General features: G+C 64.4%; 49 protein-coding genes, 1 tRNA gene and 2 pseudogenes (2 of these 52 running past the window's edge). 34 read left to right on the top strand and 18 right to left on the bottom strand.

The window, feature by feature from the left end; genetic code table 11:
- The 3 genes from aat to trxB all read right to left on the bottom strand — a co-directional run.
- On the bottom strand, positions 1–29 hold the beginning of the coding sequence (gene aat, locus MJ606_RS08065) for a leucyl/phenylalanyl-tRNA--protein transferase (protein WP_243048990.1). It extends 715 nt beyond the left edge of the window; the window shows 29 of its 744 coding nt (coding positions 1–29); the start codon lies at positions 27–29; the stop codon falls past the left edge of the window.
- A 215-nt stretch (positions 30–244) separates the two neighbouring features.
- Positions 245–1,378: a GNAT family N-acetyltransferase gene (locus MJ606_RS08060; RefSeq protein WP_243048986.1), complete on the bottom strand. Its 1,134-nt coding sequence runs from the start codon at positions 1,376–1,378 to the stop codon at positions 245–247.
- Between the two features lie 52 nt (positions 1,379–1,430).
- Entirely contained in the window at positions 1,431–2,396 is a 966-nt protein-coding gene (gene trxB, locus MJ606_RS08055; RefSeq protein ID WP_243048984.1) for a thioredoxin-disulfide reductase, read from the bottom strand.
- Positions 2,397–3,083: 687 nt separating this feature from the next.
- Here trxB and MJ606_RS08045 point away from each other — a divergent pair.
- The 3 genes from MJ606_RS08045 to MJ606_RS08035 all read left to right on the top strand — a co-directional run bounded on the left by MJ606_RS08045 (position 3,084) and on the right by MJ606_RS08035 (position 6,958).
- Complete coding sequence (locus MJ606_RS08045; protein ID WP_343214805.1) at positions 3,084–5,414, top strand: DNA translocase FtsK 4TM domain-containing protein; 2,331 nt, start codon at positions 3,084–3,086, stop codon at positions 5,412–5,414.
- Between the two features lie 207 nt (positions 5,415–5,621).
- Entirely contained in the window at positions 5,622–6,281 is a 660-nt protein-coding gene (lolA, locus tag MJ606_RS08040; protein WP_243048983.1) for an outer membrane lipoprotein chaperone LolA, read from the top strand.
- An 8-nt stretch (positions 6,282–6,289) separates the two neighbouring features.
- On the top strand, positions 6,290–6,958 hold the full coding sequence (locus MJ606_RS08035; protein WP_243048981.1) for a YoaK family protein: 669 nt from the start codon (positions 6,290–6,292) through the stop codon (positions 6,956–6,958).
- Here the strand turns inward: MJ606_RS08035 and MJ606_RS08030 are convergent.
- Complete coding sequence (locus tag MJ606_RS08030; RefSeq protein ID WP_243048980.1) at positions 6,897–10,010, bottom strand: ligand-binding sensor domain-containing diguanylate cyclase; 3,114 nt, start codon at positions 10,008–10,010, stop codon at positions 6,897–6,899. The two genes, MJ606_RS08035 and MJ606_RS08030, sit on opposite strands and share 62 nt — an antisense overlap.
- 205 nt (positions 10,011–10,215) lie before the next feature.
- Here MJ606_RS08030 and MJ606_RS08025 point away from each other — a divergent pair, with 205 nt between their 5' ends.
- The 10 genes from MJ606_RS08025 to MJ606_RS07980 all read left to right on the top strand — a co-directional run bounded on the left by MJ606_RS08025 (position 10,216) and on the right by MJ606_RS07980 (position 20,913).
- Positions 10,216–12,954 carry a DUF2339 domain-containing protein gene (locus tag MJ606_RS08025; protein ID WP_243048976.1) on the top strand — a complete coding sequence of 913 codons (2,739 nt, stop codon included), beginning with the start codon at positions 10,216–10,218 and terminating at the stop codon, positions 12,952–12,954.
- Positions 12,944–14,305 (top strand): DUF3999 family protein, encoded by a 1,362-nt coding sequence (locus MJ606_RS08020; RefSeq protein WP_243048975.1) that lies wholly within the window; start codon positions 12,944–12,946, stop codon positions 14,303–14,305. The genes MJ606_RS08025 and MJ606_RS08020 overlap by 11 nt, the downstream gene beginning before the upstream one ends.
- A gap of 136 nt (positions 14,306–14,441) precedes the next feature.
- On the top strand, positions 14,442–14,993 hold the full coding sequence (locus MJ606_RS08015) for a cytochrome b (RefSeq protein ID WP_243048973.1): 552 nt from the start codon (positions 14,442–14,444) through the stop codon (positions 14,991–14,993).
- 116 nt (positions 14,994–15,109) lie between these two features.
- Positions 15,110–16,441: a replication-associated recombination protein A gene (locus tag MJ606_RS08010; protein WP_243048970.1), complete on the top strand. Its 1,332-nt coding sequence runs from the start codon at positions 15,110–15,112 to the stop codon at positions 16,439–16,441.
- A 62-nt stretch (positions 16,442–16,503) separates the two neighbouring features.
- A complete protein-coding gene (locus MJ606_RS08005; RefSeq protein ID WP_243048969.1) occupies positions 16,504–17,133 on the top strand; it encodes a DsbA family protein in 630 nt (209 codons plus the stop codon).
- 97 nt (positions 17,134–17,230) lie between these two features.
- Positions 17,231–17,809, top strand: coding sequence for a hypothetical protein (locus MJ606_RS08000; protein ID WP_243048965.1), 579 nt, complete (start codon positions 17,231–17,233; stop codon positions 17,807–17,809).
- Between the two features lie 186 nt (positions 17,810–17,995).
- On the top strand, positions 17,996–19,276 hold the full coding sequence (gene serS, locus MJ606_RS07995) for a serine--tRNA ligase (protein ID WP_243048963.1): 1,281 nt from the start codon (positions 17,996–17,998) through the stop codon (positions 19,274–19,276).
- A 13-nt stretch (positions 19,277–19,289) separates the two neighbouring features.
- The gene (locus MJ606_RS07990; RefSeq protein WP_243048962.1) at positions 19,290–19,652 is read left to right on the top strand and encodes an LrgA; all 363 of its coding nucleotides are present in this window, start codon (positions 19,290–19,292) and stop codon (positions 19,650–19,652) included.
- A gap of 159 nt (positions 19,653–19,811) precedes the next feature.
- Positions 19,812–19,901: transfer RNA gene (locus tag MJ606_RS07985), tRNA-Ser, on the top strand.
- A gap of 346 nt (positions 19,902–20,247) precedes the next feature.
- The gene (locus MJ606_RS07980) at positions 20,248–20,913 is read left to right on the top strand and encodes a hypothetical protein (RefSeq protein WP_243048961.1); all 666 of its coding nucleotides are present in this window, start codon (positions 20,248–20,250) and stop codon (positions 20,911–20,913) included.
- Positions 20,914–21,318: 405 nt separating this feature from the next.
- Here the strand turns inward: MJ606_RS07980 and MJ606_RS07975 are convergent, their stop codons facing one another.
- Complete coding sequence (locus MJ606_RS07975; protein WP_243048959.1) at positions 21,319–21,747, bottom strand: hypothetical protein; 429 nt, start codon at positions 21,745–21,747, stop codon at positions 21,319–21,321.
- Positions 21,748–21,974: 227 nt separating this feature from the next.
- On the opposite strand from MJ606_RS07975, the pseudogene MJ606_RS07970 reads away from it, so the two are divergent.
- The 4 genes and pseudogenes from MJ606_RS07970 to MJ606_RS07955 form a co-directional block, all read left to right on the top strand.
- Positions 21,975–22,742, top strand: a pseudogene (locus MJ606_RS07970) (IS3 family transposase); the annotation flags it as partial.
- Positions 22,743–22,803: 61 nt separating this feature from the next.
- Positions 22,804–23,481 (top strand): DUF6883 domain-containing protein, encoded by a 678-nt coding sequence (locus MJ606_RS07965; protein WP_243048958.1) that lies wholly within the window; start codon positions 22,804–22,806, stop codon positions 23,479–23,481.
- Between the two features lie 14 nt (positions 23,482–23,495).
- Positions 23,496–24,143 carry a hypothetical protein gene (locus tag MJ606_RS07960; RefSeq protein ID WP_243048957.1) on the top strand — a complete coding sequence of 216 codons (648 nt, stop codon included), beginning with the start codon at positions 23,496–23,498 and terminating at the stop codon, positions 24,141–24,143.
- A gap of 248 nt (positions 24,144–24,391) precedes the next feature.
- Positions 24,392–24,580 (top strand): annotated as a pseudogene (locus MJ606_RS07955) (integrase core domain-containing protein); the annotation flags it as partial.
- A 192-nt stretch (positions 24,581–24,772) separates the two neighbouring features.
- Here the strand turns inward: MJ606_RS07955 and MJ606_RS07950 are convergent.
- Together MJ606_RS07950 and MJ606_RS07945 are read right to left on the bottom strand one after the other, a co-directional pair.
- Positions 24,773–26,446, bottom strand: coding sequence for a SulP family inorganic anion transporter (locus MJ606_RS07950; RefSeq protein ID WP_243048956.1), 1,674 nt, complete (start codon positions 26,444–26,446; stop codon positions 24,773–24,775).
- 150 nt (positions 26,447–26,596) lie between these two features.
- The gene (locus tag MJ606_RS07945) at positions 26,597–27,163 is read right to left on the bottom strand and encodes a cupin domain-containing protein (RefSeq protein ID WP_243048954.1); all 567 of its coding nucleotides are present in this window, start codon (positions 27,161–27,163) and stop codon (positions 26,597–26,599) included.
- A 524-nt stretch (positions 27,164–27,687) separates the two neighbouring features.
- On the opposite strand from MJ606_RS07945, the gene MJ606_RS07940 reads away from it, so the two are divergent.
- Together MJ606_RS07940 and MJ606_RS07935 are read left to right on the top strand one after the other, a co-directional pair.
- Complete coding sequence (locus MJ606_RS07940) at positions 27,688–28,815, top strand: L-dopachrome tautomerase-related protein (protein WP_243048953.1); 1,128 nt, start codon at positions 27,688–27,690, stop codon at positions 28,813–28,815.
- Positions 28,816–28,856: 41 nt separating this feature from the next.
- Entirely contained in the window at positions 28,857–29,849 is a 993-nt protein-coding gene (locus MJ606_RS07935; protein WP_243048952.1) for a zinc-dependent alcohol dehydrogenase family protein, read from the top strand.
- An 89-nt stretch (positions 29,850–29,938) separates the two neighbouring features.
- Here MJ606_RS07935 and MJ606_RS07930 read toward each other — a convergent pair whose 3' ends face one another.
- The 3 genes from MJ606_RS07930 to MJ606_RS07920 all read right to left on the bottom strand — a co-directional run bounded on the left by MJ606_RS07930 (position 29,939) and on the right by MJ606_RS07920 (position 33,886).
- Positions 29,939–30,793 (bottom strand): 3-hydroxyacyl-CoA dehydrogenase, encoded by an 855-nt coding sequence (locus tag MJ606_RS07930; protein WP_243048951.1) that lies wholly within the window; start codon positions 30,791–30,793, stop codon positions 29,939–29,941.
- Positions 30,794–30,905: 112 nt separating this feature from the next.
- Positions 30,906–32,882, bottom strand: coding sequence for an oleate hydratase (locus MJ606_RS07925; protein WP_243048950.1), 1,977 nt, complete (start codon positions 32,880–32,882; stop codon positions 30,906–30,908).
- Between the two features lie 161 nt (positions 32,883–33,043).
- Entirely contained in the window at positions 33,044–33,886 is an 843-nt protein-coding gene (locus tag MJ606_RS07920; protein ID WP_243048948.1) for an META and DUF4377 domain-containing protein, read from the bottom strand.
- Between the two features lie 136 nt (positions 33,887–34,022).
- On the opposite strand from MJ606_RS07920, the gene MJ606_RS07915 reads away from it, so the two are divergent.
- From MJ606_RS07915 to MJ606_RS07900, 4 genes are all read left to right on the top strand, one after another.
- Positions 34,023–34,460 carry a MarR family transcriptional regulator gene (locus MJ606_RS07915; RefSeq protein ID WP_243048946.1) on the top strand — a complete coding sequence of 146 codons (438 nt, stop codon included), beginning with the start codon at positions 34,023–34,025 and terminating at the stop codon, positions 34,458–34,460.
- A gap of 166 nt (positions 34,461–34,626) precedes the next feature.
- Complete coding sequence (locus tag MJ606_RS07910) at positions 34,627–34,950, top strand: hypothetical protein (RefSeq protein ID WP_243048945.1); 324 nt, start codon at positions 34,627–34,629, stop codon at positions 34,948–34,950.
- A 152-nt stretch (positions 34,951–35,102) separates the two neighbouring features.
- On the top strand, positions 35,103–36,308 hold the full coding sequence (gene fabV, locus MJ606_RS07905; RefSeq protein WP_243048944.1) for an enoyl-ACP reductase FabV: 1,206 nt from the start codon (positions 35,103–35,105) through the stop codon (positions 36,306–36,308).
- A 94-nt stretch (positions 36,309–36,402) separates the two neighbouring features.
- Positions 36,403–37,821 carry a deoxyribodipyrimidine photo-lyase gene (locus tag MJ606_RS07900; RefSeq protein ID WP_243048942.1) on the top strand — a complete coding sequence of 473 codons (1,419 nt, stop codon included), beginning with the start codon at positions 36,403–36,405 and terminating at the stop codon, positions 37,819–37,821.
- Between the two features lie 3 nt (positions 37,822–37,824).
- Here MJ606_RS07900 and MJ606_RS07895 read toward each other — a convergent pair whose 3' ends face one another.
- Positions 37,825–39,030 carry a cation:proton antiporter gene (locus MJ606_RS07895; protein ID WP_243048940.1) on the bottom strand — a complete coding sequence of 402 codons (1,206 nt, stop codon included), beginning with the start codon at positions 39,028–39,030 and terminating at the stop codon, positions 37,825–37,827.
- Between the two features lie 63 nt (positions 39,031–39,093).
- Positions 39,094–40,572, bottom strand: a complete 1,479-nt coding sequence (locus MJ606_RS07890) for an MFS transporter (protein ID WP_243048939.1) — start codon at positions 40,570–40,572, stop codon at positions 39,094–39,096.
- 233 nt (positions 40,573–40,805) lie between these two features.
- Here MJ606_RS07890 and rnk point away from each other — a divergent pair, with 233 nt between their 5' ends.
- The 4 genes from rnk (at position 40,806) to MJ606_RS07870 (ending at position 45,076) form a co-directional block, all read left to right on the top strand.
- Positions 40,806–41,216, top strand: a complete 411-nt coding sequence (gene rnk / locus MJ606_RS07885) for a nucleoside diphosphate kinase regulator (protein ID WP_243048938.1) — start codon at positions 40,806–40,808, stop codon at positions 41,214–41,216.
- 117 nt (positions 41,217–41,333) lie between these two features.
- Entirely contained in the window at positions 41,334–43,724 is a 2,391-nt protein-coding gene (gene ligA, locus MJ606_RS07880) for an NAD-dependent DNA ligase LigA (RefSeq protein WP_243048935.1), read from the top strand.
- The gene (epmA, locus tag MJ606_RS07875; RefSeq protein WP_243048933.1) at positions 43,721–44,677 is read left to right on the top strand and encodes an EF-P lysine aminoacylase EpmA; all 957 of its coding nucleotides are present in this window, start codon (positions 43,721–43,723) and stop codon (positions 44,675–44,677) included. Before ligA ends, epmA begins: the two co-directional genes overlap by 4 nt.
- A 3-nt stretch (positions 44,678–44,680) precedes the next feature.
- Positions 44,681–45,076, top strand: a complete 396-nt coding sequence (locus tag MJ606_RS07870) for a VOC family protein (RefSeq protein WP_243048932.1) — start codon at positions 44,681–44,683, stop codon at positions 45,074–45,076.
- A gap of 48 nt (positions 45,077–45,124) precedes the next feature.
- Here MJ606_RS07870 and aqpZ read toward each other — a convergent pair whose 3' ends face one another.
- Positions 45,125–45,823: an aquaporin Z gene (gene aqpZ / locus MJ606_RS07865; RefSeq protein ID WP_279236720.1), complete on the bottom strand. Its 699-nt coding sequence runs from the start codon at positions 45,821–45,823 to the stop codon at positions 45,125–45,127.
- Between the two features lie 219 nt (positions 45,824–46,042).
- Between aqpZ and MJ606_RS07860 the strand changes: the two genes are divergently transcribed.
- A complete protein-coding gene (locus MJ606_RS07860; RefSeq protein WP_243048931.1) occupies positions 46,043–47,365 on the top strand; it encodes an MFS transporter in 1,323 nt (440 codons plus the stop codon).
- 38 nt (positions 47,366–47,403) lie between these two features.
- On the opposite strand, the gene hflD is transcribed toward MJ606_RS07860, so the two are convergent.
- Genes hflD through MJ606_RS07845 form a run of 3 tightly spaced genes read right to left on the bottom strand, consistent with a single transcriptional unit; the run spans position 47,404 to position 49,674 of the window.
- On the bottom strand, positions 47,404–48,027 hold the full coding sequence (gene hflD, locus MJ606_RS07855) for a high frequency lysogenization protein HflD (protein ID WP_243048930.1): 624 nt from the start codon (positions 48,025–48,027) through the stop codon (positions 47,404–47,406).
- A 10-nt stretch (positions 48,028–48,037) separates the two neighbouring features.
- Entirely contained in the window at positions 48,038–49,183 is a 1,146-nt protein-coding gene (gene mnmA, locus MJ606_RS07850) for a tRNA 2-thiouridine(34) synthase MnmA (RefSeq protein WP_343214804.1), read from the bottom strand.
- Positions 49,180–49,674, bottom strand: coding sequence for an NUDIX hydrolase (locus MJ606_RS07845; protein ID WP_243048929.1), 495 nt, complete (start codon positions 49,672–49,674; stop codon positions 49,180–49,182). The genes mnmA and MJ606_RS07845 overlap by 4 nt, the downstream gene beginning before the upstream one ends.
- A 164-nt stretch (positions 49,675–49,838) precedes the next feature.
- Here MJ606_RS07845 and clpS point away from each other — a divergent pair, with 164 nt between their 5' ends.
- Positions 49,839–50,165 carry an ATP-dependent Clp protease adapter ClpS gene (gene clpS, locus MJ606_RS07840; RefSeq protein ID WP_019466735.1) on the top strand — a complete coding sequence of 109 codons (327 nt, stop codon included), beginning with the start codon at positions 49,839–49,841 and terminating at the stop codon, positions 50,163–50,165.
- An 81-nt stretch (positions 50,166–50,246) separates the two neighbouring features.
- Positions 50,247–52,514 (top strand): ATP-dependent Clp protease ATP-binding subunit ClpA, encoded by a 2,268-nt coding sequence (gene clpA / locus MJ606_RS07835; RefSeq protein ID WP_243048928.1) that lies wholly within the window; start codon positions 50,247–50,249, stop codon positions 52,512–52,514.
- Positions 52,515–52,679: 165 nt separating this feature from the next.
- Here clpA and infA read toward each other — a convergent pair whose 3' ends face one another.
- On the bottom strand, positions 52,680–52,898 hold the full coding sequence (gene infA / locus MJ606_RS07830; RefSeq protein WP_019466733.1) for a translation initiation factor IF-1: 219 nt from the start codon (positions 52,896–52,898) through the stop codon (positions 52,680–52,682).
- An 83-nt stretch (positions 52,899–52,981) separates the two neighbouring features.
- On the bottom strand, positions 52,982–53,257 hold the full coding sequence (locus tag MJ606_RS07825; protein ID WP_243048927.1) for a polyhydroxyalkanoic acid system family protein: 276 nt from the start codon (positions 53,255–53,257) through the stop codon (positions 52,982–52,984).
- A 102-nt stretch (positions 53,258–53,359) separates the two neighbouring features.
- On the opposite strand from MJ606_RS07825, the gene MJ606_RS07820 reads away from it, so the two are divergent.
- The 4 genes from MJ606_RS07820 to aroA all read left to right on the top strand — a co-directional run.
- Entirely contained in the window at positions 53,360–54,127 is a 768-nt protein-coding gene (locus MJ606_RS07820) for an FHA domain-containing protein (protein WP_243048926.1), read from the top strand.
- A 170-nt stretch (positions 54,128–54,297) separates the two neighbouring features.
- The gene (serC, locus tag MJ606_RS07815) at positions 54,298–55,383 is read left to right on the top strand and encodes a 3-phosphoserine/phosphohydroxythreonine transaminase (protein WP_243048925.1); all 1,086 of its coding nucleotides are present in this window, start codon (positions 54,298–54,300) and stop codon (positions 55,381–55,383) included.
- Positions 55,384–55,461: 78 nt separating this feature from the next.
- On the top strand, positions 55,462–56,550 hold the full coding sequence (pheA, locus tag MJ606_RS07810) for a prephenate dehydratase (RefSeq protein ID WP_243048924.1): 1,089 nt from the start codon (positions 55,462–55,464) through the stop codon (positions 56,548–56,550).
- Between the two features lie 43 nt (positions 56,551–56,593).
- Positions 56,594–56,926, top strand: the 5' portion of a protein-coding gene (gene aroA, locus MJ606_RS07805; RefSeq protein ID WP_243048923.1) for a 3-phosphoshikimate 1-carboxyvinyltransferase. It continues 972 nt past the right edge of the window; only the first 333 of its 1,305 coding nucleotides appear in the window; the start codon lies at positions 56,594–56,596; the stop codon falls past the right edge of the window.

Raw genomic sequence — 56,926 nt, 5'->3', positions numbered from 1 at the left:
GCCGAGTCGAGCAGTGGCAGTCGGATCATCGTGGGCGCCGTCGGATACGGGATGGGGCTTGAGTCTTCCGGCAGATGCTAACCGCTTGCCGCTGTGATTAGCATGCTCCGATTCCCGTCATAGGCTGGATGGCCATGCGCCCCACTGCTTTGGTGCTGTCTTTGTTGTCGATGACTTGAGTGGCATCGGCGGCTGACTCGATCGATCCATCTCGCCAAGGTGACCTGGCCAGGCGAGCACACGCTCAACTTCGCGCGTAGGGGCTGTGGGCCTGCAGTTCTTCCGCATAGTCATGGATGGCGTCCGCTTCGCGCGAAAGCGCCTCGCGCACGGCATGCCGGAAGCTTTCGTTGACCAGGTAGTGACGCGAATGAGTGCGCACCGGCAGGAAGCCACGTGCCAGCTTGTGTTCGCCCTGCGCGCCCGGTTCAAAGCGTTGCAGGCCGTGGCGGATGGCGTGCTCGATGCCCTGGTAGTAGCACAGCTCGAAATGCAGGCCGGGTATGTCCACCTCGGCGCCCCAGTAACGCCCGTACAAGGTGTCGTGGCTTTGCAGGAACAGCGCCATGGCGATGATCGCGCCATGCTGCCGCGCCAGGGCCAGTTGCACGGAGTCGCCAAGCGTCTCGCCTAGCGCCAGGAACATCGCCTCAGTCAACGCGGCATGGTTCCCTTTGGCGTCGAAGGTGGATTCGTAGAGTGCGTGGACGCGGCGCCATTCGTGTGGACTGAGCTCGTTGCCCCGACGCATCTCGATCAGCAGGCCCGCGCCGGCTACGTGCGCGCGTTCCTGCCGGATGTTTTTCCGCTTCTTGTGATTGAGCGCATCGAGAAAGCCGGCGAAATCCGCATAGCCCTGGTTGCGCCAGTGGAATTGCACGTCGGAGCGGGCCAGCCAGCTGTCGTCGAAGGCGGCCAGTTCCTCGTCGCGCAGGAAATTGGCGTGCACCGAGGATAGCTTCATGCGCCTGGCGAACGTCTGCATTGCCGAAACCAGCGCTTGTCGCAGGCTCGCCGCCTCAGGCCCGGTGCCGGCCAGCAGGCGCGGGCCGGGTACGGGCGAGTAGGGCACCGCATTGAGCAGCTTGGGATAGTAGTCGCCACCGGCGCGTTCCCACGCGCTGGCCCAGCTCCAGTCGAACACGAACTCGCCGTGCGAATTGCCCTTGAGGTACAGCGGCGCGGCGGCGACCAGGTGGTCAGCCTCGTACAGGCCCAGGTGATGGGCCTGCCAGCCCCAGTCGGGGCGGATGCAGCCGGTGCGTTCCAGCGCGGCCAGGAACGCGTGCGACACGAACGGGTTGTCGTCCGGGCGCAGCGCGTCCCACGCCGTGGCGGGCATGCTGGTGATGCTGTCGTGGAAACGCGCTTCGATCACGTCGGTGCCGGAGGATCAATCCGGCTTGCGCCGGAATGATGGGGCAGGGGTGTCAGCTGGCCGGCCCCTGCTGGTCGAGCCAGCGCTCGGCGTCCAGTGCGGCCATGCAGCCGAAGCCGGCCGAGGTCACTGCCTGGCGGTATACATGGTCGGCCACGTCCCCGGCGGCGAATACGCCAGGCACCGAGGTCATCGTTGCCATGCCATTGAGGCCGCTGCGGATCTTGATATAGCCGTCGTGCATGTCCAGCTGGCCGTCGAAGATGCCGGTATTGGGCGTGTGGCCGATGGCGACGAAGAAGCCGGTGGCCGCGATGTCGCGCGTCTCGCCGCTGTTGACGTCCTTCACGCGCACGCCGGTGACGCCGGACTGGTCGCCCAGCACTTCATCCACGGAGTGGTTCCACACCAGCTCGATCTTGCCGGCCGCGGCCTTGTCGAACAGCTTGTCCTGCATGATCTTCTCGGCGCGCAGCTTGTCGCGGCGGTGCACGAGATAGACCTTGCTGCAGATGTTGGACAGGTACAGCGCTTCCTCGACGGCGGTATTGCCGCCGCCGATCACCACCACTTCCTGCTCGCGGAAGAAGAAGCCATCGCAAGTGGCGCAGGCGGACACGCCGCGGCCCTTGAAATGTTCTTCGCTGGCGATGCCGAGGTACTTGGCGGTGGCGCCCGTGGCGATGATCAGCGCATCGCAGGTGTACTCGCCCGAATCACCCTTGAGGCGGAACGGGCGCTGCTTGAGGTCCACGCTGTGGATGTGGTCGAACACCATGTGGGTCTCGAAGCGCTCCGCATGCTGCGCCATGCGCTGCATCAGCTCCGGTCCCTGCACGCCCTTGTCGTCGCCCGGCCAGTTGTCCACCTCGGTGGTGGTCATCAGCTGGCCACCCTGCTGCAGACCGGTGACCAGCGTCGGCTTCAGGTTGGCGCGGGCCGCGTAGACGGCGGCGGTGTAGCCAGCGGGACCGCTGCCCAGGATCAGCAGGCGGCTGTGCTTGGTAGCTGTGTTCATGCGTTCCTTCTATCCGCGTCAGTGGCGGTGGTGTTCGTGGATGGGCTTGCCGACGTCCGGCCGCTCGGGCGGCCAGGCATGGGCGAATGGGGCGATCGTAGAGGCTTCATATGGGGGCTGCAGGGCGGCTTTTCAGTCAGCCCCGCGTATCCCACTGAGTTTACTGGCCATAGGCGACGCGGTTGGCGCGGGCCAGGGGGGCGGATGGTGAAAAGAGCCTCTGCGTCATGGGTATAATCCTTCGCTTTGCGGGCGACTTGAACCGTCATTCGTTCCAGCCCTGGCCGCGGTTTCTTAACACTCCGTCGCAGGACCGGGACGAGGCGTCCGAATCCGCAAGGATGGGGAAGACACCGGGCCGATTCAAGCGGCTGGCGCGGCGGTGGCCTGCTGGAAGCGTCGGACCCATGGCATAACCTGTCTCCCCGTCACGAATAGGCCCCAAGCCGCGTCGCAGACCTCGTCGGTGGCGATGGCAGCGGCTATTCTCCCCGTGGTGCAGCGTCTGGCCGCCGGCAACGACTGGCGCCGGTTTCGACCGTTGCGCAGGGGCATCCACGGGGACGGCGGCCAGCTGGTTCATCCGGCGGTCAAGGGCATGGTTTAAGTTTTGCCCGCTATCCAGCGGATGTGGCAAACCGGGCGTTTCGGCGGCCGGACTTTCTAAAGCATGGGAAAAGGATCACGGTGGCGCGTAGCGCGAACGTCAAGAAGGAAAAGCCGCAGCGTGAGGGGCTCAGCGAGGAGCTGAAGCGCCGCCTGCGGGAAGCCGGTGCGCTGCTGCTGTTGCCGCTGGCCCTGTACCTGTTGGTATGCCTGTTCAGCTACAACGACCAGGACCCGAGCTGGGGCCACGTGGGCAGCGCCGATCACGCCAGGAATTTCGGCGGCTCGGTGGGCGCGAACATCGCCAACGTGCTGCGCTACATCTTCGGGCTGGTGTCGTATTGCTTCCCGCTGTTGTTGCTGGTGCTCGGCGTGCAGGTGCTGCGCCACCGTGGCGAGCGCAGCGTGCAGCCGTGGGAGCCTTCGCTGCGGCTGATCGGCTCGGTGTTCTTCTTCATCACCGCGCCGGCGCTGCTGTATCTCAATTTCCACGACGAGCCGATCCTGCCCCAGGGCGTGGGCGGCATCATCGGCATGTGGGTGGGCCGTGGCCTGCTGCATGCGCTGGGCGACAAGGGCGCGCCGCTGTTGCTGCTGGCGCTGTTCCTGGTGGCGGTGACGCTGGCCACCGGCTTGTCCTGGTTCCGCGTGATGGACGTGATCGGGCAGGGCGTGCTGAGGCTCGCCAGCTGGTTTGGCGGCAAACTGCGCGAGGCGCCGGAAGTGATGGCCGCGCGCCAGGCCCGCGCCGAGCGCGAGGTGGTCAAGAAGGTCGAGGCGGTCAAGCAGGCCAAGCGCGAACCCGTGCGCATCGAGACGGCGCCCGCGCCGGTGGTGAAGAGCGAGCGCGCCAAGCTGGAGACGCAGATTCCGTTGTTCACGGGCGCCTCCGCGCCAGGCGAGCTGCCGCCGCTATCGCTGCTGGACGAGGCGCCGGAGCAGGGCCCGGGTTATTCCGAGGAAACCCTCGAGGTGCTGTCGCGCCAGGTGGAGCTGAAGCTCAAGGATTTCCGCATCGAGGCCAAGGTGGTTGGCGTCTACCCCGGCCCGGTGATCACCCGCTTCGAGCTGGAGCCCGCCGCCGGCGTGCGCGGCTCGCAGGTGTCGAGCCTGGACAAGGACATCGCGCGCGGCCTGTCGGTGGTCAGCGTGCGCGTGGTCGATGTGATTCCCGGCAAGAACGTGATCGGCCTGGAAATTCCCAATACCCGCAAGCAGATCGTCTACCTCTCCGAAATCCTGCGCTCGGACAAGTACGATGCCATGAAGTCGCCGCTGGCGCTGGCGCTGGGCAAGGATATCGCCGGTCGCCCGGTGGTGGCCGACCTGGCCAAGATGCCGCATCTGCTGGTGGCCGGCACCACTGGCTCGGGCAAGTCGGTGGCGGTGAACGCCATGGTGTTGAGCCTGCTGTACAAGGCCAGCGCCAAGGACGTGCGCATGATCATGATCGACCCGAAGATGCTGGAACTCTCGGTGTATGAGGGCATCCCGCATCTGCTGGCGCCGGTGGTCACCGACATGAAGGAAGCCGCCAACGCGCTGCGCTGGTGCGTGGCCGAGATGGAGCGCCGCTACAAGCTGATGGCCGCGGTGGGCGTGCGCAACCTGGCCGGCTTCAACAAGAAGGTGAAGGACGCCGAGAACGCCGGCCAGCCGCTGCTGGACCCGCTGTTCCGCCCCAACCCCGAGATGCCGAACCTGGCGGCCGAACCGCTGGAGCCGCTGCCGTACATCGTGATCATCATCGACGAGTTCGCCGACATGATGATGATCGTCGGCAAGAAGGTCGAGGAACTGATCGCCCGCCTGGCGCAGAAGGCGCGCGCCGCCGGCGTGCACCTGGTGCTGGCCACGCAGCGTCCGTCGGTGGACGTGATCACCGGCCTGATCAAGGCCAACATCCCCACCCGCATCGCGTTCCAGGTATCGAGCAAGATCGACTCGCGCACCATCCTCGATCAATCCGGCGCCGAAGCGCTGCTGGGCCACGGCGACATGCTGTACCTGCCGCCCGGCACGGCCACGCCCGAGCGCGTGCACGGCGCCTTCGTGGACGACCACGAGGTGCATGGCGTGGTGAGCTGGCTGAAATCGCAGGGCGCGCCGCAGTACATCGAAGGCGTGCTGGAAGAAGTGCAGGCCACCAGCGACGGCAAGTTCATCAACGATTCGGGCCTGCCGCAGGACGGCGAGGAAGGCGGCGACGCCGACGCACAGCTGTATGACAAGGCCGTGCGCATCGTCACCGAGACGCGCCGCGCCTCCATCTCCGGCGTGCAACGTCACCTGCGCATCGGCTACAACCGCGCCGCACGCCTGATCGAGCAGATGGAACAGGACGGCGTGGTGAGCGCACCCCAGCACAACGGCAACCGCGAGGTGCTGGCACCGCCACCGCCGAAGCATTGAATGCATGGCTCCCTCCCCTGCATGCAGGGGAGGGTTGGGGCGGGGTAAACTTTGCGTGCCAAGGCCTTACCCCCTCCCAGCCTCCCCCTGCGAGCGGGGGGAGGGGCAAAAAACCTTCGCCCCATCTCGCCGCTTACGAGGCGGGGCTTTTCATTAAGCGATCGCGTCGCACACTGCGCCCCGACGCTGACACGAAACAGGGAACCCATGAAACGCCTCGTCTCTTTTGCCGCCGCGATGGCATTCACCGTTTGCGGCATCGCCCAGGCCGCCACCGGTCCCGCCCGCGCCAGGCTGGATGCCTTCGCCAACGGCCTGCATTCGCTCACCGGCAATTTTTCCCAGACCGTCAAGGACCCCAACGGCCATCTGGGCAAGCCCAGCTCCGGCACGCTGGCGCTGGAGGCGCCGCGCCAGTTCCGCTGGGAGACGCTGGCGCCTTCGAAGCAGACCATCGTGGCCGATGGCAGTCGCGTGTGGCTGTACGACCCCGATCTGCAGCAGGTGACGGTGCGCGTGCAGAGCGCCGAGGAGTCGCACAGCCCGCTGACCGTGCTCACCGACGTCAAGCAGATGGACAAGGACTTCAAGGTCACCGAGCAGGGCGAGCACGATGGCCTGAGCTGGCTGCGCCTCACCTCGACCGCGAAAGACCCGCAGTTCGACTACGCCGACCTGGGCTTTGACGCCAATGGCCTGGCCCGCATGGAGTTCCGCGACCAGTTGGGCACCACCACCGACATCCGTTTCTCGGGCTGGCAGCGCAACGTGCCGATTGCGCCGGAAACCTTCAATTTCGTGCCGCCGCCGGGCGCCGACGTGATCGGTGATGCGCCGGTCATCCAGACCCAGCCGATCAAGAACTGATCCCAGCCATGCTGCGTCAACTGCCACGCTGGGCCTGGATCGGCGGTGGACTGCTGGCATTCGTCGCCGGCAGCATCAACGCGGTCGGTTATCTGTGCTTTCGCCATCAGCCGATCACCCACCTGACCGGCACCAGCACCGAGCTTGGCCTGGCGCTGGCCAAGCTGGACGCGGGCGAAATCCTGCACTGGGCACTGGTCATCGTGTCGTTCCTGGTGGGCGCGGTGCTCAGTGGCTACATCGTGCAGCAGCGTACGCTGCAACTGGGCCGTCGCTATGGCGTCGTGCTGATGATCGAATCGGTGCTGCTGTTCATCGCCACGCCGCTGATCCATGGTCGGCAAGACCTCGGGCTGTACCTGGCATCGGCGGCCTGCGGCCTGCAGAACGCGATGGTCAGCACCTATAGCGGCGCGACGTTCCGCACCACGCATCTCTCCGGCATGTTCACCGATCTTGGCATCTACCTGGGCCAGCGCTTGCGTGGGCTGGAAGTAGACATGCTGCGCATCCACGTCTGCCTGCTGGTGATCTGCAGCTTCATCGTAGGCGGGATCGCCGGTGCGCTGGGTTTCATGGTGGTGCAGGAGCGCGTGCTGCTGGCGCCCGCCACGCTTACCGGCGTGGTGGGGCTGGGTTATGCGATCTACCGTCACCGGATGTTGGTGCGCCCATAGCGCCAGGCGGTTCCTGGGAGGCTGCGGCGCAGCGATTGCGGCCGGCGCGCTTGGCTTCGTAAAGCGCGCTGTCCGCGCGGGACAGCCACTGCGACAGGGTTTCGCCAGTGCGGTAGGCCGCCACGCCGATGCTGACCGTCACCGCGATGGCCTGTCCCTCGTAGATCATGGGGTTATCGGCCAGCGCCTGGCGGATGCGTTCGGCCGCCGCCATGCCCTGTTCGAGCGTGCCTGCGGGCAGGCAGACCACCAGCTCCTCGCCACCGTAGCGGCCCACCAGGTCGCCTTCGCGGCACTGGCCCAGGATCGCCTTGCTCGCGCTGCGTAGCACCGCGTCGCCGGCCAGGTGTCCATAGGTGTCGTTGACCTGCTTGAAGCGGTCCAGATCGAGCAGGGCGATGCAGGCGCTCCCATCCTGTGCGCGAAGGCGAACGCCTTCGGCCAGTTGCAGGAAGCGTCGACGGCTGCATACGCCGGTCAGCTCGTCGGTATTGGCCAGTTCGTCCAGCCGCTGGTTGGCGGCAAGCAAATCGCGCGTATGCATGGTGATCTGTTGTTGCAGCTGCCGCGCCTGGCGCTGCAGGTAGAGCGTGCGCAGCTGGATCACGCCGACAATCAGGGCGAGCAGCAGCAAGCCGGCAACGATCACCGCCGTGACGGTTTCATACCAGCGCGGCTGTGCTCGCACGCTCACCGCCGCCTCGATCAAGCGTGGCTGCATGCCGCGTGTCCGCGCGCGCAACCGCAGCGTGTAATCGCCGTGCGGGAGGTTGGTGTAGATCGCCGTAGGCAGGCTGCCGCGGGGAACGTCGATCCAGCCCTCGTCCAGGCCATCCATGCGGTAGCTGTAGGTGGTTTCCGTGGGCGTCTGATAGTCGAGCAGCGCGAAATCCACCCGCAGGCTGCGGTTGCGCGGACCGACCCGTAGCGTTTCATCCGCCCGCGGCAGCGTGCCGAAGGGCAGGGGAACGCCATTGACCACGGCATAGGTGATGGCCAGCGGTACCTCGGGCGCGTCCGGGGCCTTCCATTCGGGCCGGATCACCGTCAGTCCACCCAGGCCGCCGAACAGCAGTTCGCCGGTCGGGGCCTGGGCTGCGGCAGCGTAGATGTAGCTGGAGATGCGCAGGCCATCGCGGATGCCGAGGTTGCGCACGGTATGCGTATTGCTGTCGATCATCGACACGCCATTGGGCAGGCTTACCCAGGGGTTGCCCTCTTCGTCGGTCTGCACGGCGTTGATGTTGTTGCTGCTGAGGCCGTCAGTGGTGCTGATATTGCGGAAGCGATAGGGCTCGCCGGCGCTGTGCGGTTCCAGCCGGGCCAGCCCGCCGTAAGTGCCGAGCCACAGCCCGCCTTGCGGATCGCTGGCGATCGAGCTGACCAGATTGTTGGGCAGGCTGGTGGCATCGCCTGGGCGGTTCAGCAGGTTCTCAAAGCCGCGGTTTTGCGCGGCGTTGGTCGCGATGCTGATGCCATGGCCGGTGAGGTACCAGATGTCGGACCCGATCCGCGCTATCCGCCGCACCGTATCGCTGGCGAGGCTGCCAGGGTCGTTCGGGGCGTGCTGGAAATGGGTCAGCGCATGGGTGTGCGTGTCGTAGCGATAGACGCCGTCGTAGGTGGCGATCAGCAGTTGCGGGCCGTCGGTGAGCAGGTGCAGCACGGGCTTTTCATCCAGCGCGGGCACCACGGAGTCTTCGATGGCGAACGTATTCGGGTTGATGCGGGCCAAGCCCTGTGTGCCGACCCAGATAGTGCCGTCAGGGGTTTCGGTGAAGGCCTGTGTGTCGCGCCGGGTCTGGTTGCCGCCCAGGCGCAGATGCGTGATGAGGGCCTTGTCCAGATCGATGACGTCGATGAGCCCCGCGCTCATGCCGAGCCAGATGCGGCGTCGCGTATCGACATAGATGCCGCGCACATTGGTGTTGGCCAGCGTATGGTCGGCGCGCGTCGATGGCAGCAGGGCAAAGGCCGTGCGGGCATACGGGTTGTTGCGGGCCACGCCCAGGTCGGTCGCGATCCAGATAGCGCCGGAACGATCCTGCATCAGCGCGCGCACGGAATCGCCGGGCAGGGAGGACGGCATGGCGGTGTCATGGGTGATCTGGCGTACATCGCCGGTGCCCAGGGAATAGGCGAGCACGCCGTTGCCATCGGTGCCTATCCAGAGGGTGTTCGGATCGACCTCCAGGAAGTCGCGGGCCGTCGCGCGGCGCTCGTGGTTGGGCTGATAGCCGCTGTATCCCGCGACCGCCTGCCAGCGCCCATCGGCATGGCGATACACCGCACCGGCCTGCGTGCTGCCCACCCACAGACGGCCCTCGCGGTCTTCATGCAGCGCCCAGATGCCGTCGTTCAGCACGGTGTCGATGGCGCCCTCGGGACGGGGCGGGCGCACGAAGGTCTTGCTGTTGGCGCGGCGGACGAACAGGCCGTTGTTGTTGCCCAGCCAGAGGTTGCCGGCGTGGTCCTGCAGCACGCTGAAGTTGCGTGGTGAAGGGGTGCTGCCGGTGTCTACATGGGTGATGCGGTTGCTGCGCAGATCCAGATGATCGAGCCCATGCTCGGTGGCGATCCACACGCCGTCGTTGTTGTCGAGGGCGAGTGCATAGATCTTGCGGTCGCTAGTGCCATCGGCGCCGACCGGGTAATGGCGGAAGCTGTTGTCGCCCGGGTTGAAACGGCTGAGGCCGCCGGCGCTGGTGCCCACCAGCAGGCCGCCATCGGGCAGGGCCAGCAGGCAGCGGATATAGGGGTCGGGGATATCAAATTTCGGGTTGCCCGAACCCGTGAATACCTGCATGCGGTAGCCGTCATAGCGCACCAGTCCGCCCATGCTGCCGATCCACACCAGGCCACGCTGGTCCTGTGCCAGGGCGGTGATAATGGAGTGCGGCAGGCCGTCGACGACGCCCAGCCGCTCGAACCACGGGTTATCGAATGGCGCCCAGGGATCGGCGGCATGGGCTGTCCCGAAGGGAAGCAGCAGAATCAGTAGAAACGCCAGCCACGCCCGATGGCGTAGGCCCTGGCGCCATCGATCAATCATGGGTTGGGCACCGAACGTCGACACGGGGCAACGCGCAGGCAACGAACTGACCGGAGGGAACTCGCCTTGTCATCATGACATTCGTCTCGTTGCAGCCCCATACCATAGGCGCCGTCCCATGGTATCCGAGCTGTGCTCATGCGTTGATCGACCGACGTGGCACACTCGTCGTGTGACGCCGGCAAGCGGGCAAGGATAAAAGGCCATGATAGTTCTATGGATGGTGATCGGGGCGGTGCTTGGCGGCATTGCCTGGTCAAGCAGTATGGGGGGCGTGCTCGTGGGGGCGGCGCTCGGTTTGCTGTGGGGCAGGCAACAGCAGCTGGCGCGACAGCTTCGCGAACTGCGCGCGAAGCTCGGAGCCGCGCCGGCGGAGCGGCAGGGCCCGGCGCCGGTGGCCGCGGAGCCCAAGCCACAGACTTCCGATGAGCCCTGGTGGGTCACTGAGGCGCAGGTACGCCAGCGCGATCTGCCGACCCGCGTGGAGCCGCCGCAGCAGCCAGCCAAGGCCGTGGAGCGGCCCGCGCCCCAAGCCCGGGCCGAGGCGGCGCCTTCCGCCATCCCGCGTTCCATGCCTCGGGCGGTCGTGCCCCGCGAACCGTCGCTGATCGATCGCACTTTTCAGCGTATCTGGCGCTGGTTCACCGAGGGCAATGTGCCAGTGAAGATCGGCATGCTGGTGCTGTTTGCCGGCGTGGCGGCGTTGCTCAAGTACGCTTCCGACAGCGGCATGCTGCGTGTGCCCGTCGGTTTGCGGGTGGCCCTGGTGGCGTTGGCCGCCATCGCCGCGCTGGCCTTTGGCTGGCGCAAGCGCCAGGCGCAGCGCGTGTTCGCGTTGTCGTTGCAGGGGGGCGCCATCGGTGTGCTGTTGATCACCGTGTTCGCCGCGTTTCGCCTCTACGACCTGCTGCCGGCCGGTGCCGCGTTCGCGTTGCTGATCGTGCTGGTGGCGGGCGTCGGCGTGCTGGCGGTGATGCAGGACGCCTTGGCGTTGGCCGTGCTCGGCCTGGTTGCGGGCTTTGCCGCGCCGATTCTGGTATCCACCGGCAGTGGCAGTCACGTCGCGCTGTTCAGCTATTACACGGTGCTGAACCTCGCCATCCTCGGCATCGCCTGGCGGCGCTCGTGGCGCGTGCTGAACCTGCTGGGTTTCGTGGCGACGTACGCGGTAGGCACGGCCTGGGGCGTGCTGCGCTACGAGCCGGCGCTGTTTGCCAGTACCGAACCGTTCCTGGTGCTGAATTTCCTGTTCTACCTGGCCATTCCCTGGCTGCATGTGCTGCGCGCGCCAGCGGATCGCCGCGTGGTGATCGACGGCTGCCTGATGTTCGGCAATCCGCTCATAAGCCTGTTGCTGCAGGGCGCGCTGTTGCGCTGGGATGGCACCGGGCTGGCGATCTCCGCGCTGGTCGCCGCGGCGGTCTATCTGCTGGCGGCCTACGTTGGGCGACGCCAGCCCGCCATGCGACTGCTTTACGAAACCTGGGCAGTGCTGGCGGTGGCCTTTGCCACGCTGGCGGTGCCGCTGGCGTTGAGCGCCGATGTCACCGGCAGCATTTTCGCGCTGGAAGGCGCCGGGCTGATCTGGCTGGGCCTGCGCCAGCCGCATGCGCTGGCGCGCTGGAGCGGCCTGTCGCTGCAGCTGTTTGCGGCACTGGCGCTGCTGATGGGGCGCTGGGGGCATGGCTACGATGCGATGCTGCCCTTGTTGAACCGCGAGTTCGTCAGCGCCCTGTTGTTGGTGGCGGCGGCGTTCATCAGCAGCTATCTGTATGCCCGCCACGGCGAAGACGGCACGACGCATCGCCTGCTGGCCGTGCTGTTTTATGGCTGGGGCCTGGCCTGGTGGGTGTTGGCCAGCGGCATGGAAATCCAGCGCTTCGTGCCTACCTCGTGGCTGTTCGCCGCGTGGCTGGGCTGGCTGGCCTTCACCGCCTGGGGCACGGCCGAAGTGGCGCATCGACGTCCCCCGCACGAGTTGGGTACGGCGCTGACCTACAGTCCCGTGCTCGGCATGGCGATCATGCTGCCGTTGCTGCTGTGGGCCGGTATGTTCGAACAGCAGCCGCTGCACGGCTGGAATCTGCTCGCGGTGCTGGTGGCGGGCGTGTTGGGCTGGCGCAGCCTGATCTGCCTGCGCGAGGTCGAGCTGGCCGCGTCGCTGGCGCAGTTGGCCTGGTTGTGGCGCTGGATACTGCTGGGGGTGATTGCCATCGCGTTGGCGCTGGATCGCCTGCGCTGGTTGTCGCATAGCTGGCTGGTGCTGCTCGGCGCCGCGCCGTTGCTGCTGGCCTTTGCGTTGATCCAGTGGCGCCCGCGGTGGATCGCGCCGCCCCTGGCCGTGTGGCTGCCGCGTTGGCGACCACCGTTGCAGTACTCGTTGCTGGCCGTGCTCGGCCTGCTTGGCGTCTGGGCCTTGTTCCAGCCCGGCGACGCCGCACCGCTGCGCTATCTGCCGCTGCTCAATCCGCTGGAACTGCTGATGCTGGGCATCGTGGTCAGCATGACGGGCTGGCTGACCGCCGCGGATACGCCGGGCGCGCTGAAGCGCCTGCGTGCGCCGGTGCTCGGTGGCGTGGCGTTTGCGTTGGTCACCAGCGCCACGCTGCGTGCCGTGCATCAGCTGGCGGGCGTACCGTGGGACGACGCGCTGGCCGATTCCAGCCTGGCGCAGATGTCGCTCACCGTGGTGTGGAGCGTGCTCGGCCTGCTGGCCTGGGTGTGGGGTTCGCGGCATGGCCAGCGGCTGTTGTGGCTGGCCGGCGCCGTCATCATGGGCGTGGTGTTGACCAAGCTGATCCTGGTCGATCGCAGTCACCTGGGCAATCTGTTCGGCATCGGCTCGTTCATCGCCTACGGCCTGCTGTGCAGTGTCATCGGATACCTGGCGCCGGCCCCGCCGCGCCGTTCATCGTCTACGGAGGAGCCCAGGCATGCGCCGTGATCTTCGTTGGGCAGTGCTGGCACTGCTGTTTCCCTTCGCGCTGGCCCGGGCCGGTACGGCCGCGGACTATGCCTATGCATTTCCGCTCGATACCAAGGCCTCGGCGGAGGCTTATCGTGTGGTGCTCGACCCGGTGGTCTATGCCTCGGTGAACCCTTCCGCCGAGCTGCATGATCTTGTCGTGGTCAACGTGCTGGGCCAGCCGGTGCCGTTCGGGCCACTGCCGCCCACGCCGCCGAAGCGATACCACTTCGAGCAGATGACGCGCCTGATACCGGTGCCGGGCCATGTCGCCACGCAGGAAGGCGTGCGCGTCGAGCGCAATGCGAATGGCGGCATCGTGATCAGCCAGCCTGCCGCAGGCAATGCGTCCGAGCGAGCGCAGCAGTGGCTGCTGGATGCCGGACGTGAGCTGACACTGGATCACCTCGAACTGCAGGCCGCCACCTTGCAGCAGGATTTCCAGCTGCACCTCGCGGTGGATGCCAGCAACGATCTGCGCCAATGGCGCACGCTGGCCGACGATGTCAGCGTCACGCGGGTACACAACGGCGACGACAACGTCGAGCAATTGTCGATGGATCTGGCCGGCGCCGAGCCGGCCCGTTACTACCGTCTGCGACTGGTCGATGGCGAGGTCGACTGGAGCGGCGAGCATGTGCCCGCCGTCGCGCTGGTCGGCGGCTATAGCGACGCCGCCGCCGAGCGCAGCTCGCAACTGCAGTGGCTGCCGATCACGGCCAGCAGCACGGGGAACGACTACGACTACACCTTGCCCGCTGCGCTGCCGGTGGAGGCCGTGAAGGTGCTGCTACCGACCACCAACGCTGCCGCCCGCGTGCAGCTGATGCTGCCGCAGGGGCAGGGCGCGTCGAACTGGGTCGCGGTGTCGACCCTGGATCTGGTGCGCACGACGGGCAGCGGTGGCGAGGCCACGGCCCGCTTTGCGCCGCGTCCGGTGCAGCATTTGCGTTTGCACAGCGATACGCCGCTGGCGCAGGCACCTGTGGTGAGTGTCGGGTGGTTGCCGCCGCAGTATGTCTTCATGGCGGAGGGCAGCGGTCCTTATCGCCTGCTGGCCGGTAGCCATGCCGCGCGGCGTGGCGATTACCCGGTCGACATGGCGCTAGAGCGCATGCGCGCCAGCAACGGCACCGACTGGCTGCCGCCGGTGGCAGCCCTGGGGCCGCGGGTCGATGCCGCGGGCCCCACCGCGCTGGACGCGCCCAAGGTGCCCTACGACTGGACGCGCCCCTTGCTGTGGGTGGTGTTGATTGCCGGCGCGTTGCTGGTGACGGGCATGGCATTGAGCCTTCTACGTAACGCCGGACGCAACGGAAATCCCGGTTGATCACCATGGCTGGACCTCATAGCCTGCGTTGCCGTGGTGGCGATTTGACGCATGGGGCTGACTGAAGGCGCGCACTAAGCCAAGCCAAAGCCGATATTCCTAGGCTCGACTTTGGTTCAAGCAAAAGGAATTTGTGATGTCTACCCACCGTTGCTACTCGCCCTGGCTGCGCCATTTGCATTGGCTGATCGCGCTGTTTGTCACGGGTGCATTGGTGCTTATCGAAATCAAGGGTTGGTTTCCGCGTGGCTCGGCGTCACGCACGGCGGTCAAATGGGGGCATATGCAGTTCGGTGTGGCCGTGTTGTTGTTGATGCTGCCGCGCCTGTTCGTGCGCTTGCGCACCGAGGTGCCGCCGATCACGCCGCCGCTACCGCGCTGGCAGGCGGCGATGAGCAAGCTGGTGCACCTGGTGCTCTACGTGTTGGCCTTCGCATTGCCGTTGCTTGGCGTGGCCATGATGTTCGTAGCTGGCAAGCCATGGAACCTGCTTGGCATTCCGTTGCCCGTGGCCGCCGTACCGGATGGCGCGCTGGCGCGCCAGCTTCATGACCTCCACGAAACGGCGGGCAACGTTTTTCTCTGGGTAGCCATCGCCCACGCTTTGGCGGCGGTGTTCCATCGCTACGTGCAGCGCGACGATACCCTGCAGCGGATGTTGCCCCCGGAGCGCGGCGCGGCTCGCTAGCCGGTTGCTGGGGGCCAGGCGGGCGTAACCCGCGCCGCTGTCCTATGATGGGCTGACCTGTCTGGCTGCCGCGCTCCGGCGCGGTGGTCCGGATGCCCGTAGAGTTTCCTGCTCCGATGCCCACCCTGTCTCCATCCCCCGGACTGTTCGGCGAACCCGACGACCTCAAACCCCTGGCCGAGCGCATGCGCCCCCGCACGCTCGACGAAATCGTCGGCCAGCAACGGGTGATGGCGCCCGGCAAGGCGCTGCGGCGCGCGCTGGAGGCGGGGCGCGTGCATTCGATGGTGCTGTGGGGGCCGCCCGGCTGCGGCAAGACCACCCTGGCCCTGCTGGTGGCGCGCTATGCCGATGCGGATTTCCGCGCGATCTCCGCCGTGCTGTCGGGCTTGCCCGAAGTGCGCAAGGCGCTGGCCGAGGCCGAAGCGAACTTCGCCCAGGGCCGCCGCACCGTGCTGTTCGTGGACGAGGTGCACCGTTTCAACAAGGCGCAGCAGGATGCGTTCCTGCCGCATATCGAGCGCGGCGTGATCATCTTCGTGGGCGCCACCACGGAAAATCCCTCGTTCGAGCTCAACTCCGCCTTGCTGTCGCGTTGTCGCGTGCATGTGCTGGAGGCGGTCACCGTCGATGACATCGTCATTGCCCTCAAGCGCGCGCTGGCCGATCGCGAGCGCGGCCTGGGCGGGATGGAACTGCAGATCGCCGATGAGTCGCTGCGGCTGATCGCCCAGGCAGCCGATGGCGACGTGCGCCGCGGCCTGACCCTGCTGGAGATCGCCGCTGAACTGGCCGACGACCACCGCATCGACGAAACCACGCTCACCCAGGTGCTGGCCGACCGCACGCGCCGCTTCGACAAGGGCGGCGAGCAGTTCTACGACCAGATCTCGGCGCTGCACAAATCCGTGCGCTCGTCCGATCCCGACGCCGCCGTGTACTGGCTGTGTCGCATGCTCGATGGCGGCGTCGACCCGTTGTACCTGGCCCGGCGCATGACCCGCATGGCGGTGGAAGACGTAGGCCTGGCCGAGCCGCGCGCCTGGCGCATGGCGCTGGACGCGTGGGATACCTATGAGCGCCTGGGCAGTCCCGAGGGCGAGCTGGGCCTGGCGCAGCTGGCCATCTGGCTGGCCATCGCGCCCAAGAGCAATGCCGCCTACAAGGCCTATAACCAGGCCCGCGCGGTGATCCGCGACTCGGGCACGCTGGACGTGCCGATGCACCTGCGCAACGCGCCGACCAAGTTGATGAAGGGCCTCGGTTACGGCCAGGGCTACCAGTACGACCACGATGCCGAAGGTGGTATCGCGCTCGACCAGCAATGCCTGCCCGACGAACTCGACGGCACCGTGTTCTACGAACCGGTAGAGCGCGGGCTGGAATTGAAATTGCGCGAGAAGCTGTTGAGCCTGCGCGAGGCCCGGCGCCTCGCGCGTCAAAAATGATCTCGTGATATCCGAGGTTCGTCGCCTGCCGACGAGCCTGCCCATTCATGCGGAGGTATGCCATGCCGATCGTGTGGTACTTCGACTTCATTTCGCCGTTCGCCTGGTTGCAGTGGCCCAAGGTGAAGGCGCTGGCCGCGATGCACCCGGTGGCATTGCGTCCGATCGTGCTGGCCGGTGTGCTGGAGAAATGCGGGCAAAAGGGGCCGGCGGAAATCCCCGCCAAGCGCGAATTCACTTACCGCTACGTGCTGTGGCGTGCCCAGCAGGCCCATCAGCCGCTGCGCTTTCCTCCGGCACATCCGTTCAATCCGCTGGCTGCCTTGCGGCTGTGCATTGCGGCAGACACCAGCGTCGAGGCCACGGAGGCGATCTTCGACTGGATCTGGGGGCAGGGTCATGCCGGCGACAGCATCAACGCCTTGGCCCCGGTCGCCGCACGCCTGGGTATCGCCGACCCGGCAGCGGCTATCGCTGACCCGGCGGTCAAGGCGCAGCTGCGGGCCAATTTCGACGCGGCCATCGCCGAAGGCGTGTTTGGCGTGCCGACGCTCTCGCTGGATGGCCGCCTGTTCTGGGGCGATGACGCGCACGACTTCGCGCTGGCCTGCCTGCGCGATCCCTCGCTGTGGGATGCGCCCGAAATGCAGCGCGTGGCCTCGCTGCCGTTGGCGGCGGCGCGCGCCGTCTGAGCAGGTCGCCCCGGCAGCGCTTGCTGCAGCACGGCTTGCGACTTTTCGCGCAAGAGGCATAGATTCGCCGCACCGATGGTCATGTGGGGAGCGTGCCATGCGAGTACTGGTAGCTGCACTGATGGGCGGTATCGTGATGTTCCTGTGGGGGGCGGTGGCCCATATGGCCTTGGGCCTGGGCAATCCCGGCATCCACCAGCCCGCCAACGAGGATGTGGTGCTCGGCACCCTGCACCAGGGGCTGGGGAGTGAGCCGGGCGTGTACATCCTGCCCTCGATCGATCCCGCCAAGATGCGCGACAAGGCCAACATGGAGGCCTATTCGGCCAAGTCCAAAGTCTCGCCGTACGCGTGGGTGGTTTACCTGCCACAGGGTGAAGACCTGTCCAACATGACCCAGCAGCTGCCACGCCAATGGGCCTCGGACACGCTGGCCTCGCTCGCGCTGGCCTTCGTGATGGGGCTGGCCGCTTTGAGCTTCGTCAAGCGGTTGGGCATCGCGCTGGCGGCCGCCCTGTTTGCCTGGCTGAGCACCTTGGTGCCGTACTGGAACTGGTATCGCTTTCCCACTGAGCTGACCGTGGCGGCGCTGATCGAGCAGGTCATCGGCTGGCTGCTGGCCGGGGCGGTGATGGCCTGGTGGCTGGGGCGCAGGCGCAGCCGCAATTCGCTATAGCGGCAGCCACATAGGAGGCATTTGTCATCCCCGCGAAAGCGGGGATCCAGTGCCTTTGCGACGCGCCAACGACGCTGGATCCCCGCTTTCGCGAGGATGACGGCATAAGGCTTGGCCCCCCAACATTGCGGCCATCGCAGCCACCCAGCGATAATCCAGAGCTCTGAGTCAATCCCTGGATCGATCATGCTGGACCCCGCACTGCTGCGCTCGCGCTTGGCTGAAACCGCCGAGCGTCTCAAGGAGACCCGTGGCTACACGCTCGACGTGGCCGCCATCGAGACGCTGGAAGCCCAGCGCAAGCAGTTGTCCACCGAGACCCAGGAGCTGCAGAACCTGCGCAACACGCGCTCCAAGGCCATCGGCCAGGCCAAGGCCAAGGGCGAGGACGTGGCGCCGCTGATGGCCGAGGTCGCCGGCATCGGCGACAAGCTCAAGGCCAACGAGGCCGCGCTGGCCGAGGTGCAGGCCAGGCTCGCCGAGGTCGCGCTGGGCATCCCCAATATTCCGCATGAGTCCGTGCCGTTGGGCAAGGACGAAACCGAGAACGCCGAGCAGCTGCGCTGGGGCACCCCGCGCGCGTTCGACTTCGAGGTGAAGGACCACGTCGACCTCGGTGCCCGCCACGGCTGGCTCGATGCCGACGCCGGCGCCAAGCTTTCCGGCGCGCGCTTCACCGTGCTGCGCGGCCAACTGGCCCATCTGCATCGCGCGCTCGCGCAGTTCATGCTCAACCTGCAGACCGGCGAGCATGGCTACCTGGAATGCAACGTGCCGCTGATCGTCAATGCCGACACCATGCAGGGCACCGGCCAGCTGCCGAAGTTCGAGGAAGACCTGTTCTCCACCCACGTGGGCGACAGCAAGCGCTACCTGATTCCCACCGCCGAAGTGGCGCTGACCAATCTCGTCGCCGACAGCATCGTCGAAGCCGACGCACTGCCGATGCGCCTCACCGCGCACTCCATGTGCTTCCGCGCCGAAGCCGGCAGCTACGGCCGCGACACCCGCGGCATGATCCGCCAGCACCAGTTCGAGAAGGTGGAAATGGTGCAGATCGCCACGCCGGAGCAGTCGCACGCGCAGCTGGAAGAAATGGTCGGCCACGCCGAAAAAGTGCTGCAGCTGCTTGGCCTGCCGTATCGCAAGGTGCTGTTGTGCACTGGTGACATGGGCTTCGCCGCCATCAAGACCTACGACCTGGAAGTGTGGCTGCCCAGCCAGAACACCTATCGTGAAATCTCCTCGTGCTCCAACTGCGGCGACTTCCAGGCCCGTCGCATGCAGGCGCGCTGGCGCAACCCTGCCACCGGCAAGCCGGAGCTGGTGCACACCCTCAACGGCTCGGGCCTTGCCGTCGGCCGCACCCTGGTCGCCGTGATGGAGAACTACCAGAACGCGGATGGTTCCATCACCGTGCCCGGCGTGCTGCGCCCGTACATGCGTAACCTCGACCAGATCGCCTGAGGCCATCATCGCCATGAGCGCCCAGCGCTGGGACAAGGTTGAAATCACCGCCAGCTACACGCTGCTGACGATCCTGGCCACCGAACTGCTGACCCGGCTCGGGCTGTTCACCATGTTCCCGCTGCCCCCGGTGGACATGGTGCTGTCCCTCATCGCCACCGTGCTGGTGATCGGCGCCTTCTGGTTCGCCCGCCACAGCCGCAAGCTGCGCTTCTGGATCATCGGCTTCGCCGCCGCCACCCAACTGGTACCCATGGTGATCCGGCAGCCGGTGCTGCTGCTGCCGCTGATCGGCGCCGCGATTCCGGTAGCCATCATGCTGTGGGCGATGTTCGCGCTGGCCAAGAAAGGGCAGGGAACGGCGCCGCATTCCTGATAAGATCACGACCCTGCATGGCGAGTCCGGAGCCCTATAGGCCCCGCTCAGACTCGTCACTCCCGCGAAAGCGGGAATCCAGTGCCCTTGCCGTACAGGATGCCCAGAGTCAAGCTGTCGAGGCGACGTCCACAAGACGCCAGCCCGCAGCAACAAATCGGAGAGATGGCCGAGTGGTTTAAGGCAGCAGTCTTGAAAACTGCCGTAGGTGTAAGCCTACCGTGGGTTCGAATCCCACTCTCTCCGCCAGATTTACAAAAATGCCCATTTTTATGGGCTTTTTTGTGGACTGAGAGAAACGGCGCTTGGTCAAGTCGGTTGGTCAACAACCATGCGGCTTGCACACCATCTTTTGCGCCACACGTCGGGCATGTGGCACCTCCGCCTGATCATTCCGAGAGACCTTCAAACATTCTTTGGCTTCCTGGGGAACATTGCACTGTGTCCAATCAGCATGAGGCATGGGGATATGCCCATCGAAACGCGGCCATGGGCTTTCGTCAACGACGAGCAAAGCGCTGGCCCTTCGCCAAACTGGATGTCTGATCCACAACACGAGCGGTTGAAAAACTAGCTCGAATGAGAGGATATGGTTATGGCAACGCGTGTTGTATCGAAAATGGCCGGCGTTGTGCTTGTTGCTGCAACCCTTGGGATGGCGTGGAGTGTGAGTGATGCCGCGACGACGCCTCAGCTTCAAGCGCCGGCACTCTTGCATGGCGTGGATGGCTCTTTCAAAGAGCTTCCAAAGACCATCAATACGTTGGATTTGGTTGCGAAGGCCGATCTCGAATCGGGCGTCGATATCAAGGTTTGGCGTTATGCCACGAAGTATGGCGAGGGTGGTTGTGATCAAGCTGGTCAGGTCGGTTTGGACGCAACGACTTGTCCGCGATTTGGCCTGATGATTTCGACTCGTTGGGAAATGGAAGACAACTCCAAGTTCGCCTTGTGGGTGGTCGATCCACGGCGGTGGTGGCGTCTTCCAGATTCCACCGCTCAGAGTTCTCCCGATGCTTTTCAGGAGTCGGGCGGCGTAGGCAGCCTCACGCTGTATGCATGCGAAGCATCCACGGCGGTCGATACTGGGAAAGTGGATCCTTCTTCAGCGGACAACTGGCACGTGGTGCCTTATCGCCTGACGATCGGCCCGTACAACAAAGCTCGATTGGAGCGATTGCCTGACATAGGTCCCCAAAAGAATTGCTGGCGGGACGACAAGGCTCCTGTGTTGAGCGCAGGCGCTGGGCACCAGGGCTGAGCCTTTGGCAATGGTCAGGCACCAAGTGTTTCATAGGATGCGCGGGCCGAACGTGGCATTGTCGACAGCGCTATAACTGACGCGGAAGTTGAGCAATTTGCTGTGAAACATTTTGGCGAAAGCGGGCGTCTCGGGCATTGTCAGCTTGCTCATATGCATGAGCCGCCCGGAGGCGGCTCAACAGTTCGTTCGGCCCCTCTTAGTTGTTGAGCGCGATCGTGACCAGTTTTAGCCGTAGAACGCGCGGATACCTGCCGGAAAAGGACCAGGCATGGTCGCGAAAGATGCATTTTTTCAATTTCGTAGTCTTGCTCCTTTCGGCGCCGGCGCGGCCGTTTTTTCAGTTGCGCTAGGCGCAAGAAATGGAACGGCGCAAGGATCGTGGCATTCGGTATTTGCGGATGTTCAGTATTTGGCGGCTTCGTCCGCGCTCTTGCGCGCGGCGATCGCGTCGAGAACAGCCGCGCTGGCATCCTCGACGCAGACAATGGCATAGTCCACGGCATAGACCGCCTCGTCTTCCAGACGGTCGGCGTAGTGTTCCTTGTGCGCGGCGTCGATCTTGTGCTTTTGCTGCTCCAATTTGCTTTTAAAGGTTTCTGCATCTGCCTTGAGTTTGGCCTTCAAGCCATCCATTGCGGTAGCCGTTTCGGCCTTCGCGCTTGAGAGCTTTGCATTGATGTCCGCGACACGGCGCTGAGCGTCGGCGTGTGCTTCATCGCGCAGGGCTTTGATCTTTTCGATGGTGTCCTGACGCGTCTTTTCGATCGCGTCTTTCGCTTTTTGTGTACTGGTGGAAAGTTCAGCAAGTTTGTCGGCGAGCTTGGTGGACATTTTGAGCACCTTGATTTTCAACGGTTGAAGCGGAGCGGAAGTCCGATCGACGCCCGCGATGTACCGCAGCCCGTTTTTTTGACAACCGGCTACGTTTATTCATTACGTCAGAGGTTAGCCAGGCTTGGCCTGAACAAACTGATCCGGATCAATTGTTCATAAGCTATGACCAAGGAGATTTAAGACAACGGGAACAGGGGCAGCGTATTGATTCGCCGGTGATGAGAGTGCTGTCAATGTCGCGATCGTCATTCGCGTATCAGGCGAAAGCACGCGATTGCAGTGCAATCCGTATGCGCATGAGGGAGATCGCGCTGAGTCGAGTCCATTACGGATGCGAGCGGGTCTTTGTGATGCTGCGGCGCGAAGGCTGGAAAGATAATCACAAACGCGTGCACCGGCTTTACAAGCTGGAAGGCCTGTCGCTTCGGCATTGCCGTCCGCGTCGCAGTCGCAGCGCGCGCCGGCGGCAACCCAAGATGGTCGCCACGACTCCGAACGAACTGTGGGGCATGGACTTTGTCAGTGACGCGTTATTCGATGGGCTCCGGTTCCGCTCGTTGAGGGTGGTGGATCATTTTACCCATGAGTGCCTGGACATCGTGGTGGATCAGTCACTGTGCGGCGAGCACGTGGCGGAGGCCATGGCCAGGCTGGTGGCACAACGCGGCAAGCCTGCAGCGATCAAGGTAGACAACGGAAGCGAGTTCGCCGGGAAGGTGATGGATCGCTGGGCCTACGAAAATGGCGTGGAGCTGGACTTCTCTCGACGCGGCACGCCGACTGACAACGCGTTGGTGGAAAGCTTCAATGGCCGGCTTCGGCAGGAGTGCTTGAACGAGCACTGGTTCTTGTCGCTGGAGGATGCACGGAGCAAAATCGCAGCGTGGCGGCGCTTCTATAACGAGGATCGTCCCCACTCTGCACTGGCATGGAAAACACCTGCTGAATTCGCCCGAGAATACGGGTCCCAAGCGAATTCACAGGCGCCGTAAACGGTCGGATTCTCTACCGACTGTTGGCCTAGAAAACGGAGGGCAGGGGGCAAGCGACACTGTGCCTGCCACAAACAACGTTGGTTTCGATACTTTAAATCTTCAAAGCAAATTAAGTGGTTATCTACTGGACCCGGCGCATCCGCAGAACCAAACTAAAGCCAACTGGTTCAGTCAGGCGCTAGGCTTCGATCAGAGCAACTGGCAAGATCTGGCAAGCCAGTTATATTTCGATCCGGCCACTGCGGTTCCGACGAAGACCACTCAGTACGGGCAGACTTACGAGCAGGTCATTCCAATCACTGGAGCGAACGGAAAGACTATCGACACGACGTTTGTCTTCATGCAGGACAATTCCGGCACGGTCCGGTTGGTAACAGGTATCGACCAAGAAATGAATGCGATGAGAGAAAACGACACCTTCGTATTGTCGAAACCCGTTGAAGGAACGGTAATCGGAGAGCAAAGGACTTTGGTGCTGTCAGTTGGAACTGTTGTCACCGTGGTATTGGTGTTCGGTGATCCGACCGCTCCGACCGCGTATGAAGTGGAGGCATTCTTGCCGGAGGGCGATGTGTACGCTCTAGCAACCGTTGAGGCTCATGACGTTGGCTATACTACGAGAAGGCTTCAAGCGTTGCGTAAGCGGGTGGCCATAGGCGCCTTCGTTGTGGGTACGAATCGCCCTGAGCGGATTCAGCTCGAGGCAACGAATTTTTTGGCTGAGCTTCGGCACTAATCAGGAAAGGGAATATGTATATGCGTAAATTGGGGATGCTCGTAGCAGTAACTTTCTTGCTGTCGTCATGTGCCTCTGACCCCGCGCCGCAATCGCGCGAAGAGTGGCGCAATCTACACACCACGTTCTACCCAGGAGTAAGCCCAGATCAAGCCCTTGCTGCTGCCGAGAAGGTGTTGCGTCTGGCCGATCACGATTTCAAGTTCGACTATCCGGATGGGCAGTTGCAGGGAGTGAGGGGGTGGCATGTTTATAAGTTCCTAGGCAATTCGGTGGGCACCGACTGGTGGCGAGTGACTGCTGTTGCGAAGGACGGAGGTTCAGAGGTACAGGTCCAGATATCCCGATACTCAGGGCTACAAATAGGTATGTACGGAATTGCTGAGCCGCCGATATCGAGCGCGTCCAATAAGAAGGCCGATCCCAATGACGCGCAGGTTGGTGGTGCGGGAATGCCTGCGGGGAGTGTCCGAGGCGCCTTTCCATATGAATTGTTTCGTACTCGCATGATGTACATGCTGGGCATGAGTCAAACATGGCAAACCTGTAGGGAAGCGCAGGCTGAAAAGACGTATGCGCAACTCCAAGATAGCGGGATACTTTGCAACATGTCCGCCAATGACGATAAGCCGCCCGAGATTGCGCATCCGCAGCGCGGGTGAGTGGAGAGCAGATCAACCTGCTCGCCGACGCCAACACCCAGCAATCGAGCGACGCCAGCAAAGATGGCCACAAGAGAATCGCCGATTAAGTGGACATAAGCACCGCCCAAGGCACCCAGGTGAATGCCGGCGGCCAGGCCACCTTGGGTGGTGGCATTGCCCTCATCAGTGGCGGTGATCAGACGTATCATGCCGCTACGCTATCGAGTAAGAACGGCACCGCCATCGTCAGCGGTGGCACGGTGAACTTCGACAGCTATCGACGGGGCGTGCTCGACATGCATGTGTTCCGCATGCTCCATGAGGTCCGCGAACATACCGAGCGATGGCTAGCCGACTACAACCGCGAGATACCCCATGACAGCCTTGGCGGGCTGACGCCCGCCGAGTTTCGTATCCAGAACGACCCGGCCGCCTCTAATTATTCGTGGCATTGATCTGAGGGGAGTCGACACAAGCCTTGAACGGGCTTGGCCTCGCCATCGGATCACCGCCAAAGCATGGCGGGGGGAGCATGCCAGAGTCCCTGTCGATGACCGATTGATTCGCCTAAGTGTCCATGTTTGCTTTAGCAGTCAGTGTGAGGCCGCGTTCAGGACATAGGACACATCAAACAAACCCTGCTTCAGCTACTGCGTAGGCGAGTGAGCGGTTTCATGCAGGCTTGCAAGTGCCTCATGCAAGGTGCTGTAAATGCTGTTCGTCCCGATCACGGACGTGACGCCGTGGCGATCCATGTCGGCGCGCAAATACTGGCTCACGCGGGAAAATACGACCTTGATACCGCGCGCTGCCAGTTCCTTGCACAAGGTGTTGACCGAGCGACCTGCCGAATAGTCCAGATCGGTGATGGCAGAGGCGTCGACGATAAACCAGCGCACCGGCGTGGGTGCGGTGTCGATCAGTCGGCGCACCTCATCGGTGAACAAATGCTCGTTCGCATAGAAAAGGTCGGAACCGAAGCGATAAACGATCAATCCAGGGCCCGTCTCCAGCCCGGCATGTGACGGCACGGGTTCCCACCGGCTTTCACGGTTTGGCGCGAATATCATCGTGTGAGGGCGGTAGCTGTGGCGCACGTGACGCAATAGCGAAAGTACGATCGCGAGGAAGATCCCGGTCTCCACGCCTGCGATCACGACGGCTAGGGCCGTGGTCAAGGCCAGCGCAAATTCGCCGGGGCTCTCCCGACGGATGGCGTTCATTTGTTTGACCGCGATGAGCCCCACCGCAATCGTGAACACCAGTGACGCCAACACGCACTGTGGCAGGTACTGCAGCCAGCGTCCCAGGAACAGCAGAACGGCCACCACGCAGGCGGCCAGCGTGAGCTGTGCGATCTGGCTGCGTGCGCCGGCCTGTTCAGCCATGGCGGTCTGGGTCGGACTGCCATTGACCACGAATGCGCCGCTCAACGCCGCGGCTGCATTGGCCGCCGCCAGGCCAAGCAGGTCGGCATTCTCATCGACGTTGTCGCCGTAACGTTCGGCGAATGCCCGGCTGGTTGCCGCACTCTGCGCAATGATGACGACAAAGCAGGAGCCGGCCACCTGCAGAAGGCTCAGTGTCTGAAACCATCCGATATCGAATAGGCGAAGGTGCGGCACACCGATGTCCAAGGGGCCGATCACGCCGATGCCGCGACTCGATAAATTCAGGGCAATGCTCGACCAGATCCCGATGACCACCACGGCCAGCGCAGCAGGCCAGCGAGGCCTGTAATGTTTGAACAGCAGGATGATCGCGACCACCAGTGCGGAGATGGTGAGCGACAGCCCGTGGATGGCGGATAGATGGGTGGCGATCAGGCTGATCTGCCCCAGCGTCGAGCGCGAGGCAATCGGGATACCGAGCATGTCTCCCATCATCGCCACGCCGACCTGTACGCCAACGCCGGCAAGAAAACCCACCAGCACGGTGCGGGACAAGAAGTCGGCGAGAAAGCCGAGGCGGAAGATGCGGGCGATCAACAACATCAGCGCGGTAAGCAGCGCCGTCATGCCCGCCAGTGCGATGTACTGGGCACTCGATGGCTCCGCCAATGTCGAGAGCTTGCTCGCGAAAATGGTCGCGGTGGCGGAGTCCGCGGCAACGACAAGACTCCGCGACGCGCCGAACAGCGCGAAAGCAATGATCGGCAACAGGCCTGTATAGAGCCCCGTGACTGTCGGCATGCCGGCAATTCGTGCATAGCCAAGCAACTGGGGGATATCCATCGACGCAAGGATGACGCCTGCCCCGGCGTCGCGCACGGCGGAAATGCGACTTGCGGGAAACAATCCTTTGAACGGCCTAAAGGGCATGACGCCTTCCTGGATGACTCGCGACCCCGGTTAGTATGCTGGATACCAAGGCCGCGCCGAAATAGTCATCTCATAGCCCTTGATGTCTGGTGCCCACAATCCGCATCGTCCCGTTGTTCTTGGAGAGCGATGCCTGATTCGGTCGATGGTTTATTTCTTGGAACTACTGGGCGCACCATCGGCTGCGGCATCGGGCGTGGCAGCTACAGAGGCGGCGCCGTCGATCCAGTCCTGGCGTTGTGGGGCAAAGAAGTCGATGTCGATGGTGTCCTCGGTGCAGCGAAATTCGTGAGGCACGTTTGGCGGAATCACGAGCACGGTTCCGGCGGTCAACACAAAGCGCTTGCCCTGCGAGTTCACCTCGCAACGGCCTTGCGTTATCCAGGTAATCTGTTCGTTAGCATGATGATGCAACGGAAATACGCCGCCTTTCTTGACGATCCATTTCACGAAGGTCGATTGGACGCCATGAAGAACCTGCCGTTGAATCAGTGGCGATATCTGCTCGATGGGTTGCTGGTCGAGCTGATAGAGCACGGGTAACACCGCGGAGTGTGCGCTGATGCTTGGTTGAACGCCGCTGCCCGGTGCTTCCGATGGGGACAGTGATCGGGCCATCTGACCGTTTTCGGTAGTCTGCGCCCCTGCGCCGCAGGGGACCGTCAAAAGGAGCCATGCACTTGAGCAGAGGCAGGCAACCAGAGGTTTCATTTTCATGGGACTGTCCGTCCGTCTTTAATGGCATGCAAGCATCAAAAAGCGTCCGTGCCGCGGTACATCGTCATATGCCAATCCGTGTCCACGGGTACTTCTTAGGCGCTGGTCGTCGCACCGTAGTCGGATTCGCCAGGCGCATTTGGCGGGATGTCGCGCGTCTTCGGGTATTTCGATCGCACTGGAAGATCATCGCGATTCACCGGCACGCGAATCGCACTTTCATGAGTTGCCAGGCGATTATTGCCTGTCGCCCACCTGTCAGATGCCCCCCAAATGGGGGTGTTCATTCAAGGTGGCTGGTCACCGTGGTGCGCTGCTTCCGACTGCGAAGGCCGCTGTTTGAACGGACCCCATTTCGGTATCAGTTGATGCTGGACCCCGAATCCAGTTCAAATTTTCACAAGATCGTTCAAGCCCTGGGAGACGTGAGGCATTAGGGTGGGCTCGCGTATCCGTTAAAGCCGTGCCACCAAGGCAATTCGCCAGTGTGGCGTTTGACTTGGCCAGTCACCAGGAGGCAAGCGATGAGTTTTGGCGCAAAGAAACTTCTTCTTGGGCTCGCATGTGCTGCGTGGATGTCATTGGCTGCAAGCGTCTCGTTTGCGGGCGCACAACCTGATCTCCAGGTGGGCGCTCAGGCCGAAGGCGCGGTGTGGAATGCGGTAGTGGTTTCTGGAGATCGCATCTTTCTCTCAGGTCCACGCTGGACGGGCACGAAGCTGCCTTCCTTGGTGGTGATAGGGAAAGATGGCATGCCCGCGCCATATCCCGACGCTGCCTGGAATGCATGGAAAGCAAGCACCGATCCGAGCAACGCATTTGTGAACATCAATGCGCTGCACATGGACAACCAGGGTGATCTTTGGGTCGTGGATACGGGCTCTCCGGATTTTGGCGGAGACCCTTTGCCGCATGGTGCCAAGTTGATTCATATCGGCCTGAAGACGAACAAGGTCGTGCGTGTCTACGCCTTCGAACCGGGCGTGGTTAAGCCCGGAAGCTATGTCGACGACGTGCGTTTTCACGGGACACACGCTTATCTGACCGACGCTGGACAGGGTGGGTTGATTGTCCTGGATTTGAAGACAGGTCACGCTCGACGCGTATTGGATGCCGCGCCGTCGGTGGTGGCGAACGGCGAACGCCCCATCGTCGTGGCTGGAAATACCGATCTGGGTCCCGATGACAAGCCGCTACAGGTGAATTCGGACCCGCTTGAACTGAGTCCCGATGGTCGATGGTTCTACTTTGGAACCCTTGAGGGTCCCTGGCATCGCGTGCCGACAACGTTGCTGGACGATCCCGCCGTATCCCCGGAAAAGCTGGCCGCAGCGGTTGAGCCGTGGATCGACCTGCCACCTGTCGGCGGTACGACCATGGACAAGAACGGCACGCTTTATTTTTCGGACCTTGCGACGAACTCGGTGCGCAAGCGTACGGCAGATGGCGTCATCACGACGCTGCTCCAGGATGATCGGCTCCATTGGGTTGATGCGTCCTTTCTCGACGCCAATGGCACGCTGTGGATGCCAGCTGCGCAAATCGATCGCACGGCACTCTTCCATCACGGGACGGACGAAGTGAAGCAGCCCATGACGCTCTACATGCTTGTCGGCGTTGCTTCGCCAGGATCACAGATTCACTCGCCGTAGCACGTTCGTTAACGCACCCCGGTGCATGAGGATCGCGCAGCATGAAAGCTCTCGTACTGACGGAGTTTGGTGGGCCGGAGAATTTCCAGCTGCAGGATATTCCCAGGCCCGAGGTCAAGCCGGGGTACGTCCTGGTTAGGCAGGCGGCCACGTCGATCAACGCGATCGATATCAAAATCCGTGGCGGTCTTCCGATCGGTCCCGCCATGCCCGCCGTGCTCGGCGCCGACGTTGCCGGCCGCGTCGAAGCGGTCGGGGCCGGGGTATTGGATTTCGCACCGGGCGACGCCGTCTATGGCTGCGCGGGTGGTGTAAGGGGTCAGGGCGGATCGCTTGCCGAATACATGCTCGCAGATGCCAGGCTGCTCGCGCCAAAACCAGAAAAGCTCAGCTTTCGCGAGGCAGCGGCGCTGCCGTTGGTCACCATTACCGCGTGGGAAGCTTGGGAGCGATCGCAACTGTCATCGGGCCAACATGTCCTGGTACATGGGGGAATCGGCGGTGTGGGCCATATCGCCATACAGTTGGCCAGGGCTATGGGTGCGCGCGTGGCGACCACGATAGCCGGGGATGCAGCGTCGAACATTGCCATGTCGCTTGGCGCCGACGAAACCATCGATTTCCAGAAGGAGTCCGTAGCAGCCTACGTCGAACGACTGACCGGCGGACAGGGATTCGATGTCGTGTTCGACACCATCGGTGGAGGCAATCTCCCCAATAGCTTTGAAGCGGCTCAAACCCATGGCCAGGTCGTGACGACCAATGCAAGGACCACCCAGGATCTATCGGTGCTGCACGCCAAGGCGCTATCGTTCCACGCGGTTTTCATGCTTTTGCCGCTGTTGACCGGAGTTGGGCGCGATCGTCATGGGCGCATCCTGCGATCAGCTGCGCGATTGGTCGATGAAGGAAAACTCAGGCCGCTGATCGATGCGCACTCGTTCACGCTGGCCACAGCCGCCGATGCGCATCGGCTGTTGGAGTCAGGAAAGGCTCAAGGAAAGATCGTGATTGATATCGATCCATCCCTGTAGCCGCGCCGCTTACACCCCGGCACCAGAACCCCATGCGCAGCTCTCCACGTCGCTTTGCAGGTGCTGCCGGCCGTCGATAAGTTGCAGGCCTATTTCCGATAGACGTAGAAACCCTCGCCCGTTTCCACGCCCAGCTTGCCCTTGTCGATGTAGTTTTCCTTGAGGTACTGCGCGAACCTCTGCTGTGCGGGGCTGCCCACCAGCGAAATGTGATATGCCGTATTCAGGCCGACGATATCGAATATCTCGAACGGCCCCTTGGGCGCGCCGGTGCCGATCCGCCAGGTCTTGTCGATGGCAGCGGGTTCGGCGATGCCTTCGATCAGCAAGCCCGAGGCTGCTGCCAGGAACGGCACCAGCAGCGAGTTGAGCACGTAACCGGCTTTCTCCTTGTGGATCTCGATCGGCACCATGCCGATGTCCCGGGCGAACTGGACCACGGTGGCGAATACCACTGGATCGGTACCCGGGTGTCCCATGATTTCGGCGATGTTGTGCAGCCAGATTTCATTGGCGAAATGCAGGGCGAGGAACCTGTCCGGACGCCCCGTGGCATCTGCCAGGGCGCTGGGCAGCAAGGTCGAGGCATTGCTGGCGAAGATGGTCTTGGGCGGCGCGACCCGGCCCAGCTCGCCGTAGACCTTGCGCTTGAGTTCGATCTGTTCGGGAACCGCCTCGATGACCAGGTCGGCATCCTTCACGGCAGCGGCCAGGCTGGTGCTCCATGTGATGCGCCCAGCCGCCGCGTCGAGCGAGGCGGGGGGTATGTCCTTGAGGTCTTCGAGATAACGGTGGGCGAGGCCGGCGATGGTTTGGCGGGCCTTGTCCAGGCTGGCATCGTCGATGTCGTACGCAGTGACGTTGAAGCCCTTGAAGGCTGTCTGGAAGATGATCTGCGAGCCCAGTACGCCGGTGCCCAGTACGGTGACGTTCTTGATGGTCATGAGGTGCTATTCCATGGATAACCGGGCATGGCCGCCGCATCACGTCGTGCGGGCGGCGGCCGGCATGCGGGTTGTCCTGGCGCCATGGTGACCCAGCGCCAAGCGCGCAGGTTCAGCCTGACTTCTTGCGCAGGTTGTCGCGGATGCGTTCCAGCCAGCCCGAGGCATCTTTCAGCACCTGGCTGCCCTTGCCGAACAAACCGGCAAGCTCGTCTTCGAGCAGTTCGCGCTTGGACTTGTCCGAGGTGGGCAAGGGCGGTAGCACATGCGCGAAATAGGATTTGCCAAGCAGCCGGTGCAGCAGCCGCTCGCCGATGAAGGGCTGGTTGTTGTTGAGCGTGCGCGCCGCCTTGATCAGGTTGCGTATGTCGTACTGGGTGGGGCTGATATCGGGCACCTGCTTGCGCAGATTCAGCAGCGTGTAGACCGCCACCCGCGCGGTGCGCACCGAGCTTTCCATGGTGAAGATGACATCGTTGCGGGTTTCGACGAACTGCCCCAGCAGGCCGAGGTTGGTGCATCCGGCCGGAACCACTTCCGGTCGGTCGCCAGCCGCGCGCGGCATGAATTGCGCGGTGATGTAGGGCATCAGCGCGATGCGCACCTTGGTATGGGCCACCACGGCATCGAGCTGGTCGACAATGCCAAGGTGGTAGCAAAGCTCGGCCAGCACCTCGCGCCCCGTGCATGCGGGCATGGGCTTCTTGATGTAGTTGCCATCCTTGTCCATCAGCAGCGCATAGACCCAGGCCACCAGCACATCCTTGGGCTGGTCGGGAAAATGCGGCTGACGATTGACGGTGAAACTGAGCACCCAGTTCGAATCGGTGAAGGTAATGACGCCGCCGGTCACGGTCTTGCCCGAGTACGGGTCGTTGACCGAGAGCTCTTTGATCTTGTCGACCAGTGGCGAGGGCTTGAGGGTCAGCGTCACCGACTCCCACATCGAGCGATCGATGTCGCCACAGAATTTGAGGGGCTTGCCGAACACCGGCGACTGCTTGGCCAGGTTGAGCCACAAGGCCCAGTCGCTGTCGTCGCCCGGGTGGTGGACGCCGCGCTCAAGCACGGGTGCGGTATCCATGTCGCCATAGGCGGTGCCTTCGGTCATGGAGCCGGTGAGGGCAAATACCAGGTCACCTTCGGCGACGGGAAGGGTGGTGTCCTTGCCGTCGATCTTGCAGCGGATGCCGGTGACGGTGCGCTGCTCGCCATCGACCTTCATGTCGAGATCGTAGACGCGTGTCTTGAATTGCAGCTTGACACCCTTGTCGCGCAGCATCGTCACCAGCGGGCGAACGAAACTGTCGAACTGGTTGTACTTGGGGAACACCAGTGCCGACATGTCATTGAGGCCGTCGATGGCGTCCAGGAAGCGGTGCATGTACAGCTTCAATTCCAGCAGGCTCTGCCAGTTCTCGAAGGCGAACATGGATCGCCAGAAGAACCAGAAGTTGCTCTGCAGGAAGCCTTCGCTGAAATACTCCTCGATGGTGATGTCATCGAGGTCCTCCTTGCGCTTGAGCAGCAGCCGGATCAACTCCCATTGCTGCGAGCGGTTCAGGCCGAAGGTGGAGAAATCCTTGATCTGGCCCTGCTTGTGCATCAAGCGGGCCTTGGAGTAGTTCGGGTCGTTGTCGTTCACCAGCCGGTATTCATCCAGCACGCTGAACCCCGCGGGCAATTCCAGCGCGGGAACATCCTGGAACATGTCCCACAGGTTGTCGTAGTTCCAGTTCATCTCGCGGCCGCCGCGCACGATATAGCCATCCTGCGCATTGCCCGCGCCATCCAGCGAGCCGCCTTCGATGTCCATGCTCTCGATGATGGTGATGTTGCCGGCCGGCATGTGGCCGTCCCGGATCAGATAGAACGCGGCGGCGAGTCCGGCGATACCGCTGCCGATGATGTAGGCCTTGCGCTGCTCGATGCCCTCGCCGGCAACGGGACGGTTGCGCATATAGGCGCCCATCATGTCCGGCGGCGGCAAGGTGTTTTCGGGCCGGTTGCACCAATAGTCGCGCGAAGCATCGGGCTGATGCTCAAAGGCCGATGGCTTGCCGGTGGTCGGGGAGTTCTTGACGGTCACAACGCGACTCCTTGTTGTTGTGGCGACGGGGCGTCGCAAGATAGCGCAGCATCGCGGAGACGCGGGAAACATGCCGTGAAAATGGCCTGGACGGATTGCCGCAGGGCGCGCGACGGACAAGCGCTGCGTACGTCAGTGATTGGCCCGCGCTGCTTGCCTGCCTAGCGCTGCACTTGTTCCGTTTCGATCACCGTGTCCAATACATAGGCGGTGGACGGTGCGTCGGCGGGCGGGTTCTTGATGGTATAGCGCTTCACCCGCAGCACGTTGCGGATGCCGTCTTCGTGGGTATAGCCCTCGATGTCCTGGTCCAGCGGCTGCCAGTCACCAGGTGCGCCGTTCTGCAGGCCGTGTTCGTCGTAATGGCGTTCGCGCACTTGCAGGCATGACTTGTTGGGAATCAGCGGGTGGTTGCATGGCGCGGTCTGCGCGGCCACTTCCAGGAACACGGTTTCGCCCGAACCGCCATAGCGCGTTTCCGCGGTGGGCCTGCCGGTGAAGCTGAGCGTTTCGCCAGTGCCGGTGACCAGTTGCAGATGCGGCGTGTCGCCATCGGCCTGCAGGCTCATGCGCAGGTCGCCCTGCAGGCGCTGGCCGATGGCGCTGTCCAGCGCGGACAGTGACGGGTCCGCGCAGGCCATCATGGTGTGCGCCATCGGACCAATGCGGAGTTGTTCGCCATGGGTGCTGTAACCGCCGCCGATGGCGTTGCAGCTGTTGGTCACGCTGATGCGGTCGGCGTGGAACATCAGCTCCACCGGCTTGTCGGCGCGGATGAACAGCGCGTCGATGCGTTTGCCTGCGCTGTCGGTCGCCCCGGTGAGTTGCCAGATGTATTGGATAAGCAGGTTCTCGTCCGTTGCCGCTGGCGTGGTGGCAGTGGTGCCGGCAGCAAGGGGTGCTTTCGCCGCGCTGCTGGCAGGCGAAGGGGCAGGACCCGTGCCTTGCGGTGTTTGCGAGCAGGCAGCGAGGGCGAGCGGCAGCCAGAGCAGGCGGTATTTCATAGGGCCCTCCTTGGGGACAGCGGGTTATGGGTGGTGGTCCCGCATGGTTGTACCCGCATGGTGAGTGCGAGGGCGTCAAATTCCCATATAGACAGTTTAACTTGCAAGTTTTACTGTCCATGTCTAGGATGCCTCCATGCGCACGAACCAGACGCACCCGCTGGAAGCCACCGTCACCGATCTTTCGTTGGCGATGGGCCAGTTGCTGCGTCGATTGCGCCAGGAAGTGAATACGGCCGGCCTGAGTTGGTCGCAGATGTCCGCGCTGGCCCGGCTGGAACGGGCCGGCCCGATGACAACCGCGGAGCTTGCGCGCGCCGAGGCGGTGAAACCGCAGTCGATGGGCGCCACGCTCGCCGATCTGGAACAGGAAGGGTTGATCGAGCGTCAGCCGCATCCCACGGATGGACGGCAGATGCTGGTGTCATTGACGGCCAAAGGCATCGAGATGCGGCGTAAGCGCAGCCTCGCCAAGCAGGCGTGGCTGATGGCCGCCGTGGCGAAACTCGATCCGGCGGAACAACAAACCCTGCTGTCGGCCGTTGCCTTGCTCAAGCGCTTGAGCGACGCATAGTCGGCGCGATCCACTGCTGCACCCACGTGGCGGCGCGCCACATCACCGAAGGATTTGCCATGGTTCTGACCACGCTCGTTGTTGTCGATGATGCATTGGCCGGGGCATTCCGCCAAACCGCCGCGAGGCCGCAGATCCACGAGCTGCCGGCGGGGAGGGCGTGAACATGCTGCTCCACGAAGTGGCTTACTTCTTCGGTGGCGCGTTTCTCGCCAATGCCATTCCGCACTTCGTCAGCGGCATGATGGGCCGCGCTTTCCAGAGCCCGTTCGCCAAGCCGCACGGCGTGGGGCTTTCGTCTTCCACGGTGAACGTGCTGTGGGGTTTCGCCAATCTCGTGTTCGCCTATCTGCTGCTGGTGCGCGTGGGCAGCTTTGATATCCACGCCATCGACCAGGCGGCCTCGGCGGGGCTGGGCATGCTGTGGATGGCGGTGATGGCGGCGCGCATGTTCGGGCGCTTTCACGGCGGCCGTTCGCCCGGTTCGTAAGCGATGGTCAGGGGCACTTCCGCGCTACCGTCATCGGGCGACGGGCTGGGCGCGTCGGCCTGAGGCGGCCGGCTGCCAGCCACCCTACGGCAGCGCATGTCCCGCGCACGGGTTAAAATGGTGGTTTACGGCGTGTGGCCAGGAGTCATCGAGTGATCATCAACCCCAAGGTGCGTGGCTTTATCTGCATTACGGCTCATCCGGTCGGGTGCGAGCAGAACGTGCTCGAACAGATCCGCATCACCAAGGCACAAGGCAACCTGGGCGAAGGCCCCAAGCGCGTGCTGGTGATTGGTGCCTCCACCGGCTACGGCCTGGCGTCGCGCATCACGGCGGCGTTCGGCTACGGCGCGGCCACGCTGGGCGTGTTTTTCGAGAAGCCCAGCAGCGAGACCAAGACCGGCACGGCCGGCTGGTACAACTCCGCCGCGTTCGACAAGTTCGCCAAGCAGGCGGGCCTGTACAGCCGCTCGATCAACGGCGACGCGTTCTCCAACGAGACCCGCGCCCGCGCCATCGAGATGATCAAGAACGAGATGGGCGGTCCGATCGACCTGGTGGTCTACTCGCTGGCCTCGCCGGTGCGCAAGTTGCCGGACACGGGCGAGCTGGTGCGCTCCTCGCTCAAGACCATCGGCGAGACGTTCACCGCCACCTCGATCGACACCAACAAGGACACCGTGGTGCAGGTGTCGGTGGAGCCGGCGACCGAGCAGGAGATCAAGGACACCGTCACCGTGATGGGCGGCGAGGACTGGCAGCTGTGGATCGACGCGCTGAGCGACGCCGGCGTGCTGGCCGACCATGCCAAGACCATCGCCTATAGCTATGTCGGCACCGAGATCACCTGGCCGATCTACTGGCACGGCACGCTGGGCCAGGCCAAGCAGCACCTGGACAACACCGCGCGCCAGCTCACCGAGCGTCACCAGGCCGAACACCTGGAAGCCTACGTGGGCGTGATGAAGTCAGTGGTGACCCAGGCCAGCGCGGCGATCCCGGTGATCCCGCTGTACGTCTCCATGGTGTTCCGCATCATGAAGGAAAAGGGCATCCACGAAGGCACCATCGAGCAGATCAACCGCCTGTTCCGCGAGCGGATGTACCGGACGGACCACCAGGCCCCGACCACCGACAACGAAGGCCGCCTGCGCCTGGACGACTGGGAGCTGCGCGACGACGTGCAGCAGGCCTGCAAGGCGCTGTGGCCCACGGTGAACACCGAGAACCTTTCGCAGCTCACCGACTATGCAGGCTACAAGCACGACTTCCTGCAACTGTTCGGCTTTGGCCGCGAAGACGTGAACTACGAGGAAGACGTCAGCGCCGATCGTCGCTTCGACGTGGTCGAACTCTGATCGACACCCAGCGGATACCGCCGCTGCCCGGCGGTATCCGATAGGGCCCTAAGGCCGGGCATACAGGGTGGCTCGCACGGACTAAGCTGTGGCGATGAGCACTGCCCTTGTCTGGTTTCGCCGTGACCTTCGCCTTGCCGACAACCCGGCGCTGAGCGCCGCGTGTGCCGCGCACGAGCGCATTCTGCCGCTGTATATCCATGCCCCGCATGAAGACGCGGATTGGGCGCCGGGCGGCGCGAGCCAATGGTGGTTGCACCATTCGTTGAAAGCCTTGCAAGCCGGCCTGGATAAACATCGCGCGCCGCTACATATCAGGCAGGGCGACAGCCTCTCTGTGCTGCGGCAGATGCTGGCGCAAACCGGTGCTACGGCGGTTTACTGGAACCGGCTCTACGAGCCCGCCGCCATCGCGCGCGATGGCGGCATCAAGGCGGCCCTGCGCGGGCAGGGTGTCCAGGTGCAGAGCTTCAACGCCGCGCTATGGTGCGAGCCTTGGCAAGTCACCACCAGGCAGCAGGGACCCTATCGGGTATTCACTCCGTTCTGGCGCAACCTGCGCACGGCGCTAGGCCCCCCGCAGTCATTACCTGTCCCTGCGGCACTGCATGGCGTTGCCGCCGACGGCGGCCTGCCACTGGATGCCCTGGGTTTGCTGCCATCGATACGTTGGGATGGCGGCCTGCATGACACCTGGACGCCCGGCGAGCGAGGCGCTCATGAACTGCTGGAGATCTTTGCCGATGATGCGGTGGCCGACTATGCCCGCGCGCGTGACCTGCCGTCGCGGCACGGCACCTCGCGGTTATCTCCGCATCTGCATTTTGGCGAGATCTCGCCACGGCAGATCCATCGTTACCTTGCTGATCGCGTGGCGGCGGTCGATGCGCGTCGCCGTCCCGACATCGAGCCGTATCTGCGCGAACTGGGCTGGCGTGAGTTTGCCCATCACCTGTTGTTCCATTTTCCGCAGACGCCCACGGCCAACTTCAACCCACAATTCGACGGACTGGCATGGGCGCCGGCGAGTGAAGCCTCGCTGGCGCGCTGGCGGCATGGCCGCACGGGCATACCGCTGGTGGATGCCGGCATGCGCGAGCTGTGGCACACCGGCTGGATGCACAATAGGGTGCGCATGATCGTGGCCAGTTTTCTCACCAAGAACCTTCGCCAGCGCTGGCATCACGGTGCGCGCTGGTTCTGGGACACCCTGGTGGATGCGGATTTGGCCAACAACACCTTGGGCTGGCAATGGGTGGCGGGAACGGGCGCCGATGCGGCGCCTTACTTTCGCGTGTTCAACCCGGTCACGCAGGCGATGAAGTTCGATGCCCTGGGAGACTACCTGCGCCGGTGGCTGCCGGAGCTGGCCACGGTGCCGCTGCCACTGCTGCATGAACCGTGGAAGGACCCGATGTTGTTGAAACGCAGCGGTTATCCGGCGCCAATGGTTGATCTGGCCATGACGCGCCAGCAGGCACTCGACGCTTACCGCACGATGCGCGGCGCTTAGGGATCAGCGCACTTCCGGCGCGTCGACGGTTTGCCCCACCGCGCCGCTTCGGCGCAGCAGCCAGGCCAGCACGGGCGGCGTCACCATGGCGGTGAGCAACGACATCGCCACGATGATGGCGTAGATCCGGTCGCTAAACACACCGGCGGTCAAACCCAGGCTGGCGATCACCACGCCGACCTCGCCACGCGGCACCATGCCGAAACCCACGATGGTGGCGCTGCGCGCGCCGAGCGGCAGTGCGCCAAGAAAGCCGCCGATCAACTTGGAGGCGATGGCGATCAGGGTCACCACCAGCAACATGATGCCGGCCTCCACACTGGCCAGCTGATGCAGGTCGATCTTGCTGCCGGTGATGACGAAGAAGAACGGCGTGAGCAGCGCCAGCAGGGGCTGGGTCTGTTTTTCCAGCGTGTGCTGCTGGCGCGTTTCGGAGGCGATCATGCCGGCCAGGAACGCACCGATGATGGCAGCCAGACCAAACAGCGTGGAGATATAGGCAAGGCCCAGGCATAGCGCCAGCACGATGGCCAGCGCGGACTGGGGATTCTGCGGCTTGTCCAGCCAACTGGAATTCCAGCGCATCACCCGCGCACCGCCCACACCGATCACCGCGATAAAGCCGATCGCGCCGGCAAGCACGGCCAGCAGGTGGATCACATCGATGCCTTCGCCGCCTTGTAGCGACACCACCACGCCGAGCAGCAGCATGGCGAGAATGTCATCGATGACGGCAGCGCCGAGGATCACCTTGCTTTCCATGCGCTGCAGCGCACCCAGCTCCTGCAGCACACGGGCGGTGATGCCGGCCGAGGTGGCCACGAAGGCGGCAGCGATGAACAGCGAGCGGCTCCAGTCGAAGCCGCTGCCATGCGCCCACAGGCCGCCCAGCCCGAAGGGCACCAGCACGCCGAGCACGCCGACCAGGAAGGCCACCTTGCCGACCTTCTTGAGGTCTTCCAGGCGTGTTTCCAGGCCCACCGAAAACAGCAGCAGCACCACGCCGATTTCCGAAAGCACATCCAGCGGTGTGCCCGTGGCGATCTGGTCGGGCATGATCCAGCCCAGTGCGGAGGGGCCGATCACGCAGCCGGCGGCGATCTCGCCTACCACGCCGGGGAGTTTCAACCGTTGCGCGATCTCGCTACCGATCTGGGCGGCAAGAAAGACGATGAACAGCGTGAACAGGATGTCGCTGGCGTGGTGCATGCAGAAGGGACGTGGCAGCGGGCAGTGCTCCGCATGCTACATGCTTGCGCAGGTCGATGCCGCTTAATCGGTCGTCCGCGTCGCGCGCGAGGGACGATCGTCTTTCTGCAATCGGCTGAACACCCAGCTGGCGGTGGCGGTCACCACGCCAAGCAATAGCACGGTCCAGCGGAACGCAGGGATATAGGCCTCATGGGCGTGGCCCTGCAACAGCGCCTCCATCAGCAGCGAGGCCAGTGCGATGCCGAAGCTCATGGAGAGGTATTGCGCGGTGGATGCCATGGACGACGCCTGCGAGGCGTACTTCACATCCAGGTCGTTGTAGATGAGCGTGTTCATGGCGGTGTACTGCATGCCCATGAAGCCGCCGTAGACGTACACCATCAGCGCGATCAGCCACATCGGCGAGCCTTGGCCGAGCAGGGCGAACGAGGCGAGCAGCACGGCCACGATCAGTGTGTTGTTGAACAGCAGCCGGCGGTAGCCGAGGCGGTTGATCAGGCGGTTGATGCCCCACTTGGCGGTGATCGAGCCCAGTGCCTGCGGCACCATCATCAGGCCGGCCATCAGCGGCGACCAGCCGCAGCCCACCTGCAGAAACAGCACCAATAACAGGAACATGCCCGACACGCCCAGGCGCGTGAACAGGTTGCCCGCGAGCGACACCCACACGCTGCGTACGCGCAGCAGGTTGAGATCGGCCACCGGATGATCGGTGTGCCGGCTATGCCATACGTAGATGCAGCCGAACACAACGGCCAGCACGCCATAGATGGCGATCCACAGCCACTGGCCGCCGCCACCGCTGGCGACTTCGGAGGCAGTCAGCAACATCGCTGACGCCGCCGCAAACAGCAGGAAGCCGACAAAGTCGAAGGCATGGACGTCGTCGAGCCGATAGTCGGGCATGCTCCGGCGGTTCATCCACAGGCCCACCAGGCCCACTGGCACGTTGATAAGGAAGATCAGTCGCCAACTGGTGAACTGCGCGAGCGCGCCGCCAAGCAACGGACCGAGCACCGAGCCAAGCAGGCCGACCGTGGCCACCGTGCTCATGGCGCGCACGAAGTCGCGCTTGTCGATGCTGCGCACCAGCACGTAGCGGCCTACCGGCATCAGCGCTGCGCCGCCAAGGCCTTGCAGTACGCGGGAGGCCACCAGCTGGGGCAGGCTCTGCGCAATACCGCAGAGCAGCGAGCCGACAGTGAAGGTGGCAATGGCGGCGGCGAAAATGCGTCGCGTGCCGAAGCGGTCGCACAGCCAGGGGCTGGCCGGAATGAAGATGGCCAGCGTCAACACATAACTGGTGAGCGCGGTGCGCATGCCCAGCGGCGTCACGTTGAGCGCATCGGCCATGGCAGGCACGGCGGTGTTGACGATGGTGGAGTCCAGCGCCTGCATGAAGAACGCGGCAGCCACCAGCCAGATCAGCCCGCGAAAGCGCTCGCGCGACGATGCCGCCGGCGGTGTGACCACCACCGCAGCCTCGCCCGGGGGCGGGACAGGCAGGTTTGCCTCCGTGGCGGGGATGTTCTCTGGCATGGACGCCGATGATACCTGCTATGGCAACTTGCTTTTGGACGACACCACGTCCAAAGTCAGTCGCGTTTCATCTTAGAGCCTGGGCGTGCTCGTCACGTCAACAGCCGCGCAAGCAGTGGCCCTGGGACGATCATTCATCGGCCACGCGCGCCGGGACGGTTTTGTCCCGGCGCGTCGTCTTTTGTGGCCGTGGGCAAGCGGGCATTCGATCGCCCCATGGACAAGGAGTCAGCATGAGCATCAAGCCACCCATCGTTATTTCCCGCCTCGACCTGGAGCGCATCGAAGCGCTGCTTGAGCGCATGCCGCCCGTGCAGGCGACACAGTACGAGGCCTTGCGTGCCGAGCTGGACCGCGCCGAGGTGGTGGAGCCCGCGGCGGTGCCGGCGAACGTGGTGACCATGAACTCCGTCGTCACCTTCAAGGACGAAGGCAGCAGCGACGAGCTGACCGTGAGCCTGGTCTATCCCTCCGGCGCGGGCGTGCCGGGCTCGGTGTCGATCCTCGCGCCGGTCGGCAGTGCCTTGCTTGGGCTCACGGTGGGGCAGCAGATCGACTGGCCCACGCCGGACGGTCGCCAGCGTCGCCTGCGGGTGCTCGATATCGATTACCAGCCCGAGGCGGCCGGCGATCTGCACCGCTAAGTCCCTGGCAGATGTGACGGCAATGTGTTTTTAGGTCCGGCACCGGCCGGGAATTGGCTTGGGGATGGGCCGAAGCGGGCCATGACTCGGTAAACTTTGGCTCATGAGGAGATCCGCATGAGCCAGAGCCACGTCCATGACTGGCAAACCCGCGCCGCCGAACTGCGCGAGAAGATCGAGCGCGCCAACTATCGCTACCACGTGCTCGATGATCCGGAGATCACCGATGCCGAATACGACCGCGCCATGCGCGAGCTGGAAGCGTTGGAAGACGCGCACCCCGAACTGGCCACGCCCGACTCGCCCACGCGTCGCGTGGGCGCGCGGGCGCAGGGCGGCTTTGCCGAGGTGCGCCACGCCATTCCCATGCTGTCGCTCAACAATGCCTTCGAACAGGAAGGCGAAGGCGATCGCGAGCGCTTCCGCGAAGTGGCCGAGTTCGAGCGGCGCATCGAGAAGACGCTGCATCGCCGCAGCCCGGTGTTCTCCGTGGAGCCCAAGCTCGATGGTCTGGCCATCAGCCTGCGCTACGAAAACGGCGTGTTCGTGCAGGGCGCCACGCGCGGCGATGGCGAAACCGGCGAGGACGTCACCGCCAACCTGCGCACGGTGCGCGCCATTCCGCTGCGCCTGCGTGGCGAGGGCTGGCCGCGCGTGCTGGAAGTGCGCGGCGAAGTGATCATGCTGCGCAAGGATTTCGAGGCGTTCAACGAGCGCGCCCGCGTTGCCGGCGAGAAGACGCTGGCCAACCCGCGCAACGGCGCGGCCGGTTCGCTGCGCCAGCTCGACCCGGCGATCACGGCCAAGCGCAAGCTCAGCTTCTTCGCCTACGCCGTGGGCGAAGTGCAGGGCGGCGAGTTGCCGCCGACGCATTCGAAGACACTGGCCCGGCTGCGTGACTGGGGCTTCCCGGTGTCGCCCGAGGTGGGCACGGCCCATGGTTTCGACGGCCTGATCGCGTACTACCGCCGCATCGGCGAGAAGCGCGACAGCTTGCCTTACGACATCGACGGCGTGGTCTACAAGCTGGACGATTACGAGGGCCAGCGCGTGATGGGCTTCGTGTCGCGCGCGCCGCGCTGGGCGCTGGCGCACAAGTTCCCGGCGCAGGAACAGACCACCACGGTCGAGGCCATCGAGATCCAGATTGGCCGCACCGGCGCCGCCACGCCGGTGGCGCGCCTGGCGCCGGTGCAGGTGGCCGGCGTCACCGTTACCAACGCCACGCTGCACAATGCCGACCAGGTGGCGCGTCTCGACGTGCGCGTGGGCGACACGGTGATCGTGCGCCGCGCCGGCGATGTGATTCCCGAGGTGGTGCGCGTGATGGCGGAGCTGCGACCGCCGCATACGCATCCCTGGCATATGCCCACGCACTGCCCGGTGTGCGGTTCCGCGCTGTTGCGTGAAGAGGGCGAGGCAGCCTGGCGTTGTTCGGGTGGGCTGATCTGTCCGGCGCAGCGCAAGGAGGCCCTTATCCACTTCGCCGCGCGTCGCGCGATGGATATCGAAGGCATTGGCGAGCGCTTCGTCGATGCGCTGGTGGACTTCGGCTATGTGCACACGCCGGCCGACCTGTACAAGCTCACGCTCGAGGATTTCCTCGAGATGAAGCGCCGTGCGGATGAGCGCGACGGCACCACGCCGGAAACGGTCAAGCAGGGCAAGGTCGCCACCAAGTGGGCGGAAAACCTGATCGAGGCGATCGAGGCGAGCAAGCACACCACGCTGCCGCGCTTCCTGTTCGGCCTGGGCATCATGCATATCGGCGAGAGCACCGCCAAGACGCTGGCCGCATGGCTGGGCAGCCTGGCGGTGATCCGCCGCATGCCGGCGATGATCCTGCGCGTGCTGCCGGATGTCGGCAACGAGGTGGCCGCTTCCATCGCCGGCTTCTTTGCGCAAAAGGGCAACCAGAAAGTGGTGGATGCATTGCTCGCCTCGGGCATCGTGTTTTCCGACGAGACGCATCCTTCGCCCAAGCTGCGCGGCCAGCTCGATCTTGCCGTGCTGCTCGACATGGCCGGCATCAACAAGCTTGGTCCCAAGAGCACCAAGCTGCTGGCCGAGCACTTCGTCACGCTGGACAAGCTGATCGCCGCCGGCCAGTCCCACTGGCTGACGGCCGGCCTGCCATCGGCAGCGGCCACCAATCTGGCGGCCTTCCTGTCGCACGAGAAGCTGGTGCGACCGTTGCGCGAGGCCGACGAAGCCATGCGTGAATTGCTCGACGCCATCCCGAAGACGGCGGCAGGCGCCTCGGCGCCGCTCGAAGGCCAGACCGTGGTGCTCACCGGCACGCTGTCCTCGCTCAGCCGCGACGAAGCCAAGGAGCGGCTGGAGGCGCTCGGCGCCAAGGTTGCCGGTTCCGTATCGAAGAAGACCAGCTTCGTGGTGGCCGGCGAAGCGGCTGGTTCCAAGCTAGACAAGGCCCAGGAGCTGGGCGTGGAAGTGTGGGACGAGGCCCAGCTGCTTGCCCTGCTGGCCAAGCATGAGGGCGCCGCATGACGCTGCATCTCGCCGGTCGCCTGCACTTGCGCGCGCGCCTGTATGGATTGATCCGCGTATTTTTCGCCGAGCGCGACGTGCTGGAAGTGGAAACGCCGATCCTGTCGGCGGCCGGCAATACCGACCCGAACATCCAGAGCTTCAGCACGACATTCAGCGGCCATGTGGATGCAGGCTCGCGGGCGCGCTGGCTGCGCACTTCGCCGGAGTATCCGCTCAAGCGCCTGCTCGCCGCTGGCGTGGGCGACTGCTACGAGCTGGGCCGCGTGTTCCGCAACGGCGAGGCCGGAGGACGGCACAACCCCGAGTTCACCATGCTGGAGTGGTATCGCGTCGGCTGGGATCACCATCGGCTGATGGAAGAAACCATCGGCCTGGTCGAGGCCGCCCTCGCCATGGTGGGGCGGCGTGCCGAGGTATGGGTCGAAGGTTATCGCCAGCTGTTTATCGATGAGCTGGGCATCGATCCCATGCATGCCCCCATCGACGATCTGCGCGCCTTGCTGGATGACTTCCATATCGAGCCGGATGGATTGACCCGCGACGACTGGCTCGACCTGCTGATCACCCATCGCCTGCAGCCGACCTTCCCAACCAACCGCATCACGGTGATTCACGACTACCCGGCCTCGCAGTGCGCGCTGGCCAAGGTGCGGCCGGGCGATCCGCCGATGGCGGAGCGTTTCGAGCTTTACCTGGGGCGTTACGAAGTGGCCAACGGCTACCACGAGCTCAACGACGCCGCCGAACAACGTCGCCGGTTCGAGCGCGACAACGCGGTGCGACGCTCGCGCGGGCAGCCGGAGCTGCCCATCGACGAGCGCTTGCTCGACGTGCTCGATGCGATGCCCGATTGCGCTGGCGTGGCCTTGGGCATCGAGCGCCTGCTGATGTGCCTGGTCGGCACCGACGCCATCGCCGACGTGCTCGCCTTTCCGTTTTCCGAGGCGTGACGCATGACCTCACCGTTGTTGCCGGCGATCCATCACGTCGCCTTGATCTGTTCGGACTATGCGCGCTCCAAGGCGTTCTACAGCGAGACGCTGGGCTTTCGCATCCTCCGCGAGGCGTACCGCGCCGAGCGCGATTCGTGGAAGCTCGATCTGGAAGTGTCGCCTGGCGTCAGCCTGGAGCTGTTCTCGTTCCCCGCGCCGCCGCCGCGTCCCTCCCGGCCCGAGGCACAAGGCTTGCGGCATCTCGCCTTTGCGGTGCCCGACGTGGACAGCGTGATCGCTACGCTGCACGAACGCGGCGTGACCTGCGAGCCCGTGCGCGTGGATGAATTCACGCAGCGTCGCTTCACCTTCTTCGCCGATCCGGATGGTTTGCCCATCGAGTTGTACGAGGCATAAGAATCCAGCGGCTTTCTCAAGCCGCTGGATGCCGGGTTGGGCGAATGCCTAGTCGTGCCAATCCAGCAGATGGCGGTAGATCAGGCCACCCACCACGCCGCCGATCAGCGGCACCAGCCAGAACATCCACAACTCCTGCACCGCCCAGCTGCCCTGGAACACGGCGACGCCGGTGCTGCGGGCCGGATTCACCGAGGTGTTGGTGATCGGGATGCTGATCAGGTGGATGAGCGTCAAGGTGAGGCCGATGGCCAGCGGCGCAAAGCCGGCCGGCGCCAGCCGGTGGGTGGCGCCATTGATCACGATCAGGAAGAACGCGGTCAACACGAACTCGGCCACCATGCAAGCCGCCAGCGAATAGCCGCCCGGCGAGTGTTCGCCGTAGCCGTTGGAGGCAAAGCCAGCGCTGGCGTCGAAGCCCGCCTTGCCGCTGGCGATCAGGTAAAGCACCCCGCCGGCGGCAAGACCGCCCACGACCTGGGCGATCCAGTAGGGAACCACATCCTTGGCCGGAAAGCGGCCGCTGGCCCACATGCCTGCGGTCACGGCCGGATTGAAGTGCGCGCCGGAAATATGCCCCACGGCGTAGGCCATGGTTACCACGGTAAGACCGAAGGCGAGGGCGACGCCGGCGAAGCCGATGCCCAGCCCGGGAAAGGCCGCGGCGAAGATCGCACTGCCGCAACCGCCAAAGACCAACCAGAACGTACCGAAAAACTCTGCTCCCAAACGCTTGCCCATATTCATGGGGACACTCCTTGCCGAGGTTTCAGGGGAAAGCTCGTACGCATCCGTGCATGACTTCCACTACGGTCCTGATGCTTGGTACTGGCCCTGGGGCTGGCCCCCGGGCGGGTCTAGGCTAGCAAAACCCTGCATATTGTTTGAATGAAGGCCTACGCAGCACGTCAACGAAGCCTTTGTGTATGCTGCCGCGTCGCCTATACCAAGACTGCAGGAATGCTGATGTCGCAAGCTTTCACGCCCACGCCTCTGACCACCACCCCGGCGCCAACGATGACTGGGCGCGACATCCAGACCCTGTTGCTTGCCTCGCTCGGCGGTGCGCTGGAGTTCTACGACTTCGTGGTGTTCGTGTTCTTCGCGTTGCCGTTGAGCCACCAGTTTTTCCCGCCGGGCATGCCGCCCTGGCTGGCCCAGTTGCAGACCTACGCCATTTTCGCGGCAGGTTACCTGGCACGGCCGCTGGGCGGCATCGTGATGGCGCACTTCGGCGACCGCCAGGGGCGCAAGCGCATGTTCACGCTCAGCGTGTTCCTGATGGCGCTGCCCACGCTGGCCATTGGCCTGTTGCCGGTCTACGCGAGCATCGGCGTGATGGCGCCGCTGTTGCTGTTGCTGATGCGCGTGATCCAGGGCGTGGCCATCGGTGGCGAAGTGCCCGGTGCCTGGGTTTTCGTCGCCGAGCACGCGCGCCAGGGCCGCGTGGGTTTCGCCTGTGCCTGCCTGACCTCGGGCCTCACCGTGGGCATCCTGATCGGCTCGCTGACGGCGGCGTGGATCAGCCACCACCTGTCGCCCGACGACGTGGTGCACTGGGGCTGGCGCCTGCCGTTCCTGCTGGGCGGCGTGTTCGGGTTCATTGCGGTGTGGCTGCGCCGCTGGCTGAGCGAAACGCCGGTGTTCGCCGAGCTGCGCGCCCGCAAGGCCTTGAGCGAGGAATTGCCGCTGCGCACGGTGCTGGCCGGTCACGGCGGCAGCGTGGTGCTGTCCATGGCGGTGACCTGGATGCTGACCGCAGCCATCGTGGTGCTCATCCTGATGCTGCCCACGCTGATCCAGAAGTCGTTCGGTATCGCGCCTGACGTGGCATTCCTCGGCAACAGCATCGCCGCTTTCTGCCTGAGCGTGGGCTGCCTGGCATTCGGCTGGCTGGTGGACCGCATCGGCGCACCGCTGTCGTTGCTGCTGGGCTCGCTGGCGCTGGTGGCTTCCACCTATGCGCTGTTCGGCGATCTGGCGGCAGGCGGTGCGCATTTCCTGCCGCTGTATGCGCTGACCGGTTTCCTGGTGGGCACCGTCGGCGTGGTGCCCACGATCATGGTCGCGGCGTTTCCCGCGTCGATCCGCTATTCCGGCGTGTCCTTTGCCTACAACGTGGCATATGCGGTATTCGGCGCGAGCACGGCGCCGTTGATCCAGTATCTGGGTTCGCGCGTCGGGCATGTCATGCCCGCGCACTACGTGGCGCTCACCGCCGTGGTCAGTGTGGTGGCGGCGTTGTGGCTGCTGGTCACGGGGAAGGGCAGGGCCCAACCGACGGGCTGACCGGTCACGGCTTCAACGTGTGCCCGTGGGCACGTGCCTCAGGCGTTGTTGATCGTCGAGCCGGTCAACAACCCACGCGCCAGCATGCTGCACTGCTTGCGATAAAGCAGCATCTGCCACTGGCGTCCGCCCACCTGGCGCCACAGCACCGCGGCGCGCACGGCGGCCAGCAGATTGGTACGCACCTTTTCCACCACGTTCGGTTGCTGCAGCTGCTGGGGGTTGCCGGTCACCATCACCCGCGGCTTGAGCGTGGAAAGCGTGCTGGCATAAAGCTCGGCAAGGCGGCTGATCACCTGCGGCGAGTCGGCACCAAAGTGCTCCACCTGGCGTTGCGCGGCCACGATGCCTTGCTGCAGGCGATCCAAGAGATCGGCGCGGCGCGACAGGCTGCGCTCCAGCCGCATGACGGTGAAGGCCATGCGGGTGACCGCCACATCGCGGTTGTTTTCGTCCAACAAGGTGATCAGTTGGCGCAGCCCCAGGCGCAGGGCGGAGACATCGCCAAAGACCCCGACCACCGACGGCGCATTGATGCGGAACACGCTGGCCATGCTGGCGGCCATGGCGACGTCGTCGCAGCGGCCGTCGTTGGCCAGTTGCTGGGCCAGCGTGGTGGCCTGGAACAAGCCGGCCAGGGCCAGCACGCGCTCTTCATTCATCGCAAAAGCTTCAAACACCGGAAAGGGACTCGCTGGAAACGGGGGAGGGCAGGCCGGCGGCATCATTCCAGCCGCCGAAGGGCGCATCAGTGCGGTCGATCACGGCGCCGCCAAGGCAGGCGTCGCCGTCGTAGAACACCACCGATTGGCCTGGCGTGACGGCCCGCTGGGGCTCGTCGAAGATCACTTCCAGGCCATCGTCGCGCACGATCACCTCGCAGGCCTGGTCGTGCTGGCGATAGCGCGTCTTGGCGGTGCAGCGGAAACGGGCGCCCGGTGCCTCGCCGGCCACCCAGCTGGGCGCCTCGGTATGCAGGCGGCGCGAGTACAGCCAGTGGTTCTCGCCGCCCTGGGCCACGTACAGCACGTTGGCGGCGACGTCCTTGCCCACCACGTACCAGGCCTCGCCGCTGGCGCCGTGACGGCCACCAATGCCCAGCCCGTTGCGCTGGCCCAGGGTGTAGTACATCACGCCCTGGTGCTCGCCGACCCTCTCGCCCTCGGGCGTGCGCATCGGGCCGGGCTGGGCCGGGATGTACTGGGCCAGGAAGCTGCGGAAATCCCGTTCGCCGATAAAGCAGATACCGGTGGAATCCTTCTTGGCGTGGGTGGGCAGGGCGGCTTCCTGGGCCAGCTGGCGCACCCGGGGTTTCTCGATCTCGCCCACCGGGAACAGCGTGGCAGCCAGTTGCTGCTGGCCCAGCGCGTGCAGGAAATAGGTCTGGTCCTTGCCGGCGTCCACCGCGCGCAGCAGGCGGTACTTGCCCTGGTGGAAATCCACCCGGGCGTAGTGGCCGGTGGCGATCTTGTCGGCGCCCAGCGCCCGCGCCTCGTCCAGGAAGGTCTTGAACTTGATCTCGCGGTTGCACAGCACGTCCGGGTTGGGCGTGCGGCCGGCGCGGTATTCGGCCAGGAAATGTTCGAACACGCCGTCCCAGTACTCGGCGGCGAAATTGCGAGCATGGAACGGGATGCCCAGCCGGCCGCATACCGCCACGGCGTCCTTGCGGTCGGCATCGGTGGTGCAGGGGCCGTCGCGATCGTCCTCTTCCCAGTTCTGCATGAACAGGCCTTCCACCTCGTGGCCGGCCTGTTGCAGCAGCAGGCCGGCGACCGAGGAATCGACGCCGCCGGAAATGCCGAGCATCACTTTCACGGGTGACGATCCTCGGCCAGCAGGCTGCGCAGCATGCCCAGCGGGTAGCGCTGGCCGGCCAGCCAGGCATCGATGCTCATCAATACCAGCGGGCTGCGCAGGCGCTCGCCCAGGGCCGCGATCTCGTCGCGGGTCAGCCACAGGGCGCGGCGGATGCCCTTGTCCAGCGGTCGGCCCGGGTCGTGGTCCAGGGCGCGGGCGGCAAAGCTGAAGCGGACCACGCCGTCGCCGTGCTCGGTGCTACGCCATTGATGCACGCCGATCAGGTGCTCCAGCGCGACCGTCCAGCCGGTTTCCTCCAGCGTTTCACGCACGGCGGCGGTAAGCAGGCTTTCCTTGTCATCCAAATGGCCTGCTGGCTGGTTATAGGCAAGGCGGCCGTTAACTTCCTCTTCGACCATGAGGTAGCGGTCGCCGTCGGCCACGACGCACGCCACGGTGACGTGCGGGCACCAGACAGGCTGGGAGGTGACAAGGGCGGAATCGGCCATCGGGGATAGGTGGGGCCGGCAGCGGCACTGGAAAAGCCGTCATTGTGCCATTACCTGAAGACAACCTGCCGCTGGGTTGCCGATATGGCGGCTTACACGGCCCGTCGAACAGGCACTTGGGCTGCGGCGGTATACTTTTCCCCAGGAACCGTCACATAGAACCCATGGCTCACGAACCCGAACACGAACAAGGCAGCGGTCACGGCCTGGCGCTGGAAACCTCAAGGCCGGAGGTGGCTCGCCCCCCGCTCTTTCAGGTGGTGCTGCTGAACGACGATTTCACCCCGATGGATTTCGTGGTCGAAGTGCTGCGCAGCTTCTTCAACCTGGACCAGGAGCGGGCCGTGCAGGTCATGCTTCACGTCCATACCCGCGGCAAGGGTGTCTGCGGGGTATTCACCCGAGAGGTTGCCGAAACCAAGGTAACTCAGGTAAACGAATATTCACGTGCCCATCAACACCCTTTGTTGTGCACTATGGAAAAGCTTTAGAGATTGAACAGGCTCTCAGCGACCCCATTTTGTAGCCATCGCGGCATAGCGCCGCCTGCCACACAAGCGGAGTAGGTCCGGATGTTCAGCAAGGATCTCGAAGTCACCATCGGCCAGTGCTACAAGCAGGCCCGCGAGCAGCGTCATGAGTTCATGACGGTGGAACACCTGCTGCTCGCTCTTACCGATAACCAGTCGGCGCTGGGCGCTTTGCGCGCCTGCGGCGTCGACCTGCCGCGCCTGACGCGCGAGCTGGAAAAGATCATCGCCGAGACCGTGCCGGTACTGCCGCATGGCGACGAGCGTGATACCCAGCCCACCCTGGGCTTCCAGCGCGTGCTGCAGCGTGCGGTCTATCACGTGCAGTCCTCCGGCCGTAAGGAAGTCACCGGCGCCAATGTGCTGGTGGCCATCTTCGGCGAGAAGGATTCCCACGCCGTGTACTTCCTGCATCAGCAGGAGATCACCCGGCTGGACGTGGTCAATTACATCTCCCACGGCATCGCCAAGATCGGCGACGAGCCGACCTCCAGCATGCCCGGCGCCGAGCGCGAGAGCGAAGACGGCGAGCCCCGCGGCAATCCGTTGAACGAATTCGCCAGCAACCTCAACGAGCTGGCGCTGGAAGGCAAGATCGATCCGCTGATCGGCCGCCAGGACGAGATCGAGCGCACCATCCAGGTGCTGTGCCGCCGCCGCAAGAACAACCCGCTCTACGTGGGTGAGGCCGGCGTAGGCAAGACGGCGCTGGCCGAGGGCCTGGCCAAGCGCATCGTCGACGGCGACGTGCCCGAGGTGCTGGAAAGCGCCACCATCTGGTCGCTGGACCTGGGCGCCCTGGTCGCCGGCACCAAGTACCGCGGCGATTTCGAGAAGCGCCTGAAGGCGGTGATCGGCCAGCTCAAGAAGCAGCCGGGCGCGATCCTGTTCATCGATGAGATCCACACCATCATCGGCGCCGGTTCCGCGTCGGGCGGCACCATGGATGCCAGCAACCTGATCAAGCCGATGCTGGCCTCGGGTGAGCTGCGCTGCATCGGTTCCACCACGTTCCAGGAATTCCGCGGCATCTTCGAGAAAGACCGCGCGCTGGCCCGTCGCTTCCAGAAGATCGACGTGGTCGAGCCGACCGTGGCCGACAGCCTGGAAATCCTCAAGGGCCTGCGCTCGCGCTTCGAGGAGCACCACAACGTCGCCTACACCAACGAGGCCCTGAAGGCCGCGGTGGACCTGTCGGTGAAGCACATTCCCGACCGCCTGCTGCCGGACAAGGCCATCGACGTGATCGACGAGGCCGGCGCCCGCCAGCGCCTGCTGCCGATCGACCAGCGCACCGGCAAGGTCGACGTGCCCGAGGTGGAATACATCGTCGCCAAGATGGCGCGCATCCCGGCCAAGCAGGTGTCGGCGTCGGACCGCGACGTGCTGAAGAACCTGGAGCGCAACCTCAAGATGGTGGTGTTCGGCCAGGACCCGGCCATCGAGGCGCTGGCCGCTTCGATCAAGATGGCCCGCTCGGGCCTGGCCGATCCGTCCAAGCCGATCGGCTGCTTCCTGCTGGCCGGCCCTACCGGCGTGGGCAAGACGGAAGTGACCAAGCAGCTGGCGATGCAGCTGGGCATCGAGATGATCCGCTTCGACATGTCCGAGTACATGGAAGCGCATTCGGTCTCGCGCCTGGTCGGCGCACCTCCGGGCTACGTCGGCTTCGACCAGGGCGGCCTGCTCACCGAGGCGGTGACCAAGCATCCGCATGCGGTGCTGCTGCTGGACGAAATCGAGAAGGCGCATCCGGATGTGTTCAACATCCTGCTGCAGGTGATGGATCGCGGCGTGCTCACCGATACCAACGGTCGCGAGGCGAACTTCAAGAACGTGGTGGTGGTGATGACCACCAACGCGGGCGCGCAGCAGGCCTCGCGCCGCGGCATCGGCTTCGTCAAGCAGAACCACTCGATGGACGCGATGGAAGTGATCCGCCGCACCTTCACGCCGGAGTTCCGCAACCGCCTGGACGCGATCATCCAGTTCAATGCGCTGGACTTCGACCACATCCTGCGCGTGGTGGACAAGTTCCTGATCGAACTGGAGTCCCAGCTGTCGGAGAAGCACGTGAGCCTGGATGTCGACGCCGATGCCCGCCGCTGGCTGGCTGAGCATGGTTTCGACCCGCAGATGGGCGCCCGCCCGATGGCCCGCGTGATCCAGGAGAAGGTGAAGCGCGCACTGGCCGACGAGCTGCTGTTCGGCAAGCTGGCCGAGGGTGGCAAGGTGAACCTGGGCGTGAAGGATGGCGAACTGGTGGTGAGCACCGAGGCGGCCGAGGCCGTGCCGGCAGCGGTGAGCTGACGCCTGGGCTTTCAGGCACAGCAAAAGGCCGCGCAACTGCGCGGCCTTTTCTTTATAGCTCTTCCGCAGTAGCGCACCCTGTGCGCGACAACCCTGCGGAGCGGCAACGCCATGGCTCTGCGGTCGCGCACAGGGTGCGCTACTGCAGGAGCCCGCCGTGGCGACTTATTTCATGCGGTAGGTGATGCGACCCTTGGTCAGGTCGTACGGGGTCATCTCGACCTTCACCTTGTCGCCGGTGAGGATGCGGATGTAATGCTTGCGCATGCGGCCGGAGATATGGGCCGTGATGACGTGGCCGTTCTCCAGCTGCACGCGGAACATGGTGTTGGGCAGGGTCTCCTGGACCGTACCTTCCATTTCAATGACGTCGTCTTTGGCCATGCGTTCCGGTGGGGGCGAGTGTGGCCGTCATGGCCGCGTAAGCGCTCGATTATGCCACGGAAATCCCGATGGTTAAAGAAACATCAGCCAAAGTGCTCATCCAGCTTGCGGCAGATCTCCTGTTCCACCATGCCCTTGAGCGGCGCCAGCATCATTCCCAGCTCGGCGGTGACCTGGATGGCGTCGGTCCCCACGGCGATGCTGCCGTTCACCCCCGGGCGGGAAAAACGCAGGGTGTCGCCTTGCCATTGCCCCTCCATGCCGAATTTTTCGCGCATGCGTGCCGCGACCTGATCGACCACGGCGCGGGCGTCGGCCAGCGGCAATTGATGAGGGCGGCGGATGTCGATCTTGGGCATGGGGAGGGTTCCGAAGCGGCAAACGCCCATGGTAAGCCAGATACGCTCGGAGAGCGCGCACGCATCTGCTAGAGTCCCGGCCGTCTAAGGACTGGTTCACTGATGCGCATCGAGTTTCCCAATTCGGCCCGAGAGGATTTTCACTGGGATGCCCCTGCGCTGCGGATCGGCAGTGCGCCGGACAACGATCTGATTCTCGCCAGCCACCAGGCCGGTGGACACCATCTGCGCATCCAGCTTGATCGTCGTGGCTGGGTGCTGCAGGTACTGCCGGAAGGCGGCCGCGTCTACGTGAATGCACGCCCCGTGCGTGAAAAGGCCTTGCTTCGCCCCGGCGACATTCTCAGCGTGGGCGATTGCCGCATGCTGTTGCGGACGGATGAGGAGCCCGCCCATAGCCCGCCGGTGACGGTGCCGGCCGAGGGGCGTTGCACGGTGGCATTGCGCGCGGTGGCGGGGCCGCTGTCCGGTCGCGTGCTGTCGCTGCAGGACAGGCTGGAACTGGGCGCGCACGGCCGCGTCCCGCTGGAGCTGCCGCAGGGCGAGACGGCGTCGCTGGCTGTGTTCTGGCGTGATGGCCAGTTGCTGCTCGAAGCGGGCCAGCATTCCGAGCGCTATCCGCTGCGCGTCAATGGCGTCGCCGTTCGGCAGGCTGCCTTGAGGCCGGGCGACCAGGTTGGACTGGGCATGCACCGGTTCGTGGTCGATGCGCCCGGCCTGGAGCCAGAGCCTGAAATCGTCAAGGCCGAGCCGGAGAAAGCGCACCTGCCCGAGGAAGATGCCGGTCCGCGCGGCGAGGTATGGTGGCTGATCGCCACGGCGGCGGTGCTGGCGCTGGGCATCGCGGTGGTGCTGCTGGTGCGTTTCTAGCGTTGTTGCCTCCTCTGCAAGCAGGGGAGGGCTGGGGAGGGGCCTGCGCGTTGGCGGAAGAGCTCACCCCCTTCCGGCCTCCCCCTGCAGGCAGGGGGAGGAGTAGCAATTGACGACGCGTTGCTGCGACGCGGCATAATGCGGTGATTCCTCCCGCGAAGGCATTGTCAGTGAGCAGACTCTGGAATTTCAGCGCAGGTCCGGCTGCATTGCCGCAGGCGGTACTCGAACGCGCCCAGCGCGAATTGCTGGATTGGCAGGGCTGCGGCGCTTCCGTGATGGAACTGTCCCATCGTGGCAAGCTGTTCATGAGCCTGGCCCAGCAGGCCGAGGCCGATCTGCGCGAGCTGCTCGCCATCCCTGACGACTACGCCGTGCTGTTCCTGCAAGGTGGCGCCACCCAGCATTTCGCGCAGATTCCGATGAACCTGGCGGGCGAGGGCGACAGTGCCGACTACATCGTCACCGGCCACTGGGGCGAGAAGGCCGCCAGCGAGGCGGCGCCGTATGTGCAGGTGAATATCGCCGGCAGCAGCAAGGCACAGCACTACCGCGGCCTGCCGCCGCGCGAGTCATGGCAGCTCGATCCCCGCGCGGCCTATGTGCACTACACGCCCAACGAGACCATCCATGGCGTGGAGTTCCACGACATCCCGCAGGTGGGCGAGGTGCCGCTGGTGGCGGACATGTCCTCCGACATCCTGTCGGCTCCGATCGACGTATCCCGCTTCGGTTTGATCTACGCCGGCGCGCAGAAAAACATCGGCCCGTCGGGTCTGGTGGTGCTGATCATTCGCCGTGACCTGCTGCAGCGGGCGGGCCGGCCGATGGCGCGCATTTTCCGTTATGCCGAGCATGCCGCGAACGACTCCATGCTCAACACGCCCAACACCTGGGGCTGGTATCTGGCGGGGCTGACCTTCCAGTGGCTGAAGGAGCAGGGTGGCCTGGCCGCGATGCGCGAACGCAACCGGGCCAAGGCCGAGCTTCTCTATCGCACCATCGATGGCTCGGACGGCTACTACCGCAATCCGGTCGAGCCGGCCGCGCGTTCGCGCATGAATGTGCCGTTTACCTTGCACGACAGCGCGCTGGATGCCGATTTCCTCAAGGAGTCGGAAGCGGCCGGCCTGTTGGCGCTGAAGGGACACAAGGCCGTGGGCGGCATGCGCGCCTCGATCTACAACGCGGTGCCGTTGGAGGCGGTGCAGGCGCTGGCCGGCTTCATGGGCGACTTCGCCAAACGTCACGGATGAAACGGTTGCGCGTGGGTCCGCATATCAGGGACTATCCTTGATTCCCCGTTTGGACTTCTTTCCCTCCCGACCACCACGATGACCGACAAGAAATCCTCGCTTTCCAGCGTGCGCGAGCGCATCGACAGTATCGATCAGCAGATCCAGCAGCTGATTTCCGAACGTGCGGAATGGGCGCAGGAAGTGGCGCGCGTCAAGGGCGAGGGGCTTTCGGCGATCGACTATTACCGCCCGGAACGCGAGGCGCACGTGTTGCGCATGGTGGTGGATCGCAACCACGGCCCGTTGTCGGACACGGAGATGGTGCGGCTGTTCCGCGAGATCATGTCCTCCTGCCTCGCGCAGGAAGATCCGCTCAAGGTGGGTTTTCTCGGCCCCGAGGGCACCTTCAGCGAGCAGGCGGTGCGCAAGCACTTCGGCCACGCCGCCTATGGGCTGCCGTTGGGCAGCATCGAGGAGGTGTTCCAGGAAGTGGCCGCCGGGCACGCCGACTTTGGCGTGGTGCCGGTGGAGAACTCCGGGCAGGGCATGATCCAGGTCACCCTGGATATGTTCCTCACCTCCGACGCCACCATCTGCGGCGAGGTGGAGCTGCGCGTGCACCAGTGCCTGCACTCCCTGCATGGCCGGCTGGAGGACATCAAGCGCGTCTATGCGCATGCGCAGTCGCTGCAGCAGTGCAAGACCTGGCTGCGCATCAACCTGCCGGGCGTGGAGAGCATCGCGGTAAGCAGCAATGCCGAAGCGGCGCGCCTGGCGCGTCATGCCGATGATGCCGGTGCCATTGCCGGCGAAACCGCTGGGCGTGTCTACGGCCTCAAGACGGTGGCGCAGGCGATCGAGGATCGCGCCGACAACACCACGCGCTTCCTGGTGATCGGTCGCTCGCTGTTTCCGCCCTCGGGCAACGATCGCACCTCGCTGCTCATCACGGTGAACGACAAGCCAGGCGCGTTGTACGACGTGCTCAAGCCGTTCGCCCAGCACGGCATCAGCCTCAACCGCATCGAGTCGCGCCCGGCGCATTCGGGCAAGTGGCAGTACGCGTTCTTCATCGACGTGTCCGGCCATATCAACGACGGCCCCTTGCAGGCGGCCATGCAGGAAATGGGTTCCGCGGCCGCCCAGGTGCGCGTGCTCGGTTCCTACCCGGTGGCGCTGCCCTGACTTGTAAGCGGCTGTCCGCCGGGTGGCCGCCGGAGAAAAGATCGTGAGTCGACTCGACTGGACCAGCCATACCGGCCGCGCGCTGCAGGGCCGCGTGCGCGTGCCTGGCGACAAATCCGTTTCGCACCGCGCACTGATGCTGGGTGCGCTGGCCGATGGCGTATCGCATATCCGCGGCTTTCTCGAAGGCGAGGACACCCGCGCCACGGCCGCCGTGCTGCAGCAGCTTGGCGTGCTCATCGAGACGCCTGCCGACGGTGAGCGGCGCGTGCATGGCGTTGGCCTGCATGGCTTGCGCGGCACCACCCAGCCACTGGACTGCGGCAATGCGGGCACCGGCATGCGCCTGCTGGCCGGCCTGCTGGCCGGCCAGGCC

The sequence above is a fragment of the Dyella sp. RRB7 genome (genome assembly GCF_022761115.1).
Taxonomy (GTDB): Bacteria; Pseudomonadota; Gammaproteobacteria; order Xanthomonadales; family Rhodanobacteraceae; genus Dyella.
The sequence above is the reverse complement of the archived record's forward strand: the minus strand, read 5'-3'. Positions and strand labels throughout refer to the sequence as shown.

Bases quoted from the DNA above. Each gene is read 5' to 3' on its own strand.
- aqpZ (WP_279236720.1), bottom strand. From the start codon at position 45,823: ATGAATATGGGCAAGCGTTTGGGAGCAGAGTTTTTCGGTACGTTCTGG.
- MJ606_RS08030 (WP_243048980.1), bottom strand. From the start codon at position 10,010: ATGATTGATCGATGGCGCCAGGGCCTACGCCATCGGGCGTGGCTGGCG.
- MJ606_RS07920 (WP_243048948.1), bottom strand. From the start codon at position 33,886: ATGAAATACCGCCTGCTCTGGCTGCCGCTCGCCCTCGCTGCCTGCTCG.
- epmA (WP_243048933.1), top strand. From the start codon at position 43,721: ATGACGCTGCATCTCGCCGGTCGCCTGCACTTGCGCGCGCGCCTGTAT.
- MJ606_RS08035 (WP_243048981.1), top strand. From the start codon at position 6,290: ATGCTGCGTCAACTGCCACGCTGGGCCTGGATCGGCGGTGGACTGCTG.
- MJ606_RS07825 (WP_243048927.1), bottom strand. From the start codon at position 53,257: ATGCCCAAGATCGACATCCGCCGCCCTCATCAATTGCCGCTGGCCGAC.
- MJ606_RS07910 (WP_243048945.1), top strand. From the start codon at position 34,627: ATGCTGCTCCACGAAGTGGCTTACTTCTTCGGTGGCGCGTTTCTCGCC.
- infA (WP_019466733.1), bottom strand. From the start codon at position 52,898: ATGGCCAAAGACGACGTCATTGAAATGGAAGGTACGGTCCAGGAGACC.
- trxB (WP_243048984.1), bottom strand. From the start codon at position 2,396: ATGAACACAGCTACCAAGCACAGCCGCCTGCTGATCCTGGGCAGCGGT.
- MJ606_RS07990 (WP_243048962.1), top strand. From the start codon at position 19,290: ATGAGCGCCCAGCGCTGGGACAAGGTTGAAATCACCGCCAGCTACACG.
- MJ606_RS07870 (WP_243048932.1), top strand. From the start codon at position 44,681: ATGACCTCACCGTTGTTGCCGGCGATCCATCACGTCGCCTTGATCTGT.
- serS (WP_243048963.1), top strand. From the start codon at position 17,996: ATGCTGGACCCCGCACTGCTGCGCTCGCGCTTGGCTGAAACCGCCGAG.
- pheA (WP_243048924.1), top strand. From the start codon at position 55,462: ATGACCGACAAGAAATCCTCGCTTTCCAGCGTGCGCGAGCGCATCGAC.
- MJ606_RS07950 (WP_243048956.1), bottom strand. From the start codon at position 26,446: ATGCCCTTTAGGCCGTTCAAAGGATTGTTTCCCGCAAGTCGCATTTCC.
- MJ606_RS08020 (WP_243048975.1), top strand. From the start codon at position 12,944: ATGCGCCGTGATCTTCGTTGGGCAGTGCTGGCACTGCTGTTTCCCTTC.
- MJ606_RS07945 (WP_243048954.1), bottom strand. From the start codon at position 27,163: ATGAAAATGAAACCTCTGGTTGCCTGCCTCTGCTCAAGTGCATGGCTC.
- MJ606_RS07900 (WP_243048942.1), top strand. From the start codon at position 36,403: ATGAGCACTGCCCTTGTCTGGTTTCGCCGTGACCTTCGCCTTGCCGAC.
- lolA (WP_243048983.1), top strand. From the start codon at position 5,622: ATGAAACGCCTCGTCTCTTTTGCCGCCGCGATGGCATTCACCGTTTGC.
- ligA (WP_243048935.1), top strand. From the start codon at position 41,334: ATGAGCCAGAGCCACGTCCATGACTGGCAAACCCGCGCCGCCGAACTG.
- rnk (WP_243048938.1), top strand. From the start codon at position 40,806: ATGAGCATCAAGCCACCCATCGTTATTTCCCGCCTCGACCTGGAGCGC.
- MJ606_RS08025 (WP_243048976.1), top strand. From the start codon at position 10,216: ATGATAGTTCTATGGATGGTGATCGGGGCGGTGCTTGGCGGCATTGCC.
- MJ606_RS07890 (WP_243048939.1), bottom strand. From the start codon at position 40,572: ATGCCAGAGAACATCCCCGCCACGGAGGCAAACCTGCCTGTCCCGCCC.
- MJ606_RS07975 (WP_243048959.1), bottom strand. From the start codon at position 21,747: ATGTCCACCAAGCTCGCCGACAAACTTGCTGAACTTTCCACCAGTACA.
- MJ606_RS07960 (WP_243048957.1), top strand. From the start codon at position 23,496: ATGTATATGCGTAAATTGGGGATGCTCGTAGCAGTAACTTTCTTGCTG.
- MJ606_RS07860 (WP_243048931.1), top strand. From the start codon at position 46,043: ATGTCGCAAGCTTTCACGCCCACGCCTCTGACCACCACCCCGGCGCCA.
- MJ606_RS07935 (WP_243048952.1), top strand. From the start codon at position 28,857: ATGAAAGCTCTCGTACTGACGGAGTTTGGTGGGCCGGAGAATTTCCAG.
- MJ606_RS08005 (WP_243048969.1), top strand. From the start codon at position 16,504: ATGCCGATCGTGTGGTACTTCGACTTCATTTCGCCGTTCGCCTGGTTG.
- MJ606_RS08010 (WP_243048970.1), top strand. From the start codon at position 15,110: ATGCCCACCCTGTCTCCATCCCCCGGACTGTTCGGCGAACCCGACGAC.
- MJ606_RS07820 (WP_243048926.1), top strand. From the start codon at position 53,360: ATGCGCATCGAGTTTCCCAATTCGGCCCGAGAGGATTTTCACTGGGAT.
- clpS (WP_019466735.1), top strand. From the start codon at position 49,839: ATGGCTCACGAACCCGAACACGAACAAGGCAGCGGTCACGGCCTGGCG.
- MJ606_RS07980 (WP_243048961.1), top strand. From the start codon at position 20,248: ATGGCAACGCGTGTTGTATCGAAAATGGCCGGCGTTGTGCTTGTTGCT.
- MJ606_RS07940 (WP_243048953.1), top strand. From the start codon at position 27,688: ATGAGTTTTGGCGCAAAGAAACTTCTTCTTGGGCTCGCATGTGCTGCG.
- clpA (WP_243048928.1), top strand. From the start codon at position 50,247: ATGTTCAGCAAGGATCTCGAAGTCACCATCGGCCAGTGCTACAAGCAG.
- MJ606_RS07845 (WP_243048929.1), bottom strand. From the start codon at position 49,674: ATGGCCGATTCCGCCCTTGTCACCTCCCAGCCTGTCTGGTGCCCGCAC.
- MJ606_RS07915 (WP_243048946.1), top strand. From the start codon at position 34,023: ATGCGCACGAACCAGACGCACCCGCTGGAAGCCACCGTCACCGATCTT.
- MJ606_RS07930 (WP_243048951.1), bottom strand. From the start codon at position 30,793: ATGACCATCAAGAACGTCACCGTACTGGGCACCGGCGTACTGGGCTCG.
- hflD (WP_243048930.1), bottom strand. From the start codon at position 48,027: ATGAATGAAGAGCGCGTGCTGGCCCTGGCCGGCTTGTTCCAGGCCACC.
- MJ606_RS07895 (WP_243048940.1), bottom strand. From the start codon at position 39,030: ATGCACCACGCCAGCGACATCCTGTTCACGCTGTTCATCGTCTTTCTT.
- MJ606_RS08000 (WP_243048965.1), top strand. From the start codon at position 17,231: ATGCGAGTACTGGTAGCTGCACTGATGGGCGGTATCGTGATGTTCCTG.
- MJ606_RS08015 (WP_243048973.1), top strand. From the start codon at position 14,442: ATGTCTACCCACCGTTGCTACTCGCCCTGGCTGCGCCATTTGCATTGG.